45 protein-coding genes and 3 pseudogenes (1 of these 48 running past the window's edge) are annotated in these 57671 nt (G+C 69.4%); 35 read left to right on the top strand and 13 right to left on the bottom strand.

What is annotated here, in order from left to right; all coding sequences use genetic code 11:
- The first annotated feature begins 544 nt into the window (after window positions 1-544).
- Together LBC97_11225 and LBC97_11230 are read left to right on the top strand one after the other, a co-directional pair.
- Window positions 545-616, top strand: a pseudogene (locus tag LBC97_11225) (zinc-ribbon domain-containing protein).
- A 153-nt stretch (window positions 617-769) separates the two neighbouring features.
- Window positions 770-1591: a hypothetical protein gene (locus LBC97_11230; GenBank protein MDR2566601.1), complete on the top strand. Its 822-nt coding sequence runs from the start codon at window positions 770-772 to the stop codon at window positions 1589-1591.
- Window positions 1592-1948: 357 nt separating this feature from the next.
- Here LBC97_11230 and LBC97_11235 read toward each other — a convergent pair whose 3' ends face one another.
- Genes LBC97_11235 through LBC97_11245 form a run of 3 tightly spaced genes read right to left on the bottom strand, consistent with a single transcriptional unit; the run spans window position 1949 to window position 7019 of the window.
- A complete protein-coding gene (locus tag LBC97_11235; protein MDR2566602.1) occupies window positions 1949-3256 on the bottom strand; it encodes a PAS domain-containing protein in 1308 nt (435 codons plus the stop codon).
- Window positions 3257-3265: 9 nt separating this feature from the next.
- Window positions 3266-5341, bottom strand: a complete 2076-nt coding sequence (locus LBC97_11240; GenBank protein MDR2566603.1) for a hypothetical protein — start codon at window positions 5339-5341, stop codon at window positions 3266-3268.
- A 28-nt stretch (window positions 5342-5369) separates the two neighbouring features.
- Window positions 5370-7019: a hypothetical protein gene (locus LBC97_11245; GenBank protein ID MDR2566604.1), complete on the bottom strand. Its 1650-nt coding sequence runs from the start codon at window positions 7017-7019 to the stop codon at window positions 5370-5372.
- Window positions 7020-7326: 307 nt separating this feature from the next.
- Here LBC97_11245 and ligA point away from each other — a divergent pair, with 307 nt between their 5' ends.
- Window positions 7327-9549, top strand: coding sequence for an NAD-dependent DNA ligase LigA (gene ligA, locus LBC97_11250; protein ID MDR2566605.1), 2223 nt, complete (start codon window positions 7327-7329; stop codon window positions 9547-9549).
- Between the two features lie 34 nt (window positions 9550-9583).
- Here the strand turns inward: ligA and LBC97_11255 are convergent, their stop codons facing one another.
- The 3 genes from LBC97_11255 to LBC97_11265 form a co-directional block, all read right to left on the bottom strand.
- On the bottom strand, window positions 9584-11080 hold the full coding sequence (locus tag LBC97_11255) for a hypothetical protein (GenBank protein MDR2566606.1): 1497 nt from the start codon (window positions 11078-11080) through the stop codon (window positions 9584-9586).
- An 84-nt stretch (window positions 11081-11164) separates the two neighbouring features.
- Window positions 11165-12568: an LCP family protein gene (locus LBC97_11260; protein ID MDR2566607.1), complete on the bottom strand. Its 1404-nt coding sequence runs from the start codon at window positions 12566-12568 to the stop codon at window positions 11165-11167.
- 145 nt (window positions 12569-12713) lie between these two features.
- Window positions 12714-14129: an LCP family protein gene (locus LBC97_11265; GenBank protein ID MDR2566608.1), complete on the bottom strand. Its 1416-nt coding sequence runs from the start codon at window positions 14127-14129 to the stop codon at window positions 12714-12716.
- 133 nt (window positions 14130-14262) lie between these two features.
- Here LBC97_11265 and LBC97_11270 point away from each other — a divergent pair, with 133 nt between their 5' ends.
- The 11 genes and pseudogenes from LBC97_11270 to LBC97_11320 all read left to right on the top strand — a co-directional run bounded on the left by LBC97_11270 (window position 14263) and on the right by LBC97_11320 (window position 24837).
- Complete coding sequence (locus LBC97_11270) at window positions 14263-15354, top strand: hypothetical protein (protein ID MDR2566609.1); 1092 nt, start codon at window positions 14263-14265, stop codon at window positions 15352-15354.
- Window positions 15355-15447: 93 nt separating this feature from the next.
- Entirely contained in the window at window positions 15448-16284 is an 837-nt protein-coding gene (locus LBC97_11275) for an AAA family ATPase (GenBank protein ID MDR2566610.1), read from the top strand.
- Entirely contained in the window at window positions 16274-17119 is an 846-nt protein-coding gene (locus tag LBC97_11280; GenBank protein ID MDR2566611.1) for a segregation/condensation protein A, read from the top strand. The genes LBC97_11275 and LBC97_11280 overlap by 11 nt, the downstream gene beginning before the upstream one ends.
- Window positions 17116-17727: an SMC-Scp complex subunit ScpB gene (locus LBC97_11285; protein MDR2566612.1), complete on the top strand. Its 612-nt coding sequence runs from the start codon at window positions 17116-17118 to the stop codon at window positions 17725-17727. The genes LBC97_11280 and LBC97_11285 overlap by 4 nt, the downstream gene beginning before the upstream one ends.
- Window positions 17728-17830: 103 nt before the next feature.
- On the top strand, window positions 17831-18712 hold the full coding sequence (locus tag LBC97_11290; GenBank protein ID MDR2566613.1) for an rRNA pseudouridine synthase: 882 nt from the start codon (window positions 17831-17833) through the stop codon (window positions 18710-18712).
- Entirely contained in the window at window positions 18709-19842 is a 1134-nt protein-coding gene (locus tag LBC97_11295; GenBank protein MDR2566614.1) for a prephenate dehydrogenase, read from the top strand. Before LBC97_11290 ends, LBC97_11295 begins: the two co-directional genes overlap by 4 nt.
- Window positions 19839-20501 (top strand): (d)CMP kinase, encoded by a 663-nt coding sequence (gene cmk / locus LBC97_11300; GenBank protein ID MDR2566615.1) that lies wholly within the window; start codon window positions 19839-19841, stop codon window positions 20499-20501. Before LBC97_11295 ends, cmk begins: the two co-directional genes overlap by 4 nt.
- Window positions 20498-21199, top strand: a complete 702-nt coding sequence (locus tag LBC97_11305; GenBank protein MDR2566616.1) for a 1-acyl-sn-glycerol-3-phosphate acyltransferase — start codon at window positions 20498-20500, stop codon at window positions 21197-21199. The genes cmk and LBC97_11305 overlap by 4 nt, the downstream gene beginning before the upstream one ends.
- A 65-nt stretch (window positions 21200-21264) precedes the next feature.
- Window positions 21265-22671: pseudogene (der, locus tag LBC97_11310) on the top strand (ribosome biogenesis GTPase Der).
- Window positions 22672-22707: 36 nt separating this feature from the next.
- Window positions 22708-23241 carry a hypothetical protein gene (locus tag LBC97_11315; GenBank protein MDR2566617.1) on the top strand — a complete coding sequence of 178 codons (534 nt, stop codon included), beginning with the start codon at window positions 22708-22710 and terminating at the stop codon, window positions 23239-23241.
- A 183-nt stretch (window positions 23242-23424) separates the two neighbouring features.
- Window positions 23425-24837 (top strand): hypothetical protein, encoded by a 1413-nt coding sequence (locus tag LBC97_11320; GenBank protein MDR2566618.1) that lies wholly within the window; start codon window positions 23425-23427, stop codon window positions 24835-24837.
- 2 nt (window positions 24838-24839) lie between these two features.
- On the opposite strand, the gene LBC97_11325 is transcribed toward LBC97_11320, so the two are convergent.
- Both LBC97_11325 and LBC97_11330 read right to left on the bottom strand, forming a co-directional pair.
- The gene (locus LBC97_11325; protein MDR2566619.1) at window positions 24840-25760 is read right to left on the bottom strand and encodes a TPM domain-containing protein; all 921 of its coding nucleotides are present in this window, start codon (window positions 25758-25760) and stop codon (window positions 24840-24842) included.
- Complete coding sequence (locus LBC97_11330; protein ID MDR2566620.1) at window positions 25757-26893, bottom strand: TFIIB-type zinc ribbon-containing protein; 1137 nt, start codon at window positions 26891-26893, stop codon at window positions 25757-25759. The genes LBC97_11325 and LBC97_11330 overlap by 4 nt, the downstream gene beginning before the upstream one ends.
- A 172-nt stretch (window positions 26894-27065) precedes the next feature.
- Between LBC97_11330 and LBC97_11335 the strand changes: the two genes are divergently transcribed.
- Window positions 27066-28541, top strand: a complete 1476-nt coding sequence (locus LBC97_11335; protein ID MDR2566621.1) for a sodium:alanine symporter family protein — start codon at window positions 27066-27068, stop codon at window positions 28539-28541.
- A 17-nt stretch (window positions 28542-28558) separates the two neighbouring features.
- Here LBC97_11335 and LBC97_11340 read toward each other — a convergent pair whose 3' ends face one another.
- Window positions 28559-29281, bottom strand: coding sequence for a DUF805 domain-containing protein (locus LBC97_11340; protein MDR2566622.1), 723 nt, complete (start codon window positions 29279-29281; stop codon window positions 28559-28561).
- A gap of 104 nt (window positions 29282-29385) precedes the next feature.
- On the opposite strand from LBC97_11340, the gene LBC97_11345 reads away from it, so the two are divergent.
- From LBC97_11345 to LBC97_11370, 6 genes are all read left to right on the top strand, one after another.
- Window positions 29386-30237: an aminoglycoside 6-adenylyltransferase gene (locus tag LBC97_11345; protein MDR2566623.1), complete on the top strand. Its 852-nt coding sequence runs from the start codon at window positions 29386-29388 to the stop codon at window positions 30235-30237.
- A gap of 128 nt (window positions 30238-30365) precedes the next feature.
- A complete protein-coding gene (locus LBC97_11350) occupies window positions 30366-31205 on the top strand; it encodes a transporter substrate-binding domain-containing protein (protein MDR2566624.1) in 840 nt (279 codons plus the stop codon).
- Window positions 31202-32020: an amino acid ABC transporter permease gene (locus tag LBC97_11355; GenBank protein ID MDR2566625.1), complete on the top strand. Its 819-nt coding sequence runs from the start codon at window positions 31202-31204 to the stop codon at window positions 32018-32020. The genes LBC97_11350 and LBC97_11355 overlap by 4 nt, the downstream gene beginning before the upstream one ends.
- 25 nt (window positions 32021-32045) lie before the next feature.
- Window positions 32046-32774 carry an amino acid ABC transporter ATP-binding protein gene (locus LBC97_11360; GenBank protein MDR2566626.1) on the top strand — a complete coding sequence of 243 codons (729 nt, stop codon included), beginning with the start codon at window positions 32046-32048 and terminating at the stop codon, window positions 32772-32774.
- A gap of 75 nt (window positions 32775-32849) precedes the next feature.
- A complete protein-coding gene (locus tag LBC97_11365) occupies window positions 32850-34445 on the top strand; it encodes a succinate-semialdehyde dehydrogenase (NADP(+)) (protein ID MDR2566627.1) in 1596 nt (531 codons plus the stop codon).
- The gene (locus LBC97_11370) at window positions 34442-35272 is read left to right on the top strand and encodes an SDR family oxidoreductase (protein MDR2566628.1); all 831 of its coding nucleotides are present in this window, start codon (window positions 34442-34444) and stop codon (window positions 35270-35272) included. Before LBC97_11365 ends, LBC97_11370 begins: the two co-directional genes overlap by 4 nt.
- Window positions 35273-35364: 92 nt before the next feature.
- Here the strand turns inward: LBC97_11370 and LBC97_11375 are convergent, their stop codons facing one another.
- The gene (locus LBC97_11375) at window positions 35365-36603 is read right to left on the bottom strand and encodes a low temperature requirement protein A (GenBank protein MDR2566629.1); all 1239 of its coding nucleotides are present in this window, start codon (window positions 36601-36603) and stop codon (window positions 35365-35367) included.
- A gap of 121 nt (window positions 36604-36724) precedes the next feature.
- Here LBC97_11375 and LBC97_11380 point away from each other — a divergent pair, with 121 nt between their 5' ends.
- From LBC97_11380 to LBC97_11390, 3 genes are all read left to right on the top strand, one after another.
- Window positions 36725-37189, top strand: coding sequence for a transcriptional repressor (locus LBC97_11380; protein ID MDR2566630.1), 465 nt, complete (start codon window positions 36725-36727; stop codon window positions 37187-37189).
- A gap of 72 nt (window positions 37190-37261) precedes the next feature.
- Window positions 37262-38734, top strand: a complete 1473-nt coding sequence (locus LBC97_11385; protein ID MDR2566631.1) for a catalase — start codon at window positions 37262-37264, stop codon at window positions 38732-38734.
- A gap of 218 nt (window positions 38735-38952) precedes the next feature.
- Window positions 38953-41523, top strand: a complete 2571-nt coding sequence (locus LBC97_11390) for a hypothetical protein (GenBank protein MDR2566632.1) — start codon at window positions 38953-38955, stop codon at window positions 41521-41523.
- Between the two features lie 405 nt (window positions 41524-41928).
- Here LBC97_11390 and LBC97_11395 read toward each other — a convergent pair whose 3' ends face one another.
- Together LBC97_11395 and LBC97_11400 are read right to left on the bottom strand one after the other, a co-directional pair.
- Window positions 41929-42381 (bottom strand): (4Fe-4S)-binding protein, encoded by a 453-nt coding sequence (locus LBC97_11395; protein MDR2566633.1) that lies wholly within the window; start codon window positions 42379-42381, stop codon window positions 41929-41931.
- A gap of 39 nt (window positions 42382-42420) precedes the next feature.
- Entirely contained in the window at window positions 42421-42780 is a 360-nt protein-coding gene (locus tag LBC97_11400; GenBank protein ID MDR2566634.1) for an N-acetyltransferase, read from the bottom strand.
- 341 nt (window positions 42781-43121) lie between these two features.
- Between LBC97_11400 and LBC97_11405 the strand changes: the two genes are divergently transcribed.
- The 4 genes and pseudogenes from LBC97_11405 to LBC97_11420 all read left to right on the top strand — a co-directional run bounded on the left by LBC97_11405 (window position 43122) and on the right by LBC97_11420 (window position 47860).
- Complete coding sequence (locus LBC97_11405) at window positions 43122-44300, top strand: hypothetical protein (protein MDR2566635.1); 1179 nt, start codon at window positions 43122-43124, stop codon at window positions 44298-44300.
- Window positions 44293-45195: a response regulator transcription factor gene (locus LBC97_11410; protein MDR2566636.1), complete on the top strand. Its 903-nt coding sequence runs from the start codon at window positions 44293-44295 to the stop codon at window positions 45193-45195. Before LBC97_11405 ends, LBC97_11410 begins: the two co-directional genes overlap by 8 nt.
- Window positions 45192-45902 (top strand): annotated as a pseudogene (gluQRS, locus tag LBC97_11415) (tRNA glutamyl-Q(34) synthetase GluQRS). The gene LBC97_11410 and the pseudogene gluQRS overlap by 4 nt, the downstream one beginning before the upstream one ends.
- Before the next feature lie 260 nt (window positions 45903-46162).
- The gene (locus LBC97_11420; protein ID MDR2566637.1) at window positions 46163-47860 is read left to right on the top strand and encodes a metallophosphoesterase; all 1698 of its coding nucleotides are present in this window, start codon (window positions 46163-46165) and stop codon (window positions 47858-47860) included.
- Here LBC97_11420 and LBC97_11425 read toward each other — a convergent pair.
- Window positions 47857-48297 carry a DNA starvation/stationary phase protection protein gene (locus LBC97_11425; protein ID MDR2566638.1) on the bottom strand — a complete coding sequence of 147 codons (441 nt, stop codon included), beginning with the start codon at window positions 48295-48297 and terminating at the stop codon, window positions 47857-47859. The genes LBC97_11420 and LBC97_11425 overlap by 4 nt on opposite strands.
- Window positions 48298-48522: 225 nt before the next feature.
- Between LBC97_11425 and leuS the strand changes: the two genes are divergently transcribed.
- The 7 genes from leuS to LBC97_11460 form a co-directional block, all read left to right on the top strand.
- Window positions 48523-51288, top strand: a complete 2766-nt coding sequence (gene leuS, locus LBC97_11430; protein ID MDR2566639.1) for a leucine--tRNA ligase — start codon at window positions 48523-48525, stop codon at window positions 51286-51288.
- 87 nt (window positions 51289-51375) lie between these two features.
- Entirely contained in the window at window positions 51376-52182 is an 807-nt protein-coding gene (locus LBC97_11435) for a ComEA family DNA-binding protein (protein ID MDR2566640.1), read from the top strand.
- Window positions 52182-54509, top strand: coding sequence for a ComEC/Rec2 family competence protein (locus LBC97_11440; protein MDR2566641.1), 2328 nt, complete (start codon window positions 52182-52184; stop codon window positions 54507-54509). The genes LBC97_11435 and LBC97_11440 overlap by 1 nt, the downstream gene beginning before the upstream one ends.
- A gap of 173 nt (window positions 54510-54682) precedes the next feature.
- Window positions 54683-55879 carry a glycogen synthase gene (glgA, locus tag LBC97_11445; GenBank protein ID MDR2566642.1) on the top strand — a complete coding sequence of 399 codons (1197 nt, stop codon included), beginning with the start codon at window positions 54683-54685 and terminating at the stop codon, window positions 55877-55879.
- Window positions 55876-56664, top strand: coding sequence for an ABC transporter ATP-binding protein (locus LBC97_11450; protein ID MDR2566643.1), 789 nt, complete (start codon window positions 55876-55878; stop codon window positions 56662-56664). The genes glgA and LBC97_11450 overlap by 4 nt, the downstream gene beginning before the upstream one ends.
- Window positions 56665-56803: 139 nt before the next feature.
- Entirely contained in the window at window positions 56804-57253 is a 450-nt protein-coding gene (locus tag LBC97_11455; protein MDR2566644.1) for an NfeD family protein, read from the top strand.
- 3 nt (window positions 57254-57256) lie between these two features.
- Window positions 57257-57671 carry the beginning of an SPFH/Band 7/PHB domain protein gene (locus LBC97_11460; protein MDR2566645.1) on the top strand. Its footprint extends 788 nt past the window's final position, so only the first 415 of its 1203 coding nucleotides appear in the window; it begins with the start codon at window positions 57257-57259; its stop codon lies off the right edge, out of view.

Here is a 57671-nt window from a genome sequence, read left to right on the forward strand (position 1 = left end):
TTGCGGCTCCAGTGCTCGACGGGTGGGTGCCCTTGGCGCTGCCGGGCGCCGCGACCAGCCCCTAACCCGCCGCGGGGCGTGAGCCCCGGCACATAATCCGCCAGTGGAAGAGCTGGCGGCACATAATCCGCCACTCGCCGGAGAATGCATAACAAAATCTGCCGCTGGACAGCAGAGTGGCACAAGATCCGCCAGTCGCTGGACCCCCGGTCCACAATCCACCAGTCGATGAACCGGCGGCACAAAATCTGCCACTGGGCGAGAGCTGTGACAACAGCAACGGAGGCGGCACAGGCGTGGCGTTGGCGCGCTGGGTGTGCTGAGTGGCCCATCATCCGCCAATTGATCAGCGGCGGCGGCAAGTCCGCCACTTGATGGCACGAAGCCCGCCGGTCAGCGCGGGGCGCATGCAGGCACCCAGGAATCAGGTGAGACAGAATCTGTCTGCTCGGAGCAGACCCTTCGGCGGTGGTGGTCAGTAGTCTCTGAGTGAGGGGCAACTCAGGCCGGGTGTTTCAGACGGTCGAACGAAAGGGGCAACAACGTGTTTTGCACTCAATGCGGTTCGAAGTTGCAGGCCGATGCCAAGTTCTGCGGCTCCTGCGGACAGCCGGTGCCCCAGGCCGGGCCAAGCTCCCCGCCGCAGTCTGCCCCGGCAGCAGAGCCCGGCACGGGGGCCGTGTCCCCTGAGCCACCACCGCCACCCGACCCGTCGGCACCTCCTGGCCCGCCTGCGTCTCCCTACCCGCCCGCGCCCCCTGGTCCGCCGGTGCCCCCTGGCTCGCCTTCGGCGTACGAGGCCGGCTACCCACCTGGGGCGGGTTATGTGCCGCCCGGGGTCGGCTATGCGCCAGCGCCCAATCCGGGTCTCGCGGATGAAAAGCGCTACAGCGTCGGGGCGGCCATTTGGTTCTGTGTCGGGCTGGCGCTCTACGCGGTAGCGTACGTGGTCACCATGATCGCGTTCACCTCCGCCGGGGGAGACTCGGACGCGCTAGTCGTGTTTTTCGTGCTCGGCGTGTGGAATGGCTTCCTCGGGATCACGGGCATGATCCTGCTCCTGTGCGCCAAGAGGATGGGCTTGATCTTCGTGTGTTCGGCTGCGCTGATCGCGGCCGTCTCAAACGCCATCCTCGGCGGCTATCTCCAGATGGCTCTGAACACGGTTGTTCCGGTGGTCACCTATCTGGTGGTGCGGCCCAGTTGGGGTCGGTGGAAGGCCATCAACCGGGCTCGGCGTGCCCGGCAGTGGGTCCGTTTCGGGAAACAATGGGTGTCGCGGGCTCAGCGCGATTGGTCGCAGCGTGCGATGACGCCGGGGCAGTCGGCCCCGCCATGGAGCCCGGCCACCCCGGCGCTGAGTCTCGACACTTGGCGCCGCGCGCGGCGGCAGAAGATCTGGGCGATCGTCAATTCCTGCGTGCTGCCCATAATCGTGCCGTTCTTCGCCATCGCCTGGGCATACAAGGCCCAGAACGCCCCGGACGACGCGTCCAGCGCCAAGCTGCGGCGAACCGCTTTCATCCTGAACCTGGCGCCCTACGGCCTGTGGATTGTGGTGGGTGCCATCAGCGGAGCCTTCGCCCAGTAGCGCTGTGCCCGCTGTCCTGCCTGCCACGCGCAGGACGGTGAGTTCGGGATCCAATGTGACAACGGCCGCAGCCTCGACGTGATAGCCAGCCACCTTGTCCCGGCGGAGGAGCGCCAGATTCCGGTCTGTGGAGAGCACAGACTCAAAGCTGAAGTCCCGTCCAGAAGCCGGGCAGGTCTCGCGGAGGCGCTCCGCCTTTTGGTCCGCCCCCCATTCGGACAATCCCGATCTCGCCTTGATGTCGTCAGCGTCTACGACCTCCTGCCGACTTGTCCGCGATGAGTGCCCACGTGCCCGCGTGGGCAAGGGGCCGAACCGGGGACCTTGCTCCGGACCGAGGTGCTTGCCCCGGATCAGTCACAAAGCGAAGCTGAAGCCCGGCGCGTAGCGCAGGGCGCGGGCCAGGCCCGTGGCGGCTTCGGAGACGCCGCTGGCCCCGGCCCCGGTCCGGGCGATCGCGCCGCGGGCCAGGTCGCGCATGTCGTCCAGTTTCGCGGCGGCGGCCTTGGCGTCCAGGTCCTCGGGAATCAACGAGGACGGCAGGTCGAACCGCTGGGCTAGCAGTTCCCAGGAGGTCAAGCTCGTGTCGAGCATCCGGACCTGGCCGGCCGCCTCGGTGGCCTCGCGCGCCAGGCGGGTCAGGTTGGCGGAGATGCGGGCCGTGCCCATGGCCAGCGGCGGCGCCAATGTGTGCAGGGCCCCGACCAGCGGCACCACCAAGCCGAGGTCTGAGGATCCGAGTTCAGAGGACCGCGACAGCGTGTCCAACAGGGCCCGGTCGACCAGCCGCGCGATTGCCAGCATCAGACGCTGATTCGCCACCATCTCCCTGGACCGCTCCACTCCCAACGCGAGGGCGCGCAGCCGGATGCCGGTCTGCTCCACGGCGGTCTGAATGCGGTGCGCGGCGGTCAGCGGCGTGGCTGACCCGGACAGGGAGCGCGCGGCGCCCATGACCTGGGCGGCGCCTTCGGCCATGGGTTCGACCTGCTCCAGCAGCCCGGCGGCTGCGTCGATCAGCCGTTTGGTCGCGTCAAGCAGTTTCGCATGGGCAATCTGGAGGCGCTCAACCTGCCGGTCTGCGGCGACGGCGGCGGCCCAGACGCTGGCCAGGGCAGAATCCGAGGGCGGCTCCGGCACGGGCTGGGTGGGCGCCACCTCGGCGGGCAGGGCCGTCCGGAGCAGGTCGTCGTATGCCGCGAAGCCCAGCGATTTGAGTCCGGCCACGATCTCCTCGGCACCGGCCTGGGTGGCCTTGTCCAGCGAGGTTCCGGACGCGGTCGCGTCCGATTCGCGGGCGTTGGCCGCCGCGTAGATGGACTCCAGGCGCTCGGTGGCCCGGTCCTGCGCAGACGGGATGGCCACGCAGACCCGCGTGCCCTGGGTGGCCACCGCCGCCAGCAAGAACCAGTCCTCGCGAGCGGCCGGACCGCCGAGCTTGATGTACGCGCCGGTGTGGGAAGAGGCGTCCAGGCCGGCGGTGATCAGGCTCGCGACTCCCCACGGAATGTCGTCGGCCAGCACCGCCGCGGCCGGCCCGCCCAGCAGTTGCGGCGGTCCCAGACCGGTGGTCTGGGCCAAGGCGTTGTTGACGCCGATCACGGCGCCCGAAGAGTCGGCGACAAAGATGACAATGCCGAAGGCGGGGTCCTCGCTGCTGGTCACGAGCCCAACTTAGCCGATCTTCCGGGCCTCGGCCGGGATCGCGAGCGTCAGGATCGTGTCTGTGCCGTCGCCCGTCAACGCCGGCGATGCCGTCAACGACCCCCCCAACCGCCGGATCAGGGATAACACCGCGGTCGGTTTTGGCCCCAGGGCCAAGCGTCCGGGCGGTGCCTCGGCCGCGCGGTCTGAGATGGTGATGACCAGTTGCGACGCGGTGGACCGGGCCGCCACTTGCACCGCCAGCGTCGGCGACTTGGCGGCCGCCGCGTCGATCAGCTCCGCCACGGCGTGGGCCAGCCGGGCTGCCACCGGCTCCGGCACCGACGCCATGGTTTGGATCGCCCAACGCACTTGCCGGGGCCGCGCCACTTGCGCCAACGCTTCCTTCAGCACGTCGGTCACCAACAACGGCCCACCCGGTGCCGTGACTCCCAAAGCCGCGATTTCCTGCGTCGCGGGGTACCCCTCCGCGTCCGATGCCGTCCGGTCGCCCCCCGGCAAACCCTCGCCCGCCGCAGGGGAGGGGACCGGCGCGCCCAAACCGGGCTGCGGAACAGGGACAGCCGGCGTGGCCGGGGAAGAAGGCGCTGGGGTGGCCTCCGGCGCGGCGGCTGGAGACGGCGCGGCCGCGGCCGAAGTTGCCGCGGGTGGGGATGGCGCGGGCCTGACTGGAGACGGCCTGGCTGGGGACGGCCTGGCTGGGGACGGCGCCTGGGTAAACACAAGGACGGCTTCCGGGGTTTGGCTGGGGACCGGCGTGGCACTAGGTCGTGGGAGCGGGAACGCGGGAGGAGCCGTCGCCGTCGGCGAGGCGTCCGGGGCGGGCGCGGGGGCCGGGCCGGAAGGGGCCGGATCGGCGGCTTCGGGGGCCCGCGCCTCGGGAGTTCCCGACACGGCGGGGACAGGAGGGGTGTTGGCCTGGACGGGAGAATTGGGAACTTGGGGCGAGAACTGCGGGGCAGCGGCCGGGGCCGGAGGGCTGGCGGGATCTGCCGGATCGGCGGGTCCGGGAGCCCAGGCTGCGGGAGCATCCGAAACGGCAGGTATTGCAGGAGGGGCGCTGGCTTGGACGGAAGCATCGGGAACTTGGTGCGAAAACTGCGGGGCGGCGGGATCAGCGGGTCCGGGAGCCCAAGCTTCGGGAGTCCCCGAAGCGGCGGGTGTCGGAGTGACGGAGGCTTGGGCGGGCGCGTCGGGGATCTGCGGCGAGGCCTGTGGGACAGCGGTCGGGGCCGGAGCGGGGGCGGCGGCTTGGACGGCATCGGGCGCGGCGGGCGCCCAGGCGCTGGGAGCGCCGACGGCCGGGGGCTGGTAGGAGACGGGGGAGGCGGGCTCCATTCGGCGGTAGACCGCGCGGCCGGGCCCGGCGCCGTGGCGGCCGGACCTTGGCCCCGCGAAACCGCTCAGACGCTGGGCCAGCGCGAGGCCGGGCGGGCTCAAGCGGTTGGCGAGGAAAACCAGGCCGACGGCGGTGGCGAGGGCGCCGGCGAGCCCGGCCACGAGGCGGGCCCGCGACGAGTCGTAGAGAGACTCCGCGGCCCGCGTCAGGGTGTCCAAGCGGGCGGGTCCGCTGGCGGCGCCAACCGACCGCGACGAGGACTCCGCGTAGGCGCGCGCGTGGCCGGACAGGGCGCCGTTGGCGACGCTGGCCGCGAGTTGCTCGGGCGTTGAGGCCAGTTCGGCCGCCAAATCAGGCAACTGGCTCTGAATGCGAGCCTGCTCAAGCGCGGCGGAGGGATCCGCGAGCAACGTTCTGAGCGGCTCTGATTCGCCGCCGCTGAATTGCAGGCCGTCCAGCCCGGCCGCCTCCGCCGCGGCATTGAGGGAAGCGAAGACCGCGTCGGTGACCGTCGGGTCGGCCGCTCCGGCGAATTCGGCCTCGACGGCGGAGCCGGCTTGGTCGGCGGCCTGCATCAGCGCGACGATTCGCCGGTCTTCCGAGGCGGCCGCGACCGTGCGGGCTCCCGTGACGGTGGTGTAGACGCAGGTGCAGAACGCGATGGCGAGGAGAACCGCGGTGGCGCGAAGAACTTGCCGATGTCCGGGGTCCGGACTCGGCCGCGGGGCTTCCTTGTGCGCGGTCACCTAACTCGGCGCTAGTCGGAACCGCCGGTCACTTGTCGCCGGTGGTGCGCCACGGCACTCGGGGCTTGCCGCTGGCCGGCTTCGGCTTTTCGGTGGCGTCCTCGGGCTTCGGGGCGGTTGGAGCGGATGAAACGGGCGGGGCTGGGGCGGCTGGCGGCTTGGCGCCGGTCGGTCGGGCCCCCGTGGGCGGCGGCGTTGTCGTTGCCTTGGGAGCGGCGGCGGGCTTGGCGACCGGGGCGCCCGGAGCCGAGCCTTGAGCGGGTCGCGGGCTGGGGGGCTTGGGGCCGGCCGGAGCGCCGGTGGGGGCCGGTCCAGGAGAAACTGGCTTGGTGGCTGCAGGCGTCGCCGCGGCCCCGGCTGTCGGCGCGGCGGCGGGGGCTTGCCCGGCAGAAGAGGGTTTGACGGGGGCGGAGGCCGGCTTCGTGGAAGCCGGGGCCGGCGCTAGGGACGCCGCAGCCGGAGCGGCGGCAGCGGGAGCGGCTCCGGTGCTGGGCTGGGCCCCTGCCGTCTTTTGTCCGCCGGGCGCCGGGGCGAAGGGCACGCGGCGCTTCTTGCCTCCCGGCTGGCCGACGGGGGTGGACTCGGTGGCCTGGGCGCCGGCGGGTGCCTTGGGGACTGCCGCGGCTGGCGCGGCAGCCGCAGTTGCCGGTTTGGCCGAGGAAACGGGGCCCTTGCCGGGGGCGTCTTCAGCCTTGGCGGGCTTCGCCTCTGCGGGTGGCTTCTTGTCCCGCCCGAGGGGCAAGCGCTTGGCTTTGCCACCGCCGCCGTCCTTGGTCCCGGCCGGGCCGGCCTTCGGAGGCGCTCCGGCCGCTGCGGCCTTCTTGGGCGCGGGGGCGGACGCGGGCGCCCACTGGGAGCCCTTGATGAAGTACACCAGCCAGAGCGCGATGGCGATCAGCAGGAGCACGCCGGCGACAATCCAAAGGGCCACGGGCAGCTTGCCCGTTTGCTCGGCGGCCGTCTTGGCCGTTTCCGCCAAAGTCTTCAGGGCGACGGCCCGGCCGTCGCTCTCAGGCACATCCTGGTCGATCCGCACGGGAATGGACTGATCCGGGTTGCCCATCGCCTGAGCGAAGGTTCTGGCCTGCGGTCCCAAAACGGGGTCGTGGAACAGAGCGGGCGCCTTGCTGGCGAAGGCGTAGAGCGACTTCCGCAGAGCGGTGAAGGTGGCCTGGCAGGGACCGTCCGCCTTGGCGCACTCGTCGGCGCCGGAGACATGTCCGCTCGTCAGCTCTTCGCGAGCCATCTTGATGCGGTCCGCCGGGTTCTCCACGAGCAGCTTGAACTGCTTCTCGCTTCCCTTGTCCTCAAGTTTCATGGCGTCAACGCCGTATTTGGCCGCCTGTTCGCCGAGCTTCTTCGCCGCATCGTCGACGGCTTCCGGCTCCGGCTGGCGCCCGGTGGCGTGGGCGCTGACCCAGTCGCTCCGCTCGGTGTAGAGGGCGCGGTCCGCCTCGTTGACCGCCTCGAGGACCTGGACAAGCTGCTGGTCTTGAGTCGCGTCGCCCTCTTCGCGGGCGCCGGCGGCGGACCGGATGACGGCGAACACGCCCGTGGCCGCCGCCACGACTGAGACCACAATGGCCGAAATTAGGACCAGTTGGCGCAATTGGCGCCGGTCGCCGCTGGCTGGATCGACAGGCTTGGATGCGCCGGGTGAGGTCGAGGTCGATGTCATTGTTCACCAATCCGTAGTGCGTTGAGCCCGAGGGAACTGCTGGCGGGGTCCCGGTCCCAGTTGGTAATTTCACCTACCGGAGACGCTACCCTACCAGGTGACCTGGGTCACAGGGGAACGGGGGAGAATCCTATTCGGAATTTGGCGTCTTTGGCCATCGGCGTAAGGCCCAAGCGGGGGGACCGGTCAAGGCCTCGGCCGTACGGGAATTACTCAGACCGCACGGCCGCGCCTGCGGGCTGACCGCCATCCGCGATCTGCGGGGTGTTCATCGCCCGGAGACGCGGCGGCGCGCCAAGATAGAGGCGTGAATGAAATCGCCAACTCGCAAGCCCGCTGGCGCCAATTGGTGGCCACCATCCGCGCCCATGAAAAGGCCTATTACGAATTGGACGCGCCCGTAGCCTCGGACGCGGAGTTTGACGATTTGATGCGCCAACTGCGCGAGTTGGAGGCGGCGGAGCCGGCTCTGGTGACGCCGAACTCGCCGACTCAGCGTCCTGGCGGGCGGCCGACCGGCGACTTCGCGCAGGTGGTTCACGCCACGCCCATGATGTCCCTGGACAATGTGTTCTCGATCGAAGAGCTGGCGGCCTGGACGGAACGGGCCCTTGGGGACGCCGGGCTGGAGAAGGCCGAGTGGCTGGCCGAGTTGAAGATCGACGGCCTGTCTGTGTCGCTGGTCTATGAGAACGGCCAGTTGGTGCGGGCCGCCACCCGGGGCGACGGCGCCACCGGGGAGGACGTCACGGCCAACGTGATGACCATCAAAGTCATTCCGAAAACGCTGACGGCCGACCCGGCGCCCAGTTTCTTGGACGTCAGAGGCGAGGTCTACTTGCCGACGGCGGCTTTCGCGGCTTTGAACGACGGCATCGAGCAGGAAAACGAGGCGATCGCCAAGGAAAACGAACGGCTTGAGGCCGAAGGCAAGCGGCCCCGCGCCCTGCGGCGGCTGTTCGCCAACCCGCGCAACGCGGCGGCGGGGTCGCTGCGGCAAAAAGACGCCGCCGCCACGGCGAGCCGTCCCTTGGCCATGTTGGTGCACGGAATTGGCCAGCTGACCTGGCCGGACGGTGTGGGTGGCCAGACCCCCGCGACCCAATCCGAAACGTATGAGCTCCTGGGCCGGTGGGGCCTGCCGATTTCCAAGCACAACCGCGTGACCGATTCGCTGGCGGGGCTGGAGGGCATGATCGAGCATTTCGGGGCGCACCGGGGGGAGATCGACCACCAGATCGACGGGATAGTGGTGAAGATTGACGACATCGGGACGCAGCGCGCGCTGGGCGCGAACTCGCGGGCGCCGCGCTGGGCGATCGCCTACAAGTACCCCCCGGAGGAGGTCAACACAAAACTGCTGGACATCCAGGTCCAGGTGGGGCGGACGGGCCGGGTGACGCCGTTCGGGGTGATGGAGCCGGTGCGGGTGGCGGGCTCCACGGTGGCGTTCGCCACGCTCCACAACGCCCGCGAGGTCGCGCGGAAGGGCGTGCTGATCGGCGACACGGTGGTGCTGCGCAAGGCGGGCGACGTCATTCCGGAGATCGTCGCGCCGGTCACCGAGTTGCGGACCGGCGCCGAGCGGGCCTTCGCCATGCCCTCCGACTGCCCGTCTTGCGGCGCGCCGCTGGCCCCGGAGAAGGCCGGCGACGTCGACGTGCGCTGCCCGAACGCGCGGGGCTGCCGGGCGCAGATCGCGGGCCGGATCGAGCATTTGGGCTCCAGGGGCGCGCTGGACGTGGACTCGCTGGGCCAAGAGGCGGCTCTGGCGCTGGCGGATCCGGCCGCCACCCTGCGGCCCAGTTCGGCGCGGCCGGCCCCGGCGGACGCCCGCCCGCTGGAACCGGTCCTGGCCAGCGAGGCCGAGCTGTTCGCCTTGCGCGCCGAAGACCTGATCCGCGCCCAGGTCTGGCGCTGGACGCCGGCGGGCTGGGCCGCCAAGCCGTTCTTCGCCAACGAGTCGGGCGAGTTGTCCAAGGCGGCCCAGATCCTGCTGGACCAGTTGGAACAGGCCAAGACCCGCCCGCTCTGGCGCATGCTGGTCTCCTTGTCGATCCGGCACGTGGGCCCGTCCGCCGCGCGCGCGTTGGCGGCGCGCTTCGGCTCGGTCGAGGCGATCGCGGCCGCCTCCGAGGAGGAACTGGCCGCCGTCGAGGGCGTCGGCTCCGGCATTGCGGAGTCGGTCCGCGAGTGGTTCGCCGCGGATTGGCACCGCGCCATCGTCGAAGCTTGGGTCGCGGCGGGCGTCCAGTTGTCCGATGCCGCCGTCACGGCTTTGCCCCAAACCCTCGCCGGTTTGAGCGTGGTCGTCACGGGCACGTTGGAGGGCTTCACGCGCGAGGGCGCCAAGGAGGCGATCGTGGCACGGGGCGGCAAGGCGTCCAGTTCGGTGTCCGCGAAGACGGATTACGTGGTGGTCGGCCCGGGCGCCGGCTCGAAGGAGGCCAAAGCCCGCCAACTGGGCCGCCCAATCTTGAACGAGGCCGCTTTCGCGCGCCTGCTGGAGGGCGGCCCCGGGGCGGTCTGACCGCCAGCATCCGCTCCGTCGTGGGGAGGTTCGGTCAGGGGCAGCTGAGGAGGTAGCCGGAGAAGCGGGCGCGGATGACCCGGTCCTTGACTTCGCAGCCTTGGGGCGCGGCCACCTCCGCCTCGAACCGGTCGGCCAGGCCGGGTTGGTCGGTGGGGAAGTAGAAAGCCACCAGGCCGCTTCCTGCCATGTTGGGCGGCACGTCCGTCGCAGCTATGGCGCCGGACGGGATCAAGTCGGCCGCCCGCAAGAACTGGCCGGGATACGCGGTTTCGAGCAGTCGGGTGGCGTCGTTGGCGTGGACAAAGCCGTCTGCGGCAGCCGCCAAACCGGCCAGGGACCGGAAATCCTCGCCGAACTTGGCGGTTTGGGCGTGCTGGATGGCGCAGGAGGCGGCCATCGGCGCCAGCAGGGCGACGGCGGCGACCGCGCCAAGACGCGGGCGGGTCCGCCAAAGCGCCACGAGGCCCTCGGCGAACAGCCAGACGGCGCCTGGCACCGCGAACACGACATAGCGTTCAAGGTAGGAGGGCGTGTAGACCACGCTGAGCCCGATCAGCGCGGCGGAGGGTAGGGCGAACCAGATCAGGGCGGTGACACCGGCGCGGCGGGCGCCAAGGTCGTTCCGCGACCGGGCGGCGAGGGCCGCGACCAACGCCAGCCCGACCAAGAAGGCCATGACCGCGGAAGCGATGTGCCAGCCGACCAACCCGCCGTCCCGGTCGCGCGGGAACATGAAAAGCTGGCCGACTGCGAACCTGGCGGCGAGTTCCGCCAGGCCGTCCGGCAGCCAGCCCACCTGCCCGCGCTGGGTGCCAACGCGGATGGCGAACGGGAGGGTCAAGGCGCCGATCAGGGCCCAAGAGGCGGCGAACCCGAGCCACGGCCGCCGCCAACGGCGAAACCGCGAGGGCGGTTCGGAGCCGGCGCCGCGGCGAGCAGCGTGTCGCGGGCCGGCGGCCCAGTTCCAGATGATCGCCATATGGGCCGCCGCCAACAGCGGCACATAGATGAGGAAGACAGTTCCGGCTGTCATGGCCAGGGCATACGCGATCCACCAAAGGGCGGCCCTGGAACCCGCCCGACAGGCCTTGACCAGGAAATAGGTCGCCCACACGGCGAACGCGAGGGCGAGCGCGAAACTGCGGGCCTCGTCGCCCGCCCAGTTCAACCCCGGCGTGAAGGCGAAGACCACGCCGCCGGCGAGGGCCACAGCGCCTCCGCGCAGGGCGCGCAGAAGTAGGACGAATCCCGCTCCGGCCAAGGCCACGGCGATAAGCGAGAGCGAGCGTGTCGCCACCTCCGACCAGCCGAACGCCTGGCCCCAGTAGTGGAGTGTGGCGTAGTAGGCGGCGTGGACCAGGTCATGGCTCCGAACCAGGCCCGGCAGATCGGCTATGGGGGCCTGCGCGTGCTCCAAAGAGACGACCTCGTCATACCAGTAGGAGGGGCCGCCCAGTCCAATCAACCCGGTCAGGGCGACCAGGGCGAACTCGCCGCCGGCCAGGGCCAACGGCGGCAACCGCAGCACGCTCCCGGCCAAAGCACGGGGCCGCGAACGCGGAAGGTTCGGCCCGTCGCCGGGATTCGTAAGACCGGTCACCGGCGGCCGGCGTTAGTCGTCGCCGTCTTGACCGGCCGGCGGGCAGGTGACGGGCGCGGTCAGCGGGGTCACAAAGTCGGGATCGGCTGGCGGAACGGTCGTTTGGGGCACCGCGCCGTCGGTTCCCGTCGCGCCGCCAGCGCCCTGGCTCGCCTCGCCGGTCGGATCCTGGCCGATCGGGTCCCCGCCGGACGGATCGGACGGGTCAGACGTGTCGTCGAGGGGCTCCGGATTCGCCACCTTGTAAGGCGTGGTGCCGGGAATCGGCTGATCCAGCGCGATCAGTTCGAAAACCTCGGCTGCGTTGAGGCCCCCGAAGCGGTTCGGAGCCCCCCATGAGGCCAGCCTGACTCGGTTCGTGTCTTGCGTGTCCTGCACCCAGGGAGCAGTGAACAGGGACACGTTCTCCATCTTGATGTTCCTCAGCGCGTAGGCAAGGCCGGCCAGGTCCATGACCGAGCCGAGCTCCGGGCCAACGTAAAGGGAGCGCGTGACGGCGGTGGCGGTGGCGTTCAGCTTGCCAAGGGATTGGAGGTTGCCGGAGGCCAAGACCTTGTTGATGACGGTGGCGATCAGTTCCTGTTGGCGCGAGATGCGCTCGGTGTCCGCGCCGGTCAGCCAGTCGCCGTAGTAGGTCTTGCCTTCCCGTGTGCGGGCGAAGGCAAGCGCCTTCCGGCCGTCGAGATGGTTCATGCCGGGGGGAAGGTCAACACCCGACTTCTTCCCGACCAGGCCTTCGGGAACGCAAATACTCACGCCCCCCAGTCCGTCCACCACATTGGCGAAGCCCGCAAACTGGACCAGCACAAAGGTGTCGAGGCGGATGTCGGTGGCCAGTTCCACGGTTTTCATGACGCAGGCCACGCCCTCGTCTTTGGCAGTGAAGTCGTTGTCGGACCCGCGCTGGAACGCCACGTTGATCATGCGGGTCGAGCCGCCGTGGGTTTCGGTGCCGTCCGGGCGGGTGCAATCGGGAGTCTCCAGGAGCGTGTCGCGGGGGATCGCCACCACGTCGACGCGGGAGCGGTCGGCGGACAGGTGCGCGATCATGTTGACGTCGTTCAGCACCGTCTCCATGGTGTCCCCGGAGTAGGCCGCGTTCTCGCCCTCCCGGCTGTCGATCGCGGTGATCAGGATGTTGACGGCGCGGCCGCCGAACGGGTCGTTCGGGGCGGCTTGCGCGCTGGTGGTGGCCCGCTGCTCGGGCCGGTCATCCATGCCGATAAGCTCCTTGACCCGGTCCAGGGTGGTGATGTTCGCGTCAAGTTGGCGAATGCGCTCGCCCACGGCCACGCAGGCTGCCAGCATGGAGGCCGCGACCAGGGTGGCGGCGACCTTCAGCGGGCGGCGCCGCCGCGCCTTCGCCCGGTGCTGAGACGGGACCGGGGCTCGGCCGGCCGCGTGGCGCGGATGCACATGCCCTCCTTCGGCAATTGTCAAGAAAGATCGGTTCCAGGGTAGAGCCACGGCTTGGCGGAACCGCGAAGGCGCAGGTCGAGGCCGGTAAAGGTTTGGTGGAGATCGGGCGAGGGGTCGCCGGGCCGGCCGTCGCGGGCGGCGGTCACGGCGTGGGAGCGGTCCACGTGCCGTCCCGGATCTGTTGGAAGTCGCGGGGCGCCTGCTCCGGGTCCAGCAAGACCGCCTGGCCAATTCCGCCGGGCTGGTAGTCCGTGGTCTTGATCGCGGGAGTGCCCTGAATGCCGTCCGGCCCGGCCGCCGCGCGGAAGTCGAGCACCAGTCGGCCCAGGCTCCAAATGGAGGCGTCTTGGTCCACGGTCAGGGAGCCGGTGCCGGCCCTGACCAGGTCCACTTGGCGGTCTGGGCGCCACAGCAGCGACGGCTCGATCGCTTTGCCAATGACCGCGCCCAAGACTTGGCGCTGGCGGTTGCCCCGGCCTATGTCGCCGGTGGGATCGGCTTTGCGCATCCGGCTGAAGGCCAACGCTTGGACGCCGTCTACGTCGTGGCAGCCGGCCTGCCAGTCAAGTCCCGAATCGTGGTCGGAGACGTTCTGGTCCAAGCAGAGGTTGACGCCGCCCACCGCGTCGACCAATTCCGTGACCGACCCGAAGCCCACCTCCACATACCGGTCGACATGCATTCCGGTGAGCGTCTGAACCGTCTCCACGAGCAGGCGAGGCCCCCCGAACGCGTAGGCGGCGTTGATCTTCTGCCCGCCGTAGCCGGGGATTTCCACGTAGGTGTCGCGGGGCAGCGAGATCAGGTAGGCCTGGCCGTTCGCCGCCCGGTGGACCAACAGCAGCGAGTCCGCCCGGGCGCCTTCGGTGGTGTCCGCCACGCCCCCCGTGCCCCGTTTGTCCGAGCCCGCCACAAGATACGTGCGGCCCTCGTCGGTTCCGCCCGCCGCCAGCGCGTCAACGTGCTGCAGCTTGCCGTTGGCCCAGATCGCCAGGCCGACGGGCCACGCCAGGGCCAACACCAGCAAGAAGGCCAGCGTGACCAAAACTTTGCGCCCACGCCGGCGCCGCCTCGGCCGGGCCGGGAACCCGCCCGCCGCCGATGCCGTGCCGCCCAGCCTTTCCCCCGCCCCCGCTTGGGGGTTTCCCCGGCCGGGGCGGGGGCTGCCTGTGGCGGGCGTGGGGGAGTAGACGCGGGGTTGTCCCGCCGCCCGCCGCGGCGCGGCCGCAAAGCCGGAAGCCGGCCCGGTTGGCGGATTGGCAGCTGGATCGGCTGTGGGGAGCGGTTGGCCGGCTACCCGTCGGGGCTTTGGCGGGGCTGGGAACGGCTCGGCGGCATCGTGCGAGCCGGCGGCGGGACCGGGCTCGGGTGGAAACCGGCGGGGGGCTGGGAACGGCTCGGCGGCGGGAGACATGCGGGCGAGGCGGGTGGCGGACGTGTCGGCGGCGAGTCCGGGCGGCGGCTGGAGCGGCTTGGCGGGACCGGCCGTGCGACGGCTCGGAGCGCTCGCTGGCGCGCGGGCCGGACGGTAACGGGGAAGGTCGCGGTCACTGCTCATCGCAGCCATAGTAAGGCGGCGGCGCGCGGTTCGGGCCGTCCTGCAGGGGGAGGGCGCGAATTGCCGGTGGGGCGGAGGCGGACAACCGAGGCCGGCGCCCCTTGTGGCGGAGAGGCTGACTTAGGATTGTCCGGTGGGCACCGACCGGGACGTGAACGCACCTGACGGGCCCAGCGCCGCCGCGCTCGCCCCTGACCGGGCCTCGACCGGGCCGGGAGCGGAGAACTGGCCGGCGGTCAGCATAATCGTGCCGGCGGTTGATCACGACCACGCGCGGCGGGTCGTCGCGGACCTGCTGGCGGACCCCTATCCGGGCGCGTTCGAGATTTTGCTGGCCGTGCCGGGGCCGACCGGCCACCCGGCGGCGGGCGACCCGCTGGCCGGGGATGCGTCCGACCCACGGGTGACCGTGGTCCACGCAAAAAGCCAGTCGAAGGCCGCGCTCGTCAACGCGGCCGCGTTCGCGGCCCAGTACCCGGTCTTATCCCAGGTCCGGCGGGGCGCGGGCAACTGGACCGCGCTGCTCAAACACGCCGTCTCGGCGATGGAGGTGACGGGCGCGGACGTGGTCGGGGGCTCTTCGGTGGCGTTCGGGCTCGGGTCGGCCGAACAGGCGATCTCGCAGGCGCTGAACTCCTCGCTGGGCGTGGGGCCCCGGCCGTCGCGCGCCGGGGTGGGCAAAGGCCCCGTCGACTCGGTGCGGATGGTGGCCATCCGGCGCGAAGCTTTCGAGCGGGCCGGGGGCCTGGTGGAGGCGTTCGCCGGGGCTCAGGACTGGGAGCTGCAACACCGGGTGCGGCGGGCGGGCGGCATGGTCTGGCTGGACCCGTCGCTGGCGTTGCGGGGACGCACCCCCGGTTCGGTCGGGGAACTGGCCCGCGTCATGTTCCGGTCTGGCGCCTGGCGGCGCAAAGTCATCTTCGCCCACTCCGACACCTCCACGCTGCGTTACGCCGTGCCGCCCATTTTGGTGGCGGGCCTGACCCTGGCGTTGGTCGCCGCCGTGGCGGGGGGAGCGCTGGTCTCGCCGTGGGCGTGGTGGCTGGCGGCGGCGCCGCTGGTCTACGCGGCGGCCATGGCTGTGGGCGTGGCGATCGCCGGGCGCGGACTGCGCTTTGGCGGCCTGGTCCGCATGTGGTGGGCGGTCATGGCGATCCACCTGTCGTGGGGCGCGGGCTTCCTGTTCGGCCGCAGTCGCGGCCGCGCTGCCCGAACGCCTGCCTGAGCCCAGCCCGCGGGCGCGGAGACGGCGAGGCGACCGGCATCCGCCCCGCGCGCCGCTGCCGACCGGCGGCGTTCTCACGGCTACCATTGGCGGGTGACCAAGCCTGCTGACAGCCTCAAGGACTTCCCTGAGCCGGCGGCCCTGGAAGGCCACGGGCCCGCCCGCGTGATCGCCCTGTGCAATCAGAAAGGCGGCGTGGGCAAGACGACCACGTCGGTCAACCTGGGCGCGGCGCTGGCCGAATACGGCCGACGCGTCCTGGTTGTGGACTTCGACCCGCAGGGCGCCGCCTCGGTGGCGCTCGGGGTGACCACCAGGGAAGACCAGGCGACGGTCTACGACGCGCTGATGAGCTCATCGGTCGCGGTGACGGACATCATTGTGCCGACCGCCGCCGCCGGGCTGGACATGGCCCCGGCGAACATTGACCTGTCCGCGGCCGAGGTGCAACTGGTGGGGGAGGTCGCCCGCGAAACCGCGCTGGCCAGGATGCTTCGCCCGGTCCTCGACACCTACGATGTCGTGCTGATCGACTGCCAACCGTCGCTCGGGTTGCTGACCGTGAACGCCTTGACGGCATCGCACGGGGTGATCATCCCCCTTGAGACGGAGTATTTCGCGTTGCGCGGGGTGGCGCTTCTGGTGGAGACCATCGCGAAAGTGGCGGACCGCCTCAACCCGCGCCTGAAGATCGACGGCATCTTGGCGACCATGGTCGACTTGCGGACGCTGCACTCCCGCGAGGTCTTGGAACGGGTGCATGAGGCGTTCGGGGCGCAGGTTTTCGACACGGTGATCGCCCGGACGGTCAAGTTCCCCGACTCGTCGGTCGCCGCGGAGCCCATCTTGACGTTCGCGCCGGACCACCCGGGCGCCCTGTCCTACCGGCGGTTGGCCCGCGAGCTCATCGCGCGGGGCGATGCCGCCTGACTTCTTGGCGCCGCCCCCGGCCGGAGCCGCTGGCGGGACCGCCGTGGCCGAACCCCCCGCCCCGCCGCAGGCCTTCGCCGTCACCCTTGAGAACTTCGAGGGCCCTTTCGACCTCCTGGTTTCGCTGATCACGAAGCGTCAGCTTGACATCACAGAAATTGCCTTGGCTGAGGTGACGGACGAGTTCATCGCCTACGTCGAATCCCGCCCCGACAACTGGCCGCTGTCGCAGGCGTCGGAGTTCCTGGTCGTGGCGGCGACCCTGCTGGACTTGAAGGCGGCCTCTTTGCTGCCCGGCGGAATCGCGGACAGCGAGGACCTGGAATTGCTTGAGGCCCGCGACTTGCTGTTCGCGCGCCTGCTGGAGTACCGCGCGTTCAAGGAGTTGTCCGGCTCCATTGCGGCCCGGTTCGCGGAGCAGGCCCGCCACGTCCCCCGGCTGACCAGCTTGGAGCCGCAGTTCGCGCGTTTGCTGCCGGACTTGGTCTGGTCGATCGGGCCAACACAGTTGGCGGTTATCGCCGCGGCCGTCCTGTACCGCCCGCGAACGGCGCCCGAGGTGCCGCTGGGCCACCTGCACGCGCCCGCGGTTTCGGTGAGCGTCCAGGCCGGCCTCATGGCCGAACATCTGGCGGCCCAGGGCCGGGCGACCTTCCGGGCGCTGATAGCGGACGCGGACAACTCGCTGGCTGTGATCGTCGCCCGGTTCTTGGCCCTGCTGGAGATGTTCCGGGCCGGTCAAGTCACTTTTGAGCAGCCTGAGGCCCTAGGGGAGTTGGCCATCGCTTGGACGGGAGCGGCCACCACAGTGGAGATCTCGGAGGAATTCGCGTGACCGATTCCAAACTGGCCGCCCTTGAGGCCGTCCTGATGGTGGTGGACCAACCCGCCTCCACCACCGATCTGGCGATCGCGGTCGGCTTGCCCGTAGAGGAGGCCCGTCGCCTGCTTGAACTCCTGGCCGCCGAATATCGCGGCGCGGACGGCGCCCGCCCGCGTGGCTTCGAACTGCGGGAGGTCGGGGGCGGTTGGCGGATCTACTCCCACCCCGACCAGGCCGGCGTGGTGGAGCGGTTCGTCCGCGACGGCGCGACGGCCAAGCTGACCCAGGCGGCCCTCGAGACCCTGGCGATCATCGCCTACAAGGGCCCTATCAGCCGTGGGCGCGTCTCCCAGGTCCGCGGCGTGAGCGTCGACTCGGTGGTCCGCACCCTGGCCAGCCGGGGCTTGGTCGAGGAGGTCGGGGTCGAGGAAACCTCAGGCGCCTCCCTTTACGCCACCACCAACCTGTTCCTGGAGCGCATGGGCATCTCCTCGCTCCGCGAGTTGGAGCCCTTGACCCCCCACCTGCCGACGGGGGAGGCGCTCGAGGAAATCAAGGACCAGGTGGAGGAGCAACCGCCCGTCCTCGGGGCAGCGCCGGCGAACTCCTTGGTGGGCTAGCCTATTAAGCTGCGTGTGGGCCAAGCACGGTCCGCGCCAGCTTTTCAGGGCCGTCCCCGGGGGACGGCGTTTCCGCTGAATCACAATCAGGAGAGACCGCAGCATGACTCCATCGCGTCCCCGTGGCGCCCAGGCAGGCGAAAGCCGGGGCAAGAAGGGCGGCGGGCAACGGGAACGGCGCGCGCAGGGCCGCGCCGCGGGCGGGCGGACGGCCGGCGGGAGGCGTGAGCGCGGCCCCCGCGAAGAGCCGCCCTATGACGAAGAGGGCGTCCGCCTTCAGAAGATCCTGGCCGAGGCCGGCGTGGCCTCCAGACGAGCCGCCGAAGACATGATCCTGGCGGGGCGGATCCAAGTGGACGGCGTCCGCGTCCGTGAACTCGGCCTCAGAGTGGACCCGGACCGGCGCCGCATCGAGGTGGACGGCCTGCCCATCGAGACAGACTCCAGCAAGCTGACATTGGCCCTCAACAAACCAGTTGGCGTGGTGTCCACAATGGACGACCCAGAAGACCGCCCCACACTGGCCGCCCTGGTCCAGACCAGGAAGGAACGGCTCTTCCATGTTGGCCGCCTGGACCGGGACTCGGAGGGTTTGATCCTCCTCACCAATGACGGCGCGCTGGCCAACGCGTTGGCCCACCCCTCGCACGAGGTCCCCAAAACCTACCTCGCGACCGTCGAGGGCCGGGTGTCCAGGGGCGTGGGCAGGCGCTTGCGCGAGGGGATCGAGTTGGAGGACGGCGTGGCCGCCGTCGACTCGTTCCGCTTGGTCGACTCGATCCCCGGATACACCCAGGTCGAATTGACGCTCCATTCAGGCCGCAACCGGGTGGTGCGCCGCATGTTGGCCGAGGTTGGCCACCCAGTGACGCAACTGGTCAGGACCAAAGTCGGCCCAATCGCCCTGGGGGACCTCAAGTCCGGCCGTTGGCGCGTCCTGTCCGGCCCGGAGTTGGCCTCGCTGAAGAAGGCGGCCAACTTGTGACGGCAGGGCAGGCCGCCGATGCCGTCCGGCCGGTTTCCGCCGCCACCCTGGGCCCGGTCCACATCGTTGGGACGGGTTTGATCGGCGCGTCGGTGGGGCTGGGACTGGTGGGGCACGGCATCGTCGTCACGCTTGAGGACCCCTCGCCGGCGGCGCGCGAGGTGGCGGTCCAGATCGGGGCGGGAAGGGCGCGCGTCCACGAAGACGGGGAGCCAAGGCTGGTGGTGGTGGCCTGCCCGCCGGACGTGACGGCGCCGGTGGTGGCGCGCCAATTGGAGCGTTTCCCGAACGCGGTCGTGACGGACGTCGCGTCGGTCAAGGCGATCATCCTGGAGCAACTCACCGGCCTGGGGGCGGACCTGAGCCGCTATGTGGGCTCGCACCCGATGGCGGGGCGGGAGAAGACCGGTCCGGCTGCTGCGACGGGCGACCTGTTTGTGGGCCGGCCCTGGGTGGTCGCGCCGCCGCCAAACGCCCGCGCGGGCGCCGCGTTGCAGGTCAGGGAACTGGCCAGCGACCTTGGCGCCCATCCAACCTACCTTGACGCCCACGCCCATGACAGGGCGGTGGCGTTGGTGTCCCACGTGCCCCAGCTGATGTCGAGCCTGACCGCGAAGCGCCTGATCGAGGCGGAGACCGGGGCGCTCGACCTGGCGGGCCAGGGGTTGCGGGACATGACCCGCATCGCGAATTCGGACCCCAGCTTGTGGTCCATCATCTTGACGGGCAACGCGGCCGCGGTCGCCACCGCGTTGCGGGCGGTGCGCGAGGATCTGGACGGCGCCATCGCAGCCCTGGAGGGCGGCGCCGGGGCGGGCGGGATTGGGCGGGCGCTGGTCGAACTGGCCACGCTGATCGGCGAGGGGGCCAGGGGCGCCGAGCGGATCCCCGGCAAGCACGGCGGCGCCCGGCGGCGGTTCGACAAGGTCACGGTGATGGTGCCGGACAAGCCCGGAGAATTGGGGCGGCTGTTCCAGGAGATGGGCCGGCTCGGGGTCAACTTGGAGGACCTGGCGTTGGAGCACGGCGCCGGGCAACTGGTCGGCTTGGCGGAGATTTCGGTGGCGGAGGGCGCCGGCCCGGCGCTGGCCCAAGACTTGCAGGAGCAGGGTTGGAGGATTCTCGAATGACGGTGATCGCCATCGACGGGCCGTCCGGCTCGGGCAAGTCGACCGTGGCCAAGGCGGTGGCCCGGGAACTCGGCCTGGCGTATCTGGACACCGGCGCGATGTACCGGGCGGCGGCACTGGCGGCCGAGCGGGCGGGCCTGTTGGACCAGCCCGAACGCCTCCCCGAACTGGTCCGGCGCCTGCCTTTGGACGTGCCCCTCGACCCGGCGGACCAGCGGGTGACGCTCGCAGGGGAGGACGTCACGGCGTTGATCAGGACCAGCGCGGTGAGCGGCTACGTCTCCAAGCTGTCCACGGTCATACCGGTCCGCGAGGTGCTGGTGGCCCGCCAACGGCAGATCGTCGCCGCGAACCGGCGCCCGGGGATCGTCGTGGAAGGGCGCGACATCAACACAGTTGTGGCGCCCGATGCCGACGTCCGCGTTTTGATCACAGCCTCCGAAGCCGCCCGGTTGCGTCGGCGCGCCCTGGACCAGCGGGGCGGGGCGGACGCCGCCGCGATCGAGGCCACCCGCGACGAGGTCTCGCGGCGGGACAGCCAAGACGCCACCGTGGCCCGCTTCATGGAGGCGCCGCCGGGGGTGACCCTGATCGACTCGTCCGACCTGAGCGTGGAACAGACGGTGGCGGCCGTCTTGGCGCTGGTGCCGGTCCCATGACGGAGCGGGCCCAGGGCCGCGTCGAACCCAGACTGCCCGGGCGTTGGCAGGCGGGCTGGGCCAGATGCGTGGCGGCCTTCGCCGAGCACGCTTACGTCTCCACAAAGGTGGTTGGACGCGAGAACGTGCCCCGCTCCGGCGCCGCCATTCTGGCCGGGAACCACACGGGCCTGGTGGACGGTCCCGTGGTGTTGGGCGCGTCCCCGCGCGGCGTGCACTTCATCATGAAATGGGCCCTGGGGCAGGGACTGGGCGGGCGGATCCTGAAAGCGGCGGGCCAGGTGTCCCTGGCCAAGGACTCCGGGCGCGAGGCGCTGCGAACCTGCCTGGCGCTGCTCGAGCGCGGCTCGCTGGTCGGCATCTTCCCGGAGGGTTCCCGCGGCGACGGCAAGATGCGCCAGATCCACCCGGGCGTGGCCTGGCTGGCCGTCAACTCGGGCGCGCCGGTGATCCCTTTCGCCTGCCTGGGCACCCGGCGCCAGGGGGAGAGCGCCTTCCGGCTGCCGCCCTTCCGCCGCAAGCTGTACGTGTCGTTCGGCCCGGCCTTGGAACTTGGTTTGGACGGCACCGCGCCCAGGCGCGAGCAAATCGCGGCGGCCATGGAGCGGATCGGGGCCGGCCTGGCGGCGCACGTCCAGGCAGCCGTCGCCGCCAGCGGGATCGCGCTGCCAACCGACTCGGGGAGGAAACCAAAATGACCAGCCAACCGCCAATCGAGGGCATTGAGGGCATCGAGGGCATGGACAAGGCGGCGGCGCTGCGCTCGGCGCTCGAAGACTACGAACTGGAGCCGGAGGACCTTGCGCTGTTGGACGGCCAGGGCGAGCGGGCTGGGGGCGACGCGGTGGCGTCGGCCGGGACACTCGCCATCGTCGGCCGGCCAAACGTCGGCAAGTCGACGCTGGTCAACCGGATTCTGGGGCGCCGGGAGGCGGTGGTCCAAGACCAGCCGGGCGTGACCCGGGACCGGGTGTCCTACCCGGCGGAATGGACCGGCCGCCACTTTACGGTGGTTGACACGGGCGGCTGGGAAATCGACGTGTCGGGGCTGACGGCGCGGGTGGCCGAACAGGCCGAACTGGCGGTCGAACTGGCGGACGCCGCGGTCTTGGTGGTTGACGCGACGGTGGGCGTCACCGACACGGACGAGGCCCTGGTGCGGGTCCTCAGGCGGGCGGGCAAGCCGGTGGTGCTGGCGGCGAACAAAGTGGACGGCCCCCGCGCGGAGGCGGACGCGGCCCAGTTGTGGTCGCTGGGGCTGGGCGAGCCGTACCCCGTCTCCGCGTTGCACGGCCGCGGGGTCGGCGACTTGTTGGACGCCGCCGTGGCCGCCTTGGTCCAAGCCGACGGCTCGGGCCCGGCGGTCTTGGACCCGCCCGGCGTGCGACGCGTGGCGTTGATCGGCCGGCCGAACGTGGGCAAATCCTCGCTGCTCAACAAGCTGGCGGGCGCTGAGCGCTCCGTCGTGGACCCCCTGGCTGGGACCACGCGCGACCCGGTGGACGAGCTGATCCAACTGGACGGGCGCGACTGGCGGTTCGTGGACACCGCCGGAATCCGGCGGCGGATCCACCGCACGCAAGGGGCGGACTTCTACGCCTCGCTGCGCACGCAGACGGCCATCGAACGGGCCGAGGTGGCGGTCGCCCTGATCGACTCCTCCCAGGATGTCGCGGAACAGGACGTGCGCATTTTGCAGATGGCCAGCGAGGCGGGGCGGGCCTTGGTGATCGGGTTCAACAAGTGGGACCTGATGGACTCCGAGCGCCGCTTCTACTTGGAGCGCTCCATTGAGCAGGACTTGGCGCCCTGGGCCTGGGCGCCCCGCGTGAACCTGTCGGCGGTGACGGGCCGGCGGGTCGACCGCCTGGTCGGCGCTTTGGACACGGCTCTGGCCGGGTGGCAGCGCCGCGTTCCGACGGGGCGGCTGAACTCCTTCCTGGGCGAGTTGGTGGCGGCCCAACCGCATCCTCTGCGCGGCGGCAAACAGCCGCGCATCTTGTTCGCCACCCAGGCCGCGACCCGGCCTCCCCGCTTCGTCATTTTCACCTCCGGCTTCCTGGAGGCGCCCTACCGCCGCTTCATTGAGCGCTCTCTGCGCGAGTCGTTCGACTTCACCGGCACGCCGATCCAAATCTCAGTTCGGGTCCGGGAAAAGCGCCGCCGCTGAGCGGCGCGCCGGGCGGGCGTCGGGTAGGGTGTGGCCGTGGTCGATTGGATTCTGGCGAAGCCGTTCGCGGTCGCTTTTGTCTTTCTGACCCTGGTGGCGTGCGTCCGCTCCCAGTGCACCTATTGGCTGGGCCGCGCGGTCCGCGCCGGATTGGTGCGCGCGGCCTGGGCCAAGCGTCTCACCAGCGAGGGAGCGGGCAAGGCGCGCGACAAGCTGGAACGCTGGGGCTGGCCGGCCATTCCCGTCTCTTTCTTGACCGTCGGCTTCCAGACGGCCGTGAACCTCTCGGCCGGGCTGATCGGCTGGCGCTGGTGGCGTTACACACTGGCCGCCGTGCCTGGTTGGCTGATGTGGGGGAGCGTCTACGCCGCCGGCGGCCTGGCGGTCTTCGCGGGCCTGGCCCGGGTGGCCCAATCCTCCCCCGTCCTGGCCGCCGCGATCATCCAGGCCCTGATCGTGGTAGTCCTGTCGGTGATCGCGTGGACCCGCTACCGCAAGACCCGCCGCGCGGGCGCCGCCGGCCCCGCGACGATTTCCCCGCACCTTGAGGCCGACTCGGCCACCGCCTGACGCGGGCAGGCCGGGCGTTAGAGCCCTGGGGTATGGCGTGGCAATTGTCTGCTCTGAGCAGACCATTGCGGCGGGGCGCACCCATAGTCTGGGAAGAGACAGTCGGCAATGATGGCGTCGACAATGAGGGGTGGCGGACACGACTGGCGATGGAGCCTTTGTGGCAAAAGGAAAGGGATGGCGATGAGCAGGCGAATCATGGTTGCGGCGGTGGCGGCCGCTCTGGGCGTTGGCTGGCTGGCCGGGTGCGCGAAGTCGGGGCCCGAGGCGGCCCCGGAGGTTTTGCCCAGCCCCACGCCGCGGCCGACTTGTCCCGCCGTGAAAGAGTTGGACCAGGACCAGGTGGCCGAGTTCGCCCAGGCCGTCTCCGCCGAGGTGGAGGGCATCGCCCTGGAATTCGCGGCCGTCGGGACAAAGTCTGGTCGTCTCGAGATTGAGGCGGACGCGCCGGACTCGGCGGCGCTGGCGGAACTCGCGAAGCGGGCCGAGGCACCGCTCGGGTGCCGTTCTTTGGAGATTTGGGTCAACTCGGCCGAAGATTTGGCGGCGGCGCAGGCTCTGGGCCTTGCCGAGGCGCGGGTCACCTTCATAAGCCTGGTGAAACCGAACGAAAGGTCGGTGGTCGACGCCTTGAACGCCTTACCGGGCGTGGTTGCCCTGGACACTGTGAGAAACCCCTTCCCGTGGGACCTGATTGCGCCCCAACCGGTACTGTCGCGGGTGGAAACTGCGGTCAGCGGAGACGGCCAATGGGAGACGCTGAAGAACGCCGCCCCCAAACTGCCTGTCCTGGCCCAACTGAGATTGAGAATCGACCCAGACGATGACTGGCACTGGGACGCGCTGAAGGGCTTTCGCGAATTGGCCGCCGTCATGATCTGCACCGACTCGTGCTGGTTTGGCGACACTGGCACCTTGGAAGACGTGTCGGCCGAGACGCTGGAACAGATCCTGGCTGTGCCTCCGGTGTTGGCGAAGCTTGAGACGGTCAACACCATTCCGGTGGGCGAACTGAGCGCCGCCGCGTTGGGCTTCTCCCAGCCCCAGACCCGCGCGGAAAGGCGGGCCGCGCGCGAGGCGGAGGAGCAAGCGGAGAGGGAAGCGGCCGAGGCCGAGAAGCATGCATACGACCTCGAGCCGTGGCTGGTTCAGGCGCTCCGCGCCCAGTACGAGCCAGGCGGCGCGGTCACCACCATAGCCAGCCCGGCCCTGGTGGCAATAGAAGAGGATGGGACAGCCGGGCCGCAGCTGGCCACCGTCCCCACGTGGCGCGACGACATCCTTGAAGACTGGTTCTGCCGGAGGCGGGACGCCTGCGTCAGCGTGGTGGTGGTGTCGCGTCGAGTCGGGGCCGAATCCGGGTCTTATCGGTTGGAAAACAACCGCTCTGGGCAAGAGGAGTTCACGGGCAACCTCGGCGAAACCGTGGTCACCATCTACAACACGGCCGACAAGACCGTGTCGGATCCGATTGTGGTGGCGACAACTCTGCCGCCGAACATGGTGGGCTCCAAAGCCGAGGCCATCGGGGCGCTAAACGAGGAGGCCGCTTGGGCGTGGATCGCGGCGCACATGACGGCCCCGGCCGGCTCCTGAGGTCAGAACCTGCCGGAGGAGCCGCCGAAGCGGGAGCCGGAGGAGCCGAAGTGGATTGAGGAGCCTCCGCCTCCGCCCCCGCCCCAGCCGGAGCGGCCGTGCTGCTGGTTGTAGTGGACGGAGGTGTTCTGGCTGACCAGGACCTCGGTCTGGGCGGTTAGGCGGAGGGAGGCGGGGTCCAAGTAGTCGCTGGCGTCCGGGGCTGGCCGCACGGTCTTGAGTTGGCGCCGCCAGAGGGTCACGGGCACAAAGCCGCCGATCAGTCCGCCCGCCACCGCCGCCAGGGCCACGATCTCCCAGCGGAAGCGGCCGGCGTCTGAGTAGGCCTGGCCAGCCCCGCTGAGGAACTCTTGGAAGCCCCCGTACCAGTCATCCCGCCCCAGGTAGGGCAGGACTTGGCCCATGATCCGGTCCTGGACGGCGTCTGTGTAAACGTCGATCGCGTCACCGTGGGTGGCCAGGGCCCAATGGCGCCCCTCCGGGGCCACCAGGAAGAGGATTCCCGACTTGTCGCCGCCCTGCCCCCAGCCAGCGTCCGGATTGCGGCCAGGCTGGTCGGGGTTCTCCGGGTCGGGGCCGAAGCTGAAGTAGTCGTCCGCGAACTCGGTGGCCGTGCGCATCCCCAGCGAAGGCACGGTCACTATCACGAAGTCCGCCCCGTGTTCGGCGCTGAGCCGCTCAAGTTCCTGCTCCAGGGTCGCCTCCTGCACGCCAGTCAGCAGGCCGGCTCTGTCCCAGAGGTGCGCCCGGACGTCGCCGGTCCCAGCGGAGCCGTCCGCCCACGCGCCCGATGCCGTCGCCACCGTCAGCCAAACCGCCGCCAGTCCCAGCGCGGCCAGTCGCAGAGCGGCCAGTCGCAGAGCCGCCAGTCGCAGAGCCGCAAGGCGGGCAAGGCCCCGGCGGATCGCGCCCGCCCCGGTCACAATCCCACCGCCAGCGCCGCGATCGCCCCGGCCACCACGGCGGCCGAGCTCGCCAGGATGGCGAACCACCGCCAATAGGCGGCGCGGTCCAGTGGCAGGTCTCCGACTATCCGCCCGGTCTGGCCGTTCATGGCGAACGTGAAGCGTTCGCCTCTCCAAACCGTTGTGAGCACCCAGACCGGCAGAAGGGCCAAGTGCAGGCGCGTCTCGTTGACCGTCACCTTCGAGCCGACCAGGGAGACGCTCTGGTGTCCCGTGACGGTGTTCCGAAAGATCGAACCCGCGGTCTTGTCCAGGCGTTCGCGCGCCCGCACGGTCGCCATCTCGGAGTCCACGTTGTAGCGTTCGGCCAGGAAACCGGGCAGATAGGTCGGTTTGAACGGGACGGCGCGGGTGAGGTCGAAGGGTTCGATCGACTCCATGATGGCGTCCGGCATGTTGATCGAGCCGTCCACCGGGACGCCCAGGAAGCGGGCCTCGCCGACCCGGTGGGCGGCATAGTGCCTGGTGGTGGTGTGACTGGTGTTGCCCCAGTGCTGGGTCGACACGTCTCTGGCGTCGTACTGCTCCAGAATCTTGGTCTCGAAGTCGAACAACCAGAACGGGACGTAGACGCCCTTGACCTCGTCGATGAAGTTCTGAGCGGAGAAGACTTTGGGCAGCAGGCGCTTCTTGCCGTAGAGGCCGTTCAAGGCGGCTACGGCCTGCTCGCGCGTGGTTCTGAAGGGGACCACCAATTCCGGGGCGAGCTCGCCGGCCAGCTGCTCGGCGATCACTATTGGGCTGCGGCAGTAGGGGCAGGTCCCGGCGGCTTCGGTCGCGGCGGCCGCGACCACGGCACCGCAGGAGCGGCAGGCGTACTGGTTGAATTGGGGTGGCGGCCAGGGCGCGGGCGGCTCCTCGGCCTCGGGCGCCGGGGTAGGTCCGGGCTGGGCCTGTTGGGGCGTCTGCCACGCGGTGGGGTCAAACCTTGAGCCGCAGTTGTCGCAGACCAGCAGGCCCGCCTCGGCGTTGTAGGCCAGATTGCCCCCGCAGTGGGGGCACTTGTAGTCCAGGCCTTGCGCCACGGCGGCTCCTTCGGGCAACGAGTGGGGGTCAATCAATTCTCGCAGAGCGCCAACGGTTATCAGCACGTCAAATCATTGTTACAGGCAGGTTTCAGTTCCCCTCTGGGGTCGTCTTCACACTTTCCACACGCTTATTGTTGGGCTGAACGAATTGCTCGCCCCAGAGCCAGGTTCGGACTGGGGCCGAGCCACCGCACCCGTTCCCGCGCTGGCGGGACGGCCCGACGGAAGGCCCAACGTGCAAGGTTTCTCTGATGTCGTCACCAAGATCGACGATTTCGTCTGGAGCATCTGGCTTCTCATCCCGCTGCTGTTCATCACCGGCCTGGTGCTGACCATTCGGCTCAAAGGCATGCAGTTCACCAAACTGTGGCCCGCGCTGAAGCTCGGCCTGTTCACGCGCAAAGATCCGGGTTCTGCGGGCGACATCTCGCAGTACCAGGCGTTGACCACCGCGTTGGCGGCGACTGTGGGCGTGGGCAACATTGTGGGCGTGGCGACGGCCATCGGGATCGGCGGCCCGGGCGCCTTGTTCTGGATGTGGATCACGGGCCTGCTGGGCATGGCCTCGAAGTACGCGGAGGCCTTCCTGGGCTCCAAGTACCGGGAAACGGACGCGCGCGGCGAGGTGGTCGGCGGACCGCAGGTCTACCTGCAAAAGGCGATCAAGGGACCGCTCGGCAAGATCCTCGCTCTGAGCTTCGCGGTCTTCGGCGCGTTGGCGGCGTTCGGGATCGGCAACGGCACCCAAGTCGACGCGATGACCACAAACATGAAGGAGGCTTTCGGAATTCCGGAGCTTGCCACAGGCGTCCTGGTGATGATTCTGGTCGGGTTGACCCTGATCGGCGGCATCAAGTCGATCGGCCGCGTGACGGCGGCCTTCGTTCCGTTCATGATCGTGGTCTACATCCTGGCCGGCCTGGTCATCCTGGCCATGAACGCGACCGCCATCCCGGAGGCCTTCGCGTTGGTGTTCACCGACGCGTTCACCGGCACCGCCGAGACGGGGGAGGCAGTCGGCGACTTCCTGGGCGCCGGAATCGGCCTGGCGATCCAAAAGGGCATGGCCCGGGGCATCTTCTCCAACGAATCCGGGATGGGTTCGGCCGCCATTGTGGCCGCGGCCGCCAAGACCTCGCACCCGGTGCGCCAGGGGCTGGTGTCAATGACCCAGACCTTTATCGACACGATCATCGTGGTGTCCTTCACCGGCCTGGTGATCCTGACCAGCGGGGTGTGGCAGAACACGGCGGTCAAGGATGACGGCGAGCGGCTGAACGGGCAGTTGACCAATGCGGCGTTCGAGCAGACCATTGGCAGCCCGGGCCCCGCGATAGTGGCCATTTGCGTGGTCTTCTTCGCCCTGTCCACCGTGATCGGCTGGTCCTATTACGGCGAGCGTTGCGCGGTCCGACTGCTCGGTATCAAGGCGCAGATGCCGTATCGGATTGTTTTCACGGCGCTGATCGTGGTCTGGGCGGTCTTGCCGGCCAGCACCATCTGGAACATCGCGGACATCCTGAACGGCCTGATGGCGCTGCCCAACCTGATCGGCCTGCTGATCCTCAGCGGAATGATCGCGCGGGAGACCAAGCACTACCTGTCGCTGGACCCGGACTTGACCAAGAACAACGTCAAGCCTTCGGCGCTGGAGGCGATCTCCTTCGAAGTCAAGTGGACGCCCGCTCCAAAGCGGGTCGCACACCGCTAGCCGCAGTGCCGGGCCGGTCAGCCGGGGTATCTAGGCAGGCCGTCCGGGCCGATCTCGGGCGCAGGGACCGGAGGCTGGGGCGGAGCGCCGTAAGGCTGGGCCGGTGGCGGAGCGGCCGGCGGGGGGTAGCCGTAGCCGGGCGGCGCGTAGGGCTGGCCATAGCCGGTTGGCGGGGGGCCGTAACCCGCTGGCGGCGCCGTTGGATAGCCGGTGGCGTTCTGGTCGAAACGGGCACCCTGAGGCTTCGAGGCCAAGATGCACATGATCAGCGGAACAATGCCCAGGTTGGCCAGGTTGAGCAGATAGAACGCGCCTGAAAAGCCCGCGTCGTGAAGGCGCCGCCAGTTGATGGCCAGAGTCGGAACGAAAGTTGCCAAGCTCCAGATGGAGGCTGCAGCGAGGGACGCCATGGCCAGGCCGCCCGGCTCGTGGCCGCGCAGGTACAACGCCGGGTCGGGTTCCGAATAGCCGTAGGACTGGGCGTCCATGGTGTCCGCCAGCAACTCGAAAAAGGACGGCAGCATCCCGAACAGCCACACCACGAACGGAATGGTGATGACAAAGCCGACAATGGTCGCGAATAGGAACCACCACCAGTATTCGGACCTGGAGGCGCGGCCGGAGAACGTGGCGTATTTCTTGAAGAAGCGCACAATCGCCACGCCCATCGAGGCGCCGTAGTAGGGCTGGTCTAGCGGCACCGGGGCGCCGGCGGAAGCGGGTGGACCGGGATATGTCATGGGCTCATTGTCGCAGACGCTCAGCCGCCGCGCCCTCCGGAAGTCCCCAGGGCGCAGTGTTTGGACTGGGCCACGCCCGCTCGCCGGTCCGGTAAGGTCATGGCGTGCCTACCAATTACCGCGAGATCATCCGCCAATTGACGCCCCTCCTGCGGGATTCCGAAGCGGTGCTTGGCGCCGCGGTGATCGGGTCGCGCGCCTCGGACGCCCCCGACTCCGCCGCCGACCTCGACCTGTTGGTCTTCGCCGCCGAACCGGAGGCGTTGTTGGCGGACAACGCTTGGATCAGCCGGTTGGGGCGGATCTGGGCCTCCACCGTGGACCGCACGTTCCCGGAGCTGCCGGTCAAGCGGCTCTTGTTGGACGATGCCGCCCAGGTCGACCTGCTCATCCTCGCGCCGGAGGCGCCCGACCAGTTGGGTCCCGGCGCCCGCGCGGTCCTGGCCGACATTGCCCGGCGCGGGTTTGACGCGCTGAAGGAGGGCGGCCCCGTTCCGGAAGGGCTCGCGAAGCTGGCGGAGGAGTCCGGCGCCGGCTTGCGCGCCCGCCCCTCGCAGGACCAGTTTTCGCAGCTGGTGGCTCGGTTCTGGATCGACGCCGCGCGGGCGGCCCGCCGCCTGGGACGGGGCGAGGTGTGGGCCGCCAGACGCATAGTCGACGGATTTATGAAGGACGCCCTGGTCGAACTCCAGGCCTGGGTGATTCGCGCGTTGAAGGGTCCCGACTGCGACACCTATTGGCGCGGGCGCCACCTCGAGCAATGGGTGACCCCGCGCTTCGCCGAGGACCTGGCGGCGACGTTCGGGCCGTTGGAGGCGGAGGCCGTGCGCCGCGACCTGACTGAAACCATGGACCAATTCCGTTTGCTGGCCATCCAGGCCGCCAGTCGTTGGTCGTTGGATTACGCCGAAAACCTGGACCGGCGTGTCACCGTTTGGGTGCGAATCTGGGAGTGACGCCGCGTTGCGCGGCCGGGCCGGACGGGATCGTGCGAAATGGCGAGACGAACCGGAGCCCAGACGAAATCTCCGGCTGGTACTGTCAGGCTGTTCCAATGATGCGTTGACTTGTAAAGGAAACGGCGATGAAGAAACTTTCGGCCCTGATCGCATTGTCCTTCGCGCTGCCGTTGGGGCTGGCGGCCTGCGGCGGATCCGGGGATCAAGACGGCTCTGGCGAGGGCGGCGAGACCTCCAAGACTCTCCGCGTCGGCATGGAGGCGGCGTACGCGCCGTTCAACTGGACTCAGAAGGACGATTCGAACGGCGCGGTCAAGATTGACGGCGGCGGCTGGGCGGGCGGCTACGACGTGCAAATGGCGAAGCTGGTGGCCCAGCACATGGGCCGGGAGATCGTGGTGGTGAAGACCAGTTGGGACGGGTTGATCCCGGCCCTGCAGTCCGGCAAGATCGACATGATCGTGGCCGGGATGAGCCCAACCGAGGAACGCAAAGAGGCGATCGACTTCTCCGAGGACTACTACACCTCGGACGTGGTGATCGTGGTCAAGAAGGACTCCCCGCTGGCCGGCGCCAAGTCGCTGGAGGATTTCAAGGACGCCAAGATCACCGCCCAGATCTCGACCATCCATTACGACCAGTACCTGGATGAGATCGCGGGCGTGAACAAGCAGACGGCGCTGCAGGACTTCCCCACCATGATCCTGGCGGTCAAGTCCGGCAAGGTTGACGGCTACATCTCGGAGCGGCCGGGCGCGCTGAGCGCGGTCGCGTCGAACCCCGACCTGGCGTTCGCGGCGTTTGAGGACGGCGAGGGATTCAAGGACCACCCGACAATCGCGATCGGCTTGAAGAAGGGCTCCGACCTGTTGGAAGACGTGAACGCGGCACTGGGGTCGATCTCCGAGCAGCAGCGGGAGCAACTGATGGAGCAGGCGGTCAAGGACCAGCCCGGAACAGAATGACCTATTTGGCCGCCGCGGCGGGTGACCGGACCTTCCTGGAGTGGATCGCCTACATTTTCCAGGAGTACTGGCCGTGGCTGTTGAAGGGCGTGGGAGTGACCATGTTCCTGGCCCTCACCGGAACGGTGGTGGGCGTTGTGCTGGGATTGGGCGTCGGGGTGGTGCGGACCATCCCGGCGGACCGCCACAGCTCCGGTCCGGCCAAACGCGTGCTGCTGAAAGCCGTGAGCATTCTCTTGGGAATCTACGTTGAGGTGTTCCGGGGGACCCCCATGATGGTTCAGGCGATGGTTGTGTACTTCGGCCTGGGCATGGCGTTCCAGATCGACTTCAACGTGGTGACGGCGGGGCTGCTGGTGGTCTCGATCAACACGGGCGCTTACATGGCGGAGATCGTCCGCGGCGGGATTCAGTCGGTGGACGTCGGCCAGACGGAGGCCGCCAAAGCCGTCGGTATGGGCCACTGGGCCACCATGCGCGGGGTCATCTTGCCGCAGGCGATCCGCAACATCCTGCCCGCCACCGGCAACGAGTTCGTCATCAACATCAAGGACACTTCGGTGCTGATGGTGATCGGCACCTCGGAGTTGTTCTTCCAAGGCAAGTCGATCGACGGCATCCTGTACCAGACGTTCCCGGTCTATTTGCTGGTGGCGGCCATCTACCTGGTGCTGACTTTCTCCACGACGCGGTTGCTCCGCCTCTTGGAGCGCCGACTGGAGGGACCGGAGAACTTCACGCTGGCGACTTCCTCGACCGTCCCGGAGTCGATTCTGCGCCCTGGGGGTGACAACTATGGCAGCCGAACCCGCTGACCGCGCCCAGACCGCGGCCGGCCCGATCGTCGAAACCCGCGGCCTGCGCAAGTCTTTCGGCCAGAACGAGATCCTCAAAGGCATTGACTTCACGGTGCGGCCGGGCGAGGTGGTGTCCGTGATCGGGGCGTCCGGCTCCGGCAAGTCGACGTTCCTGCGTTGCGTCAACCTGCTCGAATGGCCCACGTCGGGGGAGGTCCTGTACCACGGCCAGAACGTACTGGCGCGAGGCTACAACGTCAGGCGTTTCCGCACGCATCTGGGCATGGTGTTCCAGCAATTCAACCTTTTCAACAACCTGAACGTGCTGGACAACTGCGTGATAGGGCAGGTTCGCGCGGCCGGGCGGAGCGTGGCCGAGGCGCGCGAGCGGGCGCTCGGCTACCTCGCCAAGGTCGGCATGGACCGGTACGTTGACGCCAAACCCCGGCAGCTTTCGGGCGGCCAGAAGCAGCGGGTGGCGATCGCGCGGGCCCTGTCGATGGAGCCCGAAGCCCTGCTCTTCGACGAGCCGACCTCCGCCCTGGACCCGGAAATGGTCGGCGAGGTCTTGGCGGTCATGGGCGAACTGGCGGCGTCCGGGTTGACCATGGTGATCGTGACCCATGAGATGGCCTTCGCCAGGGACGTGTCAGACCGTGTGGCGTTCATGGACAACGGGGTGATCGCGGAGGAGGGTGTGGCCTCAGAGGTCTTCGCCAGCCCGCGCGAGGCGCGGACAATCGAGTTCCTGGCCCGCTTCCACGCCGGTTGACCCGCAGGTTGGCTGACACGGCCCGCGGGCGTCTCTATGCTTGGTTGGCGTCGCCCTGCGAAGAAGGAGAGCATCATGACTGTGACTTCCCCCAACCCCGCGCTCTACCGGGTCGATCCGGCTTGGAACGACCTCGCGGAGCAGGTCACCGTGTCGGCTGGACGCCCCTGGCGGCCCATCGTCAGCCCGATCGACAACGCCGAGTTGGGCCGGGTTCCGGTCTGCACGCCGGAGGACGTGTGGGAGGCGGCCCGGCGGGCGCGCGCGGCGGGCCGGCGGTGGGCGGCCGCGTCCCTGGACCGGCGCCGCGGCGTGATCGAGCGGTTCAAGGACCTGTTGGTCGCCAACCGCGACGACCTCCTCGACCTGGTGCACGCCGAGAACGGCAAGTCCCGCACGGACGCCTTTGAGGAGTTTCTCGATGCGGTGCTGACTGCCGGCTACTACGCGGCGAAAGCTCCCAAAGTCCTTGGACGGCATCGTCGGCGTGGCGCTTTACCGGTGCTGACCAGCACCTACGTCCATCACGTTGCCAAAGGCGTGATCGGGATCATCTCCCCTTGGAACTACCCGCTGACTTTGGCGGTGTCAGACGCCGTGCCGGCGCTGTTGGCCGGGAATGGCGTGGTGCTCAAACCGGACTCGCAGACGCCGCTGACGGCGTTGCACCTGGTCAAACTGCTGCGCCAGGCTGGACTGCCGGAAGATCTGATGCAGGTGGTTACGGGGCCGGGCGCCGAGTTGGGCCTGCCGATCATAGACGGCTCGGACTACCTCATGTTCACCGGCTCGACCGCCACCGGGCGGACCATCGCGGCCCAGTGCGGGGAGCGTCTGGTGGGGTGCAGCGCGGAACTGGGCGGCAAGAACCCGCTGCTGGTGCTGGGAGACGCGCCGCTGGGGCGGACCGTCGAGGGGGCGGTGCGGGCGTGCTTCGCGAATAGCGGCCAGCTTTGCATCTCGGTCGAGCGGATTTACGTGGCGCGCCCCTTGTTCGAGGCGTTCGCGGGGGCTTTCGCCGCCCGCGCCGCGGAAATGGTGCTGGGGGGCGGCGGCGGTTGGGACGTGGACATGGGTCCGCTGATCAGCCAGGCCCAGTTGGACAAGGTGAGGGACCACGTCGACGATGCCGTCGCGAAAGGCGCCACCGTTTTGACCGGCGGCCAGCGACGGGCGGACTTGGGAGCCTTTTTCTACGAGCCCACGGTCCTGACCGGCGTGACTGACGCCATGACGGTCTCGCGGGATGAGACCTTCGGGCCTGTCGTGTCGATCTACCCGGTGGACTGCGACGAAGAGGCGATCCGGTTGGCGAATGACACGGAATACGGGTTGAACGCCTCGGTCTGGACGTCCTCGGCGGGGCACGGCCGGTCGGTCGGCGAACGGCTGCGGGCCGGCACCGTCAACATCAACGAGGGCTACGCGGCGGCGTGGGGCTCCACGGACGCGCCGATGGGCGGCTTTGGCATTTCCGGCCTCGGCCGGCGCCACGGCGCGGAGGGCCTGCTCAAGTACATGGAGGCGCAGACGGTGGCGACTGAGCGGCTGTTGGCGATCGGCCCGCCCAGTTGGGCGCCGCGTCCGGGCTACGCCGCCGTCATGACCGTGGGGTCGCGGTGGCTCCACACGACTGCTGGGGAGCTGATCAGGAAGGTGGCGAGGTCATGAGCAAGTATCGTCAAGAGGGGCTGGCGCTTGACGGGGCCAGGGTGGTCGTCACCGGCGGCGGCAGCGGGATTGGCCGGCGGATGGCGGTCGGGGCCGCCCGCAAGGGGTCCACGGTGGCGGTCTGGGACCTGGACCGGGGCCGGGCCGAATCGGTGGCGGCGGAGATCGTGGCCGAGGGCGGCCGGGCCAGCGCTTTTGCCGTGGACGTGGCTGATCGCGCCGCCGTCGCCGCCGCGGCGGAGCAGACCGGGCCGGCCGACATTCTGATCAACAACGCCGGGGTTGTGTCGGGTCGGCCGCTGCTTGAGGACACCCCCGCCTCGATCGACCGGACCCTGGACGTGAACCTGCGGTCGCTGTTCTGGGTCACGCAGGCCTTCCTGGGCGGCATGATCGAACAGCGGACCGGCTACGTGGTCACGGTCGCCTCGGCCGCGGGCCTGGTCGCGGGCTCGAAGATGACGGACTACGCCGCCTCGAAGGCCGGGGCGATCGCCTTCAACGAGGCTTTGCGGAATGAGCTGAGGGAGGCGGGCACGGGGGTGGCCACCATGGTGGTGTGCCCCTTCTACATCGACACGGGCATGTTCGCGGGGGTCCGCTCCCGCTATCCGCTGCTCCTCCCGATCTTGGAGCCCCGCCAGGTGGCGGGCGCCATCCTGCGGGGTATTGAGCGCGGGACCAAGCAACTGATCATGCCGCCCTTGGTGCGCTCAGTCCCACTTCTCCGCCTGCTGCCGGTGGGCGCCTTCGACTGGGTGGCGGACCAACTGGGCATCAACGAGTCGATGGCAGACTTCGCGGGCCGCGAGGGCGACCGCCTATAAGAAGGCGGGGCCGAACGCCTGGTCCGGTGCCGTGGTCTGGGGTCTGGGCGCGCGAGTGGTTCGCCGGTTAGGGCGGCGGTCAATCGGTCGGGTTAGCTGTCGACCAGGTCCTCGTGGTCGGTGTCCGGGAGGCCGGCGTCCGCGCGGCGCACCATCACAAGGATGGTCAGGCCGATCGTGACCAGCGCGCTGGTGCCTACGGGGCCGGCCACGCCGACCGGGGTGGTGGCCAACCAGGGCGCGGCGGCCAGGATGGCGAGGGCCGCGACCAGCGGCGACACGCCGAAGAAGGTGCGCCTGGCCCAGGCCTCCAGGCCCCACAGACCGGAAACGAACAGCGCCACAGGCGCGCAAACCAGGTATCCGATGGCGACCACGCCAATGTGGAGTTCGTTGGCGTGGGAGACTTCGACCGCCAACTCGAGGCCCGAACCCAGGACGGCCAGTCCCAAGAAGATGGAGACGTGCCCGTAGCCCCAGGGGAAGGCCAGCTCCCGGCGTTGTTCCAAGTGGTCGGCCATCGGTGTGGAGAAGTAGAGCCACCACATGGCGAACAGCAGCAGCAGAGCTGACGCAGAGACGCCGGTGAGGCCCGGCGTCAGGCCGGTCGAGTCCAGTTCCACTTGGACGCCCGCCACGGCCACCGTCACCAGTTCGCCCAACAAGATGAGCGTGAAGAGGCCGTAGCGTTCGGCTATGTGGTGCGGGTGCCAGGCGGTCCGCTGCGCCCGCTCGGCGATTGCCGGGACCATCATTTCGGCCGCTGCCAGCACCGCGAATGAGGCCACGGTCCACCCAAGGGTGTGGGGGAGCGCCAGGCGGGCCAGCCATCCGACCTGGGCCAGCCCAATCCCGATCGCGTAGCGCCGGGTGGTGGGCCGTCGGTCGGGGTCGGAGGCGCCGGCGCGCAGCCATTGGCAGATTTGGGCCACGCGCATGACCACGTAGCCAATGGTCCCGGCGGTCCAGTCGAAGTCCCGGAAAGCCTGGACCAGGCTGGCGGAGAGGATCAATACCCCGGCCATCTGCAACAGGACCATGAGCCGGTAGGGGCCGTCGTCAACGTCATAGGAGGAGGCGAACCAGGTGAAGTTCATCCAGGCCCACCAGACGGCGAAGAAGACCATGAGGAAGCTGATCAGCGATCGTCCCAGAGCGCCTCCGGCCGCCCCGCTGGCGAGCTGATCCACCGCGCTGCCCACCGCCACCACGAAGATCAGGTCGAAGAGCAGCTCGAGCGGGGTGGAGGTGCGCCCGGCCTCGTGGATGGGGCGAGGTCGCATCAATTTGCGCCACTGGAAGGGAGTCGCGGGCGCGGCGCCGTCAGACACGCCACCAACTCTGTCATATTCGCCGGCCGGAGGTGCGCCGGCGGCTCCTTGACCAGATGGCGAGAGGCAGAACGGATCGTAGATTGGAATAATTCCAGAAAACAGGCTACAGTTGGCGACTGTGACAAGGACCGACCAGGATCATCAAGCCCGCCTGAAAGCGGTGGGCCTCCGCGTGACCGCGGCGCGCCTCGCGGTGCTTGAAGCCTTGGCGGCGGATGGGCACTTAGGCGCCGACCAGGTGGCCAAGGCGGTCCGGGGGAAGCTCGGCGCGGTCGCCACCCAGACGGTTTATGACGCGCTTGCCACTCTGACCGAACACGGACTGATCCACCAGATTGAACCCGCCGGCCACAGCCGCCTGTTCGAGGGGCGGACGGCGGACAACCACCATCACGTCATCTGCCGTCGCTGCCACAGGATAGAGGACGTCGACTGCGCCGTCGGCTACACGCCGTGCCTGGAGGCCTCGGACAGTCACGGCTTTTCGATCGACCAGGCCGAAGTCATCTATTGGGGCGTGTGCCCGCAATGCCAGACGCGAGGTCGTCAGGGCGCCAAGCCCGGGGCCCGGGCCAGTTCCTGACCAACCGAGATCGACCGCAAGCAACGAAGACCCGAAGACCCAACCAACCAAAACCTGACCGAAGGAGCCATCATGAGCGAGAATCCAACCGACAGGGGCGCCGCCCCGCCGCCCACCACAACCTTGACCGGCGAACCGGTCGCCTCTGACGCGCACTCGCTGAGCGTGGGGGCGGACGGCGCCATCGCGCTGCATGACCATTACCTGGTCGAGAAACTGGCCCAGTTCAACAGAGAGCGCATCCCAGAACGGGTGGTCCACGCGAAGGGCGGCGGCGCCTTCGGGACCTTCAAAGTCACGGGAGACGTGAGCGAGTGGACAAAGGCGGCGGTCTTCCAACCTGGGACGCAAACCGAAATGCTGGCCCGCTTCTCTTCGGTGGCCGGCGAGTTGGGCAGCCCGGACACCTGGCGGGACGTGCGCGGCTTCGCGCTGAAGTTCTACACCACCGAGGGAAATTACGACATGGTCGGCAACAACACGCCGGTCTTCTTCATTCGGGACGGCATGAAATTCCCTGATTTCATCCACTCCCAAAAGCGCTTGCCGGGCTCGCATCTGCGGGATCTTGACATGCAGTGGGATTTCTGGACCTTGTCGCCCGAATCGGCTCACCAGGTCACCTATTTGATGGGCGACAGGGGCGTGCCCGCCAGTTGGAGGCACATGCAGGGGTACTCCTCCCACACCTACCAATGGCTGAACGCCGCCGGCGAGCGGTTCTGGGTCAAGTACCACTTCGTGTCTGACCAGGGCGTTCGCAATATCACCGCAGCGGAGGCGGAGACGCTGGCGGGGACGGACGCGGATCACTACCTGCGGGATCTGTGGGACGCGATCGCTCGCGGCGAATACCCGTCATGGACAATGAAGGTGCAGATCATGCCTTACGCGGACGCCAAGACCTACCGCTTCAACCCGTTCGATCTGACCAAGGTCTGGCCGCACAGCGATTATCCGCTGGTGGAGGTGGGGCGGATGACGTTGAACCGCAACCCGGAGAACTACTTTGCCCAGGTCGAGCAGGCGGCTTTCGCGCCTTCGAACCTGGTTCCGGGAATCAGCGTCAGCCCCGACAAGATGCTTTTGGCCAGGATGTTCGCGTACCGGGACGCGCACCGCTATCGCGTGGGCGCCAATTCCACGCAGCTTCCGGTGAACGCGCCCAAGGCGCCTGTCAATTCCTACACCAGGGACGGGGCGATGCGTTACGCGGTCGATTCGCCGGCCGATCCGGTCTACGCGCCGAATTCGCTTGGCGGCCCGGTGGCCTCGCCGGAACTCGCGTCGGAGTCGCCCGGCTGGCAGTCGGATGGCGAGTTGGTGCGCGCCGCGGCCAGCCTCCACGCCGAGGACCACGACTTCGGCCAGGCCGGAACCATGGTCCGGGAGGTCTTCGACGATGCCGCTCGCGACCGTTTCGTAGCCACCCTCGCCGGCCAGTATCGAGGCTTGACCAGGCCGGAAGTCAAAGAGCGCTTCTTCCAGTACTGGGCGGCGGTTGACGCCGCGATCGCGGACCGGGTGCGCCAGGCGACGGCTTGACCAGGCGGCCGGTGCTCCGGACCGCGCGGGGGTCCGGAGCACCGGCCGGGGACCAGGCAAATGGTCCCATCCAAGCCGCAACCGGGGAACGGCACTGATTTCTACCTAAGGGATGGAACCAATTCCATGATCTGGCTGGTTGCGGCCGGTAGCTTTGATGTCAGATTGTTGACAGCCCATCAACCGGGATTCCTGGAGTAAACGATATGCAGCCGCAAATGGCGATGGTTCGGCGGATAGCCGTCGGCCTGGTTGGGCTTGCCCTTTTGGGCGGCCTCACTGTGGTGTCCTCCAAGGAGTCCAGCGCGAACAGCGGCTGCCGGCTTCAAGCTCTGGTCGAGTACGGCGGATTGGTTGCCGTTCCCGTGGGGTGCGAGGAAGAGGGCCCAATCGTGGTCCGCCACCCCACGGAGCTTGGCGGCGGCCCCATCTACGTCACCGGCGGCTTCATCATCACTCCCGGAGCTTCGCTGACCTTGCTTGACGGCACGGCGTTGACGGGACCGATCGCGGTCCAGGACCGCGCGGAGTTGATTCTGAAGGGCACCGGCGTTCGCGCGGACGGCGCGATCTGGGTGGAGCCGGGAGGCAACGCCCAGATCAACGGAGTCGGCCCGCTTGGCGTTACCGCCACCGACTTGATCAACCAAGGCGTGACGCAAGTCGGCGGATTGGTCAAACTGGGTCAGCAGGGGCGCGGTTTCACCACGGTGACGGACGGTGACAGCCGCCTGGACGTTAGCCCTCTGGCTGTTGGGTCGCAGCTGTGGTTCGACCGGCCGGCCGTCCCAACGGTGGTGGCGCGACTGGTCGAGGGCTCGCTTGGCCCTGTCGGCGAGGGCGCGGTTTTGTGCGATGTGGGCTCCTGCGTGACGCAGACGGTGCCCTCGGATTCGGGGGAGTTGTGGATCAGCCTCGCGCCGAGCGGCGGTCCTGTTGCGCCCACTCCGAGCGCGAGCGCGTCTTCCACGCCCAGCCCCAGCGAATCGACCCCTCCGTCCAGCGAGCCGACAACGCTTGAAGAGCTGATTGCGGAGGCTTCGGATCAGGCCGTGCTGACTCTGCCCGCGCAGACGGCCGCCACGTCCTCGGTCGTGGTCGCCGACGCGGAGGGCGGCGCCATCGCCGTCACCCTGACCGGCGGCCCCATCAAGCGCGCTCACGACGGGACGCTGATCACAGTCCCCGCCGGATCCAGCTTGACCTTGCGGGATGTGACCGTGGACGCCTCTTGGCCGCTGGCCACCAAGGCCTACGCCCCCGTCATTGAGGTCGCTCCGGGCGGCCTGTTGGTCCTCGCGGAAGGCGCGCGGATCGAAGGCAATCAGTCTTTCGGAGTCGTCAACTTCGGCTCGCTGAACATAGTTGGACCGGACGCGACCATCGCGAATTGCCGGGTGGACGCCAGCGGGCTGGCGCCCCAAGACGGGCCGGTCGGGGGCGCCGGGGTTTGGAACCGCGCGGGCGGCGTGTTCTGGATGAGCGGCGGAGCGATTGAGGGCAACCAGGTTGTCGCGGCCGCCGGGCAGTCGGTCTTTGGCGGCGGCGTGCTGAACGCCGGCGCCATGCGGTTGGCTGGAGGCTCAGTCGCCGGCAACCAGGTTGACGGCGGCGGCGGCGGCGTGGCGGTGGTGCGAGAGCCCGGGTCGGAGCACGGGGGGCGCTTGGACGTCGGCGGTGACTACAGCTCGGTGGCTGGCGCCGAACTGCCCAGCATCAGCGGCAACAGCGCCGAGTTCGGCGGCGGCGTGGCGGTTGTGGATCAAAGCCAGTGGGGCGGCGAAGGCGCCGCCTTGCCGGAGGCGTCCGCGCCGGACGACGTGCCCTCGGCCATTCTGGACCGGGGAGCGCTGACCGCTAACCAGGCCTTCGGGGCGGGCGGTGCAGTCATGGCCTATGGCGGCTCGGCAGTCGGCCTAGACGGGCCCTTGACCGTTTCGGCGACGAATCAGGCCGGGACAACTGGTACGGACGGCGTGGCCGTGGCGGACGCCTACTTGCGCGTGTCTGGAGACGTGGTAACGGAGCGCGGCGGCGGCGTGGCACTGCTCAAGCAGGGTTGGCCGCTGGTCTTGACGAGCGGTTTCACGGGCGCGGGCCAACTGGTGATTGAGCAGGTGGACGGCCTGGTCGCAGGCGCGGCGGTGCCGGTCATCCGGCTGGCCGATTCGTCAGCCGGGCTCACGCCGGAGGTGCAAGCGGCCATCATCCTGGCAATTGCGGGGGTGGACGCGAGACTTGAATCGGCCGGGGAAGGGGAGTTTCTGGTCAGCAGCTACCCCGACGGCCACACAGTGACGCAGAGTCCGGATGCGGTCGATCCGCCGGTGGACTCTAGCCCGAGCGAAGCGCCCACGACCTCGGCGCCCTCAACGCAGCCCCCGGCCTCGGAGCCAGCGACGCCTGGACCGCGACCCACTGGCCCTATCCCGTTTACCGACCCTGAGCCCTCAAACCAGCCGACCAGCGGCCCCTCGCAGTCAGGCGGGCGCGCGATTGATCGGTCCGGGCTCGGCGACCAGGACACGGACGCCGAGGAGACAGTGGCGCCGCCCAGCCCTTCGACGCCTGGGACCCCGCTTGCGAGCAAGTCCACGAGCGGGTCGGCCAGCCCCGCCGTGGTTGACACGGGCGAGGACTCGGAGAGCGGCCCGAATCTGAGCGCGCCGGAACCGCCTCCGGGGCTCTCCTCAAAGACGATCGGCTTCAGCCTGATGGCGATTGGAATCTTCGGCTTGGCCGGATTGGGAGTCTATGTGATGCGGCGAGGCGGCTTCTTCGCCGTCTGAGGCCCGCTCCTTGAAAGCCGGTCCGTCCGGCCGTCACGCCTGTGCCTGGCGAAGTGAGGCGCGGACGCGGCAGCCGGAACAAGCCGTCCATTGGAAGCTAGCACCAAAATGTGACCTGGGTCACAGGCTCTTGGGTGATTTCGCTCAAGGCACAGGCGCCGCACCCGAAGGAGCGTCAATGGCCCGGCGGGACGGTCGGCATCGACCACCCCACCGGGCCCGAGCCGAGCCCCCACGGCCAGCCGCGGCGGTCGAGTGGGCGGACACTCCATAGTCGCCGCGGTTTGGCCGCGAGGCGAGGGACGTCCCCGGGCGCGGAACTGGTGGGGAAAGGCGGAAACCCACCGCGTCCGAACCCTGGCGGGGATGTCGGCTCAAATCTAGTTATGACGGCGACTGGCGCCCTTAGTGGGCGTGGCGCCGCCAATCGGTGCAGGGACCAGACGCGTCGCAGAACGGCCGGTTGGCGGTCGAACCGCACCGGCACAGCGCGGCCCTGGTCTCCGGAACCTCTTTGCCATTGTCGGCGATCGCGATGGCGCCCTCCAACCACAGCGGCTCGCCGTCCGCAGTGCGGACGGTCACGGGCGAGTGGCCGCGTTCGACTTCCCGCGCCGGATCGGTGAACTCGTAGTGCAGGGCGCCGGACGGACAACGCCGGATCACCTGCGCGATCTCCTCGGCCTCGCCGGCGTCCGGGAGGACCCAGGGCCGGCGTTTGGTGTCAAAGACGGCTGGGATCGAGCGAACGCAGACGCCCACGTGCAGGCAACGCGCCAGTTCGAAGCGGACGGTGATGTCGTTGCCGTAATAGTCTTTGGCGCCGACGTTCTTGGTGGTGTCCTCGGTGGCAGTCATTCGGCTGATCTCCTTAGGCGGCTTGGTCAACTGCGGGGTTCACCCGGCGTCCGGGTCCTCCGCCGCGGGCTTTAGAACGGTTGGGAGCCCAAAGGCCGGCCGGTTGGCGGCGGGCACCAGGTCCTGGTACCCCGGGTGGGTTTCAACGTAGTGGCGGACGAACGAGCAATACGGCAGGACGGCCAGGCCCTTGCCGCGCGCGTCGTCGAGGGCGGCGGTGATGAGCGCCTCGCCTAGGCCGTGGCCGGTCGCGCCGGGCGCGATCACTGTGTGTACAAAGGCGAGGGCGCCGGGCTGGACTTGGTACTCCGCGACGCCGATCACGGTGTCGTCCGCCAGTAGCTCGTACTGGCTCGCTTCGGTGTCGTTGCGGACGGTCAATTGCGGGCTGGTGGCCATGAGCGCTCCAAGATGGTGGTGGTGCAATACATTCAAGCGCTATCCAACTTTCTCCTGTAGCGGACATCTGTCAAACGGAGAGTAGTTTCGGCTTATGCTGTGGACAGCGGGACGCCCCCAAGACCGGTAGCATCAAAGTGACCCCTGTTGTCGCCGCAAGCGCGTCTATGGCGGCCAACCGTAAAAGTACTCCTGTCTTTGATCAGGCCTCCACTCAAAGGGCCAGGAAAGGTGTGAGCGATGGAACCGATGACCGTGGACCAGATTGTCGCTTGGCTGAAGCTGAATCCGCAGCTCAGGGTGGCCGAGTGCCTAGCCGCTTGGACGCACGGGGACGTGCGGTGAGCGAACTGGTTCTGCCGCATGTCGGCTTCGCCCGCCAACTCCTCGAGGAAATGCCGCCGGGGTTGCCCTATCCCCTTGTGCGCCGCGCGCAGATGGCGGCTTTGCCGGCCGTGCCGCAGGAGAACACCATTGAGGCGCCGACCTTCTTGATGGACATGGGGCTTCGGCGCTGGCGCGACCCGCAGGTGCTGTTCAAAGGCTCGTTGGCGAAGCAACCCGCTCTGAAGCGGACATGGGCGGCGTTGGCGGACAAGCAAGACGAGGCGTTGGTTCTGCAGACCAGGGCTTGGGAGGCGGACAAGCGGTCCAGCCACGAGATCAGCGCCGACTTGGAGTCGTTGACCATCTTCACGGGGGACGATGCCGCCGGGTCGGCTTTCGCGCAGCTCCTCGACTCGGCGGTGAAGCCGTTTGACACGCCCCGTTTGGCGACGGCGGTTGCAACAATGCTGTCTTTGACGGATCCGAGGCGGTCTTACGAATTGCTGCAACGGGCGGCCGGCCTGACCACCAACCCGGTGTCGCGTTTCCTGGTGGATCTGCGGATCGTGGCTTTGCTGATCAAGCGGCTGCATGACTACGAGGGCGCGCTGAGCCTGATCAAGGACTTGACGAAGGTCGCCAGCGCGGCGTTGCGGCATTACGTGGTGTCAGACGCGGACGCGGAGGCAATGCAGGTGCTGCTCTTGAATCTGCGGGCGTTGATCGAGATCCGCCAGGACCGGCTCTTTGAGTCTTTGACGACCATGGAGCGGGCTCAGGCCCAGATGCCCGACGATGGCTTCGTCATGGTCCCGACGGACATGGCGGACCGCTACCGGGCGCAGGTCCGGATCAACGTGGCTCAGGCCCTTTGGGTGTCGGGGCGCGAGTCCGAGGCGGTCACCCAGATTAACCGGCACGCCTCCATTACGCGGAACGAGCATCCATATTCTTTATCGGAGGCCTTGCTCACAGCCGCATATTTCAACGAGTTGGCAGGTGAACACTCCCTCGCCTTGTCGTATTGTTTGGAAGCGGAAAGACGTTTGATGAGGGAGGGCGCTCCGACACGCCTGGCCATGTGCCGCCGGGTCGCTGTGGCCGCGCTCAATGGGATGGGCAAGCGGGGGCGTGCCGAGAAGTTGGCTCGAGCTATCCCTAGAGATGTGCTAGGGGAGAGGTTTCTTGTCTGATTCGACTGGAGACAACGAGGAGAGGGTAGACCCCCGGACTAAGCCGCATGCCGTCATCCACCAGGGGATACCCGCCTCGGCGCTGCGCCCGGCCACCGGCGCGGGTCCCGCTGTGGGCGGGACGCGGGCGAACCCGCAGGTCCGCGCGGGGATGTATCCGCGCTCCGGACAGTATCCGAGGTCTGGCGAGACTCCCAGGCGTCTGATCCGCACAGGGCCGCCGTATTCGGCCTCGGACGCGGCGACGGCTGGCGGCGCGATCAGACGGACGGCGCGGGTCGGCATTGTGGACCAGGAGACGCTGTTCCGGACCATGGTTGCGGACGCGCTGTCGGAGGCGCCGGATTTGAAGGTGGTGGCTTCGCTGGACTCGGTGGCGAAGGCCCGCGAGGTGCTGCCCGGTCGGGTCGACCTGCTGATCGCGGATGTGGAGCAGAAGGACGGCTCCGGGGCGGTGCTGGCCGCGGAGCTCCAGCGCACCGACCCGAGGCTCCGGGTCATCATCATGACCCGGCATGACGTCACGTCCCTGATCGCGTCGAGCCGCCGCCACCTGCGCCGCCCCTGGGCGAGCGTGTCGAAGCTGAGCAACATAGGCCGGGAAGGCTTGGTGGAGTTGGTGCGGCGCGTGGCCATGGACGTGCCCCAGCCGAGTTCGCCGAATGTGGCCCGTAAGGATCCCTTCGAGGGCCTGACTGGACAGCAAATGGCGGTGCTGCGGCTGATCGCGGATGGCTATACGAACCAACAGGTCGCCGAGCAACTGGGTTTGTCCCGCCGGACTGTGGAGAACCATCTGCTGGCCATTTACCGGGGGCTTGACATAGCCGACGAGGAAGTCAACCCGCGCGTTGCCGCGGCCCTGCTGTTGCTGTCGAAGACTCTGGATCTGTGAGCGGCGGGGCGGGCCGCTACGCGCCGTCGCCGTCCAGCGATTTGCATTTGGGGAACCTGCGGACGGCGGTGTTGGCGTACTTGGCGGCGCGGCATGACGGCTTGGCGTTCCGGATGCGCCTTGAAGACTTGGACGACCGCTGCCGTCCGGAGTTCGCGGAGCGCCAACTGGCGGACTTGGCAGCGCTGGGGCTGACCTGGGACGGGCCGGTGATGCGGCAATCGGAGCGCCGGGTGGCTTACGAAGCGGCGATTGAGCGACTGAGCGCACAGGGCCTGGTCTACGAGTGCTTCTGCTCCAGGCGCGACATTTTGGAGGCGGCGCGCGCGCCGCACCACCCTCCGGGCGCCTATCCGGGCACGTGCCGGCGCCTCAGCGCGGCCGAGCGGAGCGAGCGGCGGCGCCTCAAGGAACCCGCGATCCGCTTGAGGGCGCAGGCGCGCGAGTTCGCCGTGACGGACCGGCTGGCGGGCGAGAGCCTCCAACCGGTGGACGACTTCATTTTGCGACGGGCGGACGGTGTCGCCGCGTACAACTTGGCCGTGGTGGTGGACGATGCCGCTCAGGGCGTCACGCAGGTCACTCGCGGCGACGATCTGCTCTCCTCGTCCGGCCGCCAAGGCTACTTGGCGTCTTTGCTGGGGCTGCCAGCGGTCACGTACTTTCACGTGCCGCTGGTTTACGGCGCCCACGGGCGCCGGCTGGCGAAAAGGGACGCGGCCCTGGCCGGGGCGGCCCTGTTTGAACGCTGCGGCGGCCCGGCCGGCGTCCTGGACCTGATCGCCGCGTCGATCGGGCTGGGGGGCGAGGGCCCGGGCAACCCGACGCGGAGCGGCGGGCGCCCGGAAGGGGTGGGCAACGCGGGAGGGCTGGACGGCATCGGCGGCGTGGGCGAAATGCGCCAGCGGATGGACCGACTGGTGAAGCGGTTTGACTGGGGGCGGCTGGTGCTTGGAGCCTGGACGGTATGAAACGGCGGCGGTGGGTTTGGTGGCTGTACGGCGTGCTGGCCTTGGCGCCGGCGCTGGTCGTGGGGCTGACGACGGCGGAGACCGACTACCCGTTCGGGCCTCACGAGGCGACTTACCACGTGACGGTGGATTCGCGCCTGAGCGTGGACTTGGGGCCGCTCGGCGCGGCTGTCATGCCCAGTCCCCTGGGATTTGTGGGCGCGCGGGTGGTGGTGGGGCCAATTCCGGCGGATCTGGCCACCAGTTCGATCCCCTCGGTGGCCACCCTGGCGGGTGACCTGACCGAATACGGCCAGGCCTACTTGGGGATTGACCAGACGCTGCGGCAGGCGGTCATCGGCCTGCTCCGGGACGGCCTGATGCGGGCGGGGATCCTTTGGGCGGGCGCCATGATAGCGTCGGTGCTGGTCAGGCTGGCTTTGGGGCGGGCGCGGCGGACCCAGCTGAGGATGTGGGCGGGCCGCCACAAGCGCGCGACACTTGGCGCGGTGGCCGGGGTGATGGTCGCGGGCCTTTGCCTGGGCGGCGGGGTGGTGGCGGCGGCCCAGCCGCGAAACGAGCCGCCGGGGGAGCCTCTGCTCAAGGGAACGCCGCTGGAGGGCGCGTATCTGACCGGCCGGTTGGGGCAGGTGATCAGCCAGTACGGGGCGGCGGCGGTCAAGGCGTATGAGGACAACGTTGCGTTCTACGACAAGGCGGCCGCGAACGTGGAGGCCGCGTTCGCCGACCAGGCGCTGGCGGCGACCGGGCGGGTCGAGGCGACCGGAAGCGCCGCGCCGAGCCCCGAATCCGCTTCGCCCGCAGAAGACGCCGAGGGCGCCGAGGGCGCCTCCGCCTCGCCGGGGAGCGCGTCGCCTGAGCCTTCGCCAACGCCGCCGTGGCTGCGCGGCAAGGGCCCCTATGGGACGCTGCGCCCGGTGTTGTTCTTCTCCGACCTGCATTGCAATGTGGGGATGGCGCGGGTTCTGGGGGCGGCGGCGCGAGGGCTCGGGACGCAGGTCGTGTTGGACGGCGGCGACACCACCATGGACGGCACGGCGGTGGAGCGCTACTGCATTGACCAGATCGCGGCGGCTCTGCCGCCGGAGGCGACCTGGGTGAGCGTGTTGGGCAACCATGACACCCTTGAGACCGCCAAACAGGAGAAGGCGGCCGGAGCCACGGTCCTGGAGGGCCAGGTCGTCACGGTGGCCGGGCTGAGAATCTTGGGGGATGCCGACCCGACCCATACCGAGGTGGCGGCGGGAACCTCACTGCGCGGCGAGGAGGACTTGACGGACGTGGCCGCGCGCCTGGCGGACGTGGCCTGCGCGGACAAGCCCGTCGACCTGCTGCTTGTCCACCGGCCGGTGATGGCGATGGCGGCCTTGGAGAGGGGCTGCGTGCCCGCCGCCGTGACCGGGCACATGCACTCCCGCGCCAATCCGAGGGTGGTGGGACGCGGAGTCTTCTACACCCAGGCCTCGACCGGGCGCGACAACGCGGAGACCACCAACCTGGGCCCGCTCGGCTCGCCGGCGGAGATGACCATCTTGCTGTTCGACGCCGAGGGCCACCTTGCGGCCTGGCAGCTCCTGACGGTCAAACCGGACGCCTCGGCCAAGCTGTCGGGGATCAAAGCGTGGCCGGAACTGCCCAAACCGGTGCCGGCCGGTCCGGAGGACACCGGCGGGGCGCCGCCTGGGGCGCGTTAGCCCTCGATCTGGGAGCGGAGCATCCAGGCGGCCTTGTCGAGTCCGCCCACAATCCCGATCAGGAGATCCTGCGACGGCAGGTCCTCGTCGAGTTCCGGCAGGTCGGTCTCAATGCGCCGCGCCGTGTCGTAGACGCGGGCGGAGAACTCCTCGACCACCACCGGGGCGTTGATCGGGCCGGGCTCCACGGTGGGGACCTTTGAGGTGGCCGCCACCGTGGCGGCGCGGCCGTCCGGGCTGCCGCCAATCGCGGCCAGGCGCTCGGCCACGTCGTCCGAGTTGATCCGCACCTGGTCGATCACCTCGTCGAGTTCCAGGTGGACGGAGCGGAAGTTGGTTCCGCGAACGTTCCAGTGGGCTTGTTTGGCCAGCAACGACAGGTCGATCAGGTCGACCAAGGCGGCTTGCAGAATCTGGTTGGCGCGGGCAGCGGGCATCGGTTCCTCCTCGGGGAGACAAAAACGGTCAAAATGCCGAATCCACCATAGCCTTCCCCCGTGTCGGCTGGCTTGTAACCTAGAGCGGTGTCTGAATCCAATGTGCCCCCAGCCGAGATCCCGCAGTTCCGTTACACCGCCGCTTTGGCCGAGCAAATCGAGACCAAGTGGCAGGACGAATGGGAGCGGCGGGGCGTCTTCTGGGCGGCGAACCCGGCCGGGCCTTTGACCGACGGCGAAGGGCGCCACGCGGACCCGGCGGCGGCCAAGTTCTTCGTCATGGACATGTTCCCGTACCCGTCCGGCAAGGGTCTGCATGTGGGCCATCCGCTGGGGTACATCGCGACGGACGTGGTGGGACGCTACCGGCGGATGCAGGGCGACAACGTGCTGCACGCCCTGGGCTATGACGCCTTCGGCCTGCCCGCCGAACAGTATGCGCTGCAGACCGGCCAGCATCCGGGGGTCACCACCGAGGCGAACATCAAGACCATGCGGGCGCAGTTGCGCCGGCTGGGCCTGGCCCACGACTCGCGCCGCTCCTTCGCCACCACGGACGAGGCCTACGTGCGCTGGACCCAATGGATCTTCCTGCGGCTTTTCAACTCCTGGTATGACCCGGGCGCGCCGCGGCGGGACGGCGGCACGGGGGCAGCGCGGCCCATCGCGGAACTGGAGGAGGCCTTCGCCTCCGGCCGCAAGGCCGTCCCGGGCGGGGGGGACTGGAACGCTTTGGACGCCTCCGGGCGCCGCCGCGTGTTGAACGAGTTCCGGCTCGCCTACATCACGGACGCGCCCGTCAACTGGGCGCCGGGCCTCGGCACCGTGCTGGCGAACGAGGAGGTGACCGCGGACGGCCGTTCCGAGAGGGGCAACTTCCCGGTCTTCACCAAGTCGCTCCGGCAGTGGAACATGCGGATCACCGCCTACGCGGAGCGTTTGGCGGCCGACTTGGACTCGGTCGACTGGCCGGACAAGGTCGTCGCGATGCAGCGGAACTGGATCGGCCGTTCGACGGGCGCCACGGTCGAGTTCAAAGTGGCGCCGGGCGCCGCGGGGGCCGCCGATGCCGTCATCAGCGTTTTCACCACCCGCCCGGACACGCTGTTCGGCGCCACGTTCATGGTCGTCTCGCCCGAGTATCCGCTGTTGCGTTCCGGCCTGCCGGAGGCGTGGCCGGAGGGTACCAAGCCCGTTTGGACGGGCGGGCACGCCACCCCGGCCGCCGCCGTCGCGGCCTACGCGGAGGCGGCAGCCAAAAAGACCGCCGCCGAACGGGTCGTGGACGGCCGCGACAAGACCGGCGTCTTCACCGGCCTGTTCGCCGTCAACCCGGTCAACGACCAGGCCGTCCCCGTGTTCACGGCGGACTATGTGTTGATGGGTTACGGCACGGGGGCCATCATGGCGGTCCCGGCCGAGGACGAGCGGGACTGGGAGTTCGCCGAGGCGTTCGACCTGCCCTACGTGCGCACCATCCAGCCGCCGGAGGGCTGGGACGGGGGCGCGTGGACCGGGGCGGGGCCCACTATCAACTCCGCCAATGCGACCATCTCGTTGAACGGGCTGGGCTTGGAGGAGGCGAAGGACGGCATCGTGCGCTGGCTGGCCGAAAGGGGCCTGGGGAGCGCGACGGTGACGTACCGGCTGCGGGACTGGCTGTTCTCGCGGCAGCGTTACTGGGGCGAGCCGTTCCCCATTGTCTACGGGGAGGACGACCAGCCGGTCGCGCTGCCGGACGGGATGCTGCCGGTCGAACTGCCGGAGGTGCCGGACTACCGGCCCAGGACCTTCGACCCGGAAGACGCCGATTCCGAGCCGGAAACCCCGCTGGCGCGCAACGCCGACTGGGTCAACGTGACGCTGGACCTGGGGGAGGGGCCCAAACGCTACCGGCGGGACACGAACACCATGCCGAACTGGGCGGGATCCTGCTGGTACTACCTGCGTTACCTGGACCCGGCGGAGGCGGACCGGGTGGTGGACCCGGTCGAGGAGGACTACTGGATGGCGCCCCGCCGGGCGGGCGACCACGCGGGCGGGCTGGACCTGTACGTGGGGGGCGTGGAGCACGCGGTGTTGCACCTGCTCTACGCGCGCTTCTGGCACAAGGCGCTGTACGACTTGGGCTTCGTGTCCGGGACCGAGCCGTTCCACCGGCTGTTCAACCAGGGCTACATCCAGGCCCACGCCTACACGGACGCGCGCGGCCAGTACGTGCCGGCCGACGAGGTGGTGGAGGACCCGCCGGGGGTTTTCACCCACGCGCCTACCGGGGAGCGGGTCGCGCAGGAGTACGGCAAGATGGGCAAGTCGCTGAAGAACATCGTCACGCCGGACGACATGTACGCGACGTATGGCGCGGACACGTTCCGGCTGTACGAGATGTCGATGGGGCCGCTGGACGTGTCGCGGCCCTGGGACACCCGCGCGGTGGTCGGCTCGCAGCGGTTCCTGCAGCGGCTTTGGCGGAACGTGGTCGACGAGGAGACGGGCGAGGTCCGGGTCGGGGACGACGCGCCGGACGAGGCGACCTTGAAGGTGATGCACCGGGCGGTCGCGGAGGTCCGGGGCGAAATGGACGCGATGCGCTTCAACACGGCGATCGCGCGGATGATCGTGCTCAACAACCACCTGACGGCGCTGGCGGGGCCGCCTCCCCGGCTGGCGGTGGAGACGCTGGTCAAGCTGTTGGCCCCGGTAGCGCCGCACATCGCGGAGGAGCTGTGGGAGCGTCTGGGGCACGGGCGGTCGCTGGCGCGCGAGCCGTACCCGGAGGCCGACCCGGCCTACCTGGTGGAGGACACCGTCACGGCGGTGGTCCAAATCCAGGGCAAGGTGCGGGCGCGGTTGGAGGTGTCCCCGTCGATCTCGGCCGCAGACTTGGAGGCGGCCGCGCTGGCCGACCCGGCGGTCCAGGCCGCCCTGGGCGGCAAACCCGTCCGCCGCGTGGTCACCCGCCCCCCCAAACTGGTCAACCTTGTGGTCTAGGCGGCCTGGGAGCTCTATCCGCGCGTTGTCCACAGGGCGCGGGGTTTCTGGGGCGGGCGGTCGGCGGGGGCCGCCTAGCGTTGGCCTATGCCCGATCCCGGTGGGGAGCCGCTCGGTTCGTCCGATGACGTGCTATCGAGGTTGCGTTTGAGGGCTCAGCTTGCGGCGGCCGAAGCCAGGGAGCGGCCGGGCAGCGCTCACGCCCGGCCGCGTTTGCGGCTGGCGCCGAGTCGTTGGGCGGCCGTGGGCGTGGCGGCCGTCGGGGTTGTCGCGGGGGCCGCGCTGCTGGTGCCGTCGTTGCTGGCCGCGGCTGGAAACGAGGCCGACCCGGCCGCCGTCGGCGCGGAGTCCGCGCCGGTCGCCTGGAGCGAGCAGGCAACCGCTCCGGCGAGTCCACCCGGTGAGGAGGCTGAGCCTCCCGCCAAGCTTGTGGTCCACGTGGCCGGGGCCGTCGCGAATCCCGGGGTTTACGAGTTGAAGGCGGGCGACCGGGTGGTGGACGCCCTTGAGGCGGCTGGCGGGGCGACCGACAAGGCGGATCTGGCGGCCTTGAACCTAGCCGCGTGGGTGGGCGACGGGGAACGGATCTACGTCCCGCGACCAGGAGAGACGCCGCCGCCCGTGGTCGGTCCGGCTGGCGGCGGGCAGGGCGGGGGCGGGAGCGCCGGGGCCGGCGGAAGCGGACAGGAGGCGACCGGCGGCGGCCGGGTGAACGTCAACCAGGCCGGCGCGGAGGCCCTGACGGCGCTTCCCGGCATTGGCCCGGTGTTGGCCCAAAGGATCGTGGACTTCCGCTCCGCCAACGGGCCGTTTGGCGAGCTCAGCGATCTGGCGGAGGTCACAGGCATAGGGCCGAAGATCCTGGCCGGCCTGGCGGACTCGGTCGCCTTTTGATGAACCGGACCACAGACCTGCGGTTGGCTTTGCCCGTCGCGTGCGCCTGGGCCGCCGCGGCGGTCGCCCTGGGCTGGCCGCGCCCGGTCGCCGCCGGGGTCGGATTGGCGGCGTTGGCCGGGGGAGGGGCCGTCCTGGGACTGCGCGCTGGCGGGAACCGGCGACGAGCCGACGTCCGCGCCTTCGCCGGTCTGGCTCTGGCGGTGGCGGGCGTGGTTGTCGGGGCGGTGGGCGTGCAGGGGATGGCGTGGGACCAGACCGGGTTGGGGCAAGCGGCCCAGGCTGGCGGCCGGGTCGAACTGGTGCTGCGGATGGACCAACCGGCCAAAGTCCGCGACTCGCCCTGGGGCGGAGCCCAGACGGTGACGGCCATGGGAGCCGCTTGGGTTGCCGGGGCGGAAGACGGCCCCGGCGTGCCCGCCGTGGCCTACTTCGAGGGCGAGGCGCCGCCGGCCGGTTCCGTCTTGACGTTTCGCGCGCGCCTGGCCACCGGGGAGCTGGCCGACCCGCAGCGGGTCGTGGCGCATGCGATTGGACCTGTGACGGCGCGCCGACCCGGCGGGTGGCGGGGCGTTGTGTACGGCTTGCGGGCAGGCTTGACCGGACGGGCCAATCCGCTGCTGGAAGGGATCGCGCTGGGGGACACCGGGCGGATTGGCCAGGGCCTGGACGCCGATTTGAAGACGACCTCTTTGACCCACATCACCGCCGTCTCCGGCGCGCATGTCGCCATTGTGCTGGGGGCCGTCTTGGGTCTGGCGGCCCTTGTGGGCTGCCCCAGCTGGGTCAAGGCCGGCCTGGGCGCCGCCACGCTGATCGGCTTCGCCGCGTTGATCGGCCCCGGCCCGTCGGTCTGGCGGGCGGTGGCGATGGGACTGGCAGCCCTGGCCGGGGTCGCCTTCGGCAAGACCCGCCTGGCTTTGGGAGCTCTGGCGGCGGCGGTCTTGCTGGTGCTGTTGGCGGATCCGTGGCTCGCCCGCTCCTACGGCCTGGTGCTGTCGGCTCTGGCCACCGCCGGTTTGATCGTGCTGGCGCCGCCGTTGGCGTTGGCCGCCACCCGCCGGTGGCCGCGGCTTCCCCACGCGCTGGTGGAGGCCGCCGCGCTGACGGCATCGGCGCAGCTCTTGTGCGCGCCCGTGATCGCCATCTTTGCGGGGCAGATTTCGCTGAGCGCGCTGCCGGCGAACCTGCTGGCGGCTCCGGCGGTCCCGGTGGCCACAATCGGCGCGATGGCTTCGTTGCTGGCCGGGCCGTGGTGGGCGGCCGGAGCCAACGTGGCGGCGGCGGTGGGCAACCTCGCGTCGACCTATATCGCGGCGGTCGCGCGTTGGGTGGCCACCTGGCCGCTGGCCGCCATCGCGTGGCCGGCGGGGTTCGGGGGCTTCGCGCTGGCGGCGGCCGCGACGGCGGCGCTGGCGGCGGTCTGGTGGTGGCTTCGCCGCCGGGGCCGCCGCTGGCGGATGGTCGCGGCGGGCTTGGCCGTGGCGGCGGCGATCGTGGCGGGTCCGGCGCGCGGGACTTTGATCAAGGCGATTGGGCGCGGTCCTCCCGCCGAATGGGTGGCGGCGGTCTGCGATGTGGGGCAGGGCACAGCGGTGGCGGTGCGCAGCGGCCCCGAAGCGGCCGTCCTGATCGACGCGGGCCCGGAACGCGGCGGCGTTGACAAGTGCCTTGAGCGGTTGGGCGTCAAGCGCTTGGACGTGGTTGTGCTGACGCATTTTCACGCCGACCATGTGGGCGGGCTGGAGGAGGCGCTGGCGGGCCGCACGGTCGGAGACCTGGTCTATGGGACGCCGTGCGGCCTGGACCCGACGCGCAGCCTCGCGCTGGCGGAGCGGGCGGGCGCCACCGCGCGCCGGGTGGAGGAGGGCCAGCCGCTGTCCGGCCAAGCCGGATCGGCTGCGCTGGTGGTCTATCCGTCGTCCCTGGCGGGGCTCTGCCCTGACGCCGCGCAGGGCGGCGAGGACTCGGCCGCCAACGACGCTGGCCTGGCGGTGTTGGCGCGAGTGGACAGCGTTACCGTGTGGGCGCTGGGGGACCTGGAAGGCGCGGGCCAGACCGCCCTGTTGCGCAGCCTGGGCCGGACGGCCGTTCCCGGCGCCGGAGGCCTGGTGGTGGTTGCCCACCACGGTTCGGCGGACCAATCGGAGGCCTTGGCAACCGCTCTCGCGCCGAAGGTAGCTGTCATGAGCGCCGGCCTCGACAATCCGTACGGTCACCCGAACCCGAAGGCCCTGGACCTCTACGGCCGGATAGGCGAGGTCAGGAGGACCGACCGCGACGGCACGGTGGTGGTGACGGCGGCCGACCTGGCGCCACCGGCATAGCCCGCCCGGCGAGAGAGCATCGCCCGCCCGGCGAAACGGCATCGTCGGCCTGAGCGGACGGCATCGGAAGGCGGGTCGGGCCTTGCGGTGCGCCCAAATCGGCGCCGTCCGGGCGTGGGGCGCCGGGCGGGGACGGTCCTGGCCATTAGCCTGGACGCATGGTGGAAACGAGACTGCGGGTCGACCTGTTGACCCGTGAATATCCGCCGCATGTTTACGGCGGCGCGGGGGTCCATGTGGCGGAATTGGCCAAGGTGCTCAGGGAGTTGGCGGACGTGCGGGTGCTCGCGTTCGACGGGCCCCGGGAAGAGCCGGGGGTGACGGGCTACGACGGCCCGCCGGCGGGCGTTTACCCGAACGCGGCGCTGGCCACCTTCGACGTGGACCTCAAAATGGCGGGCGGCACAAACGGCGCGGACCTGATCCACTCGCACACTTGGTACGCCAGCCTTGGCGGACACCTGGGCGGCTTGCTGCACGGCGTGCCGCACGTGCTCTCCGCGCACTCGCTGGAGCCGCTCCGGCCGTGGAAGGCCGAGCAACTCGGCGGCGGCTACGCGCTGTCCTCCTGGGCCGAGCGGACCGCCTATGAGGGCGCGGCGGCCGTGATCGCGGTGTCGGCCGGCATGCGGCGCGACATCCTGCGGGCCTACCCGTTCGTGGACCCGGAGCGGGTTGAGGTCATCCACAACGGGATCGACCTCGACAAGTGGCGCCCGCGCCGCGACGAGGAGGCGCTGGCGAGCGTGCGGCGGCACGGGATTGACCCGGAGGTCCCAACGGTCGTGTTCGTGGGGCGCATCACCCGGCAAAAGGGCCTGCCCTATTTCCTGAGGGCGGTCCGCCGCCTGGAGCCTGGGGTGCAGGTGGTGCTGGCGGCGGGCGCGCCGGACACCCCGCAGATCGCGGCGGAGGTCCGCGGCCTGGTGGAGGAACTCGGCCGGGAGCGCCAAGGCGTGGTGTGGATCGAGGAGATGCTCCCGCAGCGCGAACTCGACGCGATCTTGTCGAGCGCGTCCCTGTTCGCCTGCCCGTCCGTCTACGAGCCGTTGGGGATTGTCAACCTGGAGGCCATGGCCTGCGGCATACCCGTCGTGGCGACGGCGACGGGCGGCATCCCGGAGGTCGTGGAAGACGGCGTGACGGGCTGGCTGGTGCCGATCGAGCAGGTGGAGGACGGCACGGGCATACCGCTCGATCCGGAAAAGTTCGTGGCTGACATGGCGGCGGCCCTGAACGAGGCGTTGTCTGACCCGGCGCGCCTCAGCCGCTTCGGCGAAGCCTCGCGGCGGCGCGCGGAGGACCACTTCTCCTGGCGCGCCATCGGCGAGCGGACCATGGCGTTCTATCGAAAGGTGTTGGACCGGTGAACCACGAGGTCTTGCGGTTCGAGGACGTGCGCTTGACCCGCGGGCCGAAGACCATCCTGGACGGGATCGACTGGTCGGTCCGCGAAGGCCAGCATTGGGTCATGTTGGGGCCGAACGGCGCGGGCAAGACCACGCTGCTGCAGATCGCCGCGACCCGCCTGTTCCCCACCAGCGGCCAGGCTTGGGTGTTGGGGGAGCGGTTGGGCCGCGTGGATGTTTTCGAGTTGCGCTCACGGGTCGGTTTCGCCTCGGCCGCGTTGGCCGGGCGCATCCCGCTGGGTGAAAAGGTGTCCGATGCCGTGGTCACCGGCGCGTACGGAGTGACCGGCCGGTGGCGGGAGGCTTACGAGGCGGGGGACGAGGCGCGGGCGAGCGACCTGATGGCCGCGTTCGACGTGATCGGGCTGGCGGACCGGACCTTTGGGACCTTGTCGGAGGGCGAGCGCAAACGGGTGCAAATAGCGCGCGCGTTGATGGCGGACCCGGAGATTCTGCTGCTGGACGAGCCGTCCGCCGGGCTGGATCTGGGCGGCCGCGAGGAACTGGTCGCCGCTTTGGCGGAGCTGGCCGGCGATCCGCGTTCGCCGGTGATGGTGCTGGTCACACACCATCTTGAGGAGATTCCGCCGGGTTTCAGCCACGGCGCGCTGATGCGTGATGGGCGGTTCACGGCGAGCGGCGAGTTGGCGGAGACTCTGACGGACGCCAACCTTTCGGCGGCCTTCGGGATGCCGCTCCAAGTCACCGCGACTGGCGGGCGTTGGGGCGCGGTGGCGAGCCTGTAACCTGGTGGGTGAACGCGGCCGAATAGCCGCCAGAATCCGGGCTTGCGAGCCGATCGGGGTGGTCTGAGCGGGTTTGGCAGCGCCGTGGGGGCGCGGGAGTTGGTGTGGTGTCGGAACTGTCGAATGGAAGGCCGAGGCGATGGCGGAGTGGTTGTGGCTGTGGTGGCTGATCGGGGCCTTGTTGTTGGGCGTGGTAGAGATGATGACGGTCGACTTCACCTTCTTGATGTTGTCCGTTGGCGCCTTGGCGGCGGCGGGCGCGGCTTGGCTGCACGCTCCGTGGTGGGTGACGGTGATCGTGTTCGCGGTCGTGTCTGTGGTGATGCTGGCGACGGTCCGCCCGCTGTTGCTGCGCTTCCTCAAAGTCAAGGCTGACACCCGGCCCGTCAGCGGCGCCGCCGCGCTGGTCGGCAAGCCCGCGGAGGCGGTCACGGCGATCGACGAGCACGGGGGCCGGGCGAAGATCGGCGGGGACGTGTGGACCGCCCGGCTCGAAGGCGAAGGGGTGGTGCCGCCCGGCACCGAATTGGTGGTCACTGCGATCGACGGCGCCACCTCGGTGGTAGCCCCGGTCAACAACGAGAGGTGAATCATGGACTTTGCAAACGACTTCGACGGCAGCACCGTTGTGGTCACGGTCTTCGCGATCGCGGTTGTGATCTTCGCGTTGGTGGTGCTGAAGAAAGCGATCCGGATTGTCCCTCAGACCCAGGCCTGGCTGGTTGAGCGGCTGGGCCGCTATCAGCGCACCATGGAGGCCGGGCTGCGTTTGCTGGTGCCCTTCGTGGACCGCGTGCGGGCCATGGTCGACCTGCGCGAACAGGTCGTGTCCTTCCCGCCGCAGCCGGTCATCACCTCCGACAACCTGGTGGTGTCCATTGACACCGTCATCTACTTCCAGGTCACCAACCCGGTGGCCGCGGTCTACGAGATCGCGAACTACATCACCGGCATCGAGCAGTTGACTGTGACAACGCTGCGTAACGTGATCGGCTCCATGGACTTGG

Source organism: Bifidobacteriaceae bacterium, from assembly GCA_031281585.1.
GTDB lineage: Bacteria > Actinomycetota > Actinomycetes > Actinomycetales > WQXJ01 > JAIRTF01.

Coding starts and splice junctions, on each gene's coding strand:
- LBC97_11245 (MDR2566604.1), bottom strand. CDS start 7,019: ATGACATCGACCTCGACCTCACCCGGCGCATCCAAGCCTGTCGATCCA.
- LBC97_11265 (MDR2566608.1), bottom strand. CDS start 14,129: ATGAGCAGTGACCGCGACCTTCCCCGTTACCGTCCGGCCCGCGCGCCA.
- LBC97_11280 (MDR2566611.1), top strand. CDS start 16,274: ATGCCGCCTGACTTCTTGGCGCCGCCCCCGGCCGGAGCCGCTGGCGGG.
- LBC97_11290 (MDR2566613.1), top strand. CDS start 17,831: ATGACTCCATCGCGTCCCCGTGGCGCCCAGGCAGGCGAAAGCCGGGGC.
- cmk (MDR2566615.1), top strand. CDS start 19,839: ATGACGGTGATCGCCATCGACGGGCCGTCCGGCTCGGGCAAGTCGACC.
- LBC97_11305 (MDR2566616.1), top strand. CDS start 20,498: ATGACGGAGCGGGCCCAGGGCCGCGTCGAACCCAGACTGCCCGGGCGT.
- LBC97_11320 (MDR2566618.1), top strand. CDS start 23,425: ATGAGCAGGCGAATCATGGTTGCGGCGGTGGCGGCCGCTCTGGGCGTT.
- LBC97_11340 (MDR2566622.1), bottom strand. CDS start 29,281: ATGACATATCCCGGTCCACCCGCTTCCGCCGGCGCCCCGGTGCCGCTA.
- LBC97_11350 (MDR2566624.1), top strand. CDS start 30,366: ATGAAGAAACTTTCGGCCCTGATCGCATTGTCCTTCGCGCTGCCGTTG.
- LBC97_11355 (MDR2566625.1), top strand. CDS start 31,202: ATGACCTATTTGGCCGCCGCGGCGGGTGACCGGACCTTCCTGGAGTGG.
- LBC97_11365 (MDR2566627.1), top strand. CDS start 32,850: ATGACTGTGACTTCCCCCAACCCCGCGCTCTACCGGGTCGATCCGGCT.
- LBC97_11370 (MDR2566628.1), top strand. CDS start 34,442: ATGAGCAAGTATCGTCAAGAGGGGCTGGCGCTTGACGGGGCCAGGGTG.
- LBC97_11385 (MDR2566631.1), top strand. CDS start 37,262: ATGAGCGAGAATCCAACCGACAGGGGCGCCGCCCCGCCGCCCACCACA.
- LBC97_11390 (MDR2566632.1), top strand. CDS start 38,953: ATGGCGATGGTTCGGCGGATAGCCGTCGGCCTGGTTGGGCTTGCCCTT.
- LBC97_11395 (MDR2566633.1), bottom strand. CDS start 42,381: ATGACTGCCACCGAGGACACCACCAAGAACGTCGGCGCCAAAGACTAT.
- LBC97_11400 (MDR2566634.1), bottom strand. CDS start 42,780: ATGGCCACCAGCCCGCAATTGACCGTCCGCAACGACACCGAAGCGAGC.
- LBC97_11420 (MDR2566637.1), top strand. CDS start 46,163: ATGAAACGGCGGCGGTGGGTTTGGTGGCTGTACGGCGTGCTGGCCTTG.
- LBC97_11425 (MDR2566638.1), bottom strand. CDS start 48,297: ATGCCCGCTGCCCGCGCCAACCAGATTCTGCAAGCCGCCTTGGTCGAC.
- LBC97_11435 (MDR2566640.1), top strand. CDS start 51,376: ATGCCCGATCCCGGTGGGGAGCCGCTCGGTTCGTCCGATGACGTGCTA.
- LBC97_11440 (MDR2566641.1), top strand. CDS start 52,182: ATGAACCGGACCACAGACCTGCGGTTGGCTTTGCCCGTCGCGTGCGCC.
- LBC97_11455 (MDR2566644.1), top strand. CDS start 56,804: ATGGCGGAGTGGTTGTGGCTGTGGTGGCTGATCGGGGCCTTGTTGTTG.